The sequence below is a fragment of the Bradyrhizobium sp. SZCCHNS1022 genome (genome assembly GCF_032484835.1).
Lineage (GTDB): Bacteria > Pseudomonadota > Alphaproteobacteria > Rhizobiales > Xanthobacteraceae > Bradyrhizobium.
This window is the reverse complement of sequence record NZ_JAUETT010000002.1, coordinates 800,136-857,806: the sequence shown is the minus strand read 5'-3', so window position 1 is coordinate 857,806 and position 57,671 is coordinate 800,136. Positions and strand designations below refer to the sequence as shown.

Annotated in this window: 47 protein-coding genes, 3 tRNA genes and 2 pseudogenes (2 of these 52 cut by a window edge); 24 read left to right on the top strand and 28 right to left on the bottom strand. The window is 62.7% G+C overall.

What is annotated here, in order from left to right:
• A protein-coding gene (locus QX071_RS17535; RefSeq protein ID WP_315703885.1) for a protein-L-isoaspartate O-methyltransferase crosses the window boundary here: on the bottom strand, positions 1–382 show its 5' portion. 284 nt of this gene lie to the left of the window's left edge; only the first 382 of its 666 coding nucleotides appear in the window; it begins with the start codon at positions 380–382; its stop codon lies off the left edge, out of view.
• A 402-nt stretch (positions 383–784) separates the two neighbouring features.
• On the opposite strand from QX071_RS17535, the gene QX071_RS17530 reads away from it, so the two are divergent.
• A tRNA-Asn gene (locus tag QX071_RS17530) sits at positions 785–859 on the top strand.
• 620 nt (positions 860–1,479) lie between these two features.
• Here the strand turns inward: QX071_RS17530 and QX071_RS17525 are convergent.
• Entirely contained in the window at positions 1,480–1,947 is a 468-nt protein-coding gene (locus tag QX071_RS17525) for a hypothetical protein (RefSeq protein ID WP_315703884.1), read from the bottom strand.
• A 401-nt stretch (positions 1,948–2,348) separates the two neighbouring features.
• Between QX071_RS17525 and QX071_RS17520 the strand changes: the two genes are divergently transcribed.
• Positions 2,349–4,442 (top strand): acyltransferase family protein, encoded by a 2,094-nt coding sequence (locus QX071_RS17520; RefSeq protein WP_315703883.1) that lies wholly within the window; start codon positions 2,349–2,351, stop codon positions 4,440–4,442.
• Here QX071_RS17520 and QX071_RS17515 read toward each other — a convergent pair.
• From QX071_RS17515 to QX071_RS17500, 4 genes are all read right to left on the bottom strand, one after another.
• The gene (locus QX071_RS17515) at positions 4,439–4,789 is read right to left on the bottom strand and encodes a hypothetical protein (RefSeq protein WP_315703882.1); all 351 of its coding nucleotides are present in this window, start codon (positions 4,787–4,789) and stop codon (positions 4,439–4,441) included. The genes QX071_RS17520 and QX071_RS17515 overlap by 4 nt on opposite strands.
• Positions 4,786–4,926 carry a hypothetical protein gene (locus QX071_RS17510; RefSeq protein ID WP_315703881.1) on the bottom strand — a complete coding sequence of 47 codons (141 nt, stop codon included), beginning with the start codon at positions 4,924–4,926 and terminating at the stop codon, positions 4,786–4,788. The genes QX071_RS17515 and QX071_RS17510 overlap by 4 nt, the downstream gene beginning before the upstream one ends.
• Positions 4,927–5,043: 117 nt before the next feature.
• Complete coding sequence (locus QX071_RS17505; RefSeq protein ID WP_315703880.1) at positions 5,044–5,232, bottom strand: hypothetical protein; 189 nt, start codon at positions 5,230–5,232, stop codon at positions 5,044–5,046.
• A gap of 358 nt (positions 5,233–5,590) precedes the next feature.
• The gene (locus QX071_RS17500) at positions 5,591–6,586 is read right to left on the bottom strand and encodes a tripartite tricarboxylate transporter substrate-binding protein (RefSeq protein WP_315703879.1); all 996 of its coding nucleotides are present in this window, start codon (positions 6,584–6,586) and stop codon (positions 5,591–5,593) included.
• A gap of 101 nt (positions 6,587–6,687) precedes the next feature.
• Here QX071_RS17500 and QX071_RS17495 point away from each other — a divergent pair, with 101 nt between their 5' ends.
• From QX071_RS17495 to QX071_RS17465, 6 genes are all read left to right on the top strand, one after another.
• A complete protein-coding gene (locus tag QX071_RS17495) occupies positions 6,688–7,920 on the top strand; it encodes an HlyD family secretion protein (RefSeq protein ID WP_315703878.1) in 1,233 nt (410 codons plus the stop codon).
• Positions 7,902–9,896, top strand: coding sequence for a glycosyltransferase (locus tag QX071_RS17490; RefSeq protein ID WP_315704282.1), 1,995 nt, complete (start codon positions 7,902–7,904; stop codon positions 9,894–9,896). Before QX071_RS17495 ends, QX071_RS17490 begins: the two co-directional genes overlap by 19 nt.
• 195 nt (positions 9,897–10,091) lie before the next feature.
• Positions 10,092–10,595 (top strand): NUDIX domain-containing protein, encoded by a 504-nt coding sequence (locus QX071_RS17485; protein ID WP_315703877.1) that lies wholly within the window; start codon positions 10,092–10,094, stop codon positions 10,593–10,595.
• A 367-nt stretch (positions 10,596–10,962) separates the two neighbouring features.
• Positions 10,963–11,220 (top strand): hypothetical protein, encoded by a 258-nt coding sequence (locus QX071_RS17480; RefSeq protein WP_315703876.1) that lies wholly within the window; start codon positions 10,963–10,965, stop codon positions 11,218–11,220.
• Positions 11,217–11,648, top strand: coding sequence for a response regulator (locus QX071_RS17475; protein WP_315703875.1), 432 nt, complete (start codon positions 11,217–11,219; stop codon positions 11,646–11,648). The genes QX071_RS17480 and QX071_RS17475 overlap by 4 nt, the downstream gene beginning before the upstream one ends.
• Before the next feature lie 683 nt (positions 11,649–12,331).
• Positions 12,332–12,405: transfer RNA gene (locus QX071_RS17465), tRNA-Cys, on the top strand.
• A 349-nt stretch (positions 12,406–12,754) separates the two neighbouring features.
• Here QX071_RS17465 and QX071_RS17460 read toward each other — a convergent pair.
• From QX071_RS17460 to QX071_RS17440, 5 genes are read right to left on the bottom strand one after another with little or no spacing between them, the layout of a single operon-like run.
• A complete protein-coding gene (locus tag QX071_RS17460; RefSeq protein ID WP_315703873.1) occupies positions 12,755–13,504 on the bottom strand; it encodes a tRNA-uridine aminocarboxypropyltransferase in 750 nt (249 codons plus the stop codon).
• 50 nt (positions 13,505–13,554) lie between these two features.
• A complete protein-coding gene (locus tag QX071_RS17455; protein ID WP_315703872.1) occupies positions 13,555–16,701 on the bottom strand; it encodes an efflux RND transporter permease subunit in 3,147 nt (1,048 codons plus the stop codon).
• Positions 16,701–19,826 (bottom strand): efflux RND transporter permease subunit, encoded by a 3,126-nt coding sequence (locus tag QX071_RS17450; RefSeq protein ID WP_315703871.1) that lies wholly within the window; start codon positions 19,824–19,826, stop codon positions 16,701–16,703. Before QX071_RS17450 ends, QX071_RS17455 begins: the two co-directional genes overlap by 1 nt.
• Positions 19,827–19,856: 30 nt before the next feature.
• Positions 19,857–21,167, bottom strand: coding sequence for an efflux RND transporter periplasmic adaptor subunit (locus QX071_RS17445; RefSeq protein WP_315703870.1), 1,311 nt, complete (start codon positions 21,165–21,167; stop codon positions 19,857–19,859).
• Positions 21,157–22,614: an efflux transporter outer membrane subunit gene (locus QX071_RS17440; protein ID WP_315704281.1), complete on the bottom strand. Its 1,458-nt coding sequence runs from the start codon at positions 22,612–22,614 to the stop codon at positions 21,157–21,159. The genes QX071_RS17445 and QX071_RS17440 overlap by 11 nt, the downstream gene beginning before the upstream one ends.
• A 415-nt stretch (positions 22,615–23,029) precedes the next feature.
• Here QX071_RS17440 and QX071_RS17435 point away from each other — a divergent pair, with 415 nt between their 5' ends.
• From QX071_RS17435 to QX071_RS17420, 4 genes are all read left to right on the top strand, one after another.
• Entirely contained in the window at positions 23,030–24,343 is a 1,314-nt protein-coding gene (locus QX071_RS17435) for an NAD(P)/FAD-dependent oxidoreductase (protein WP_315703869.1), read from the top strand.
• Between the two features lie 2 nt (positions 24,344–24,345).
• On the top strand, positions 24,346–25,170 hold the full coding sequence (locus QX071_RS17430) for a DUF1365 domain-containing protein (protein WP_315703868.1): 825 nt from the start codon (positions 24,346–24,348) through the stop codon (positions 25,168–25,170).
• 122 nt (positions 25,171–25,292) lie between these two features.
• Positions 25,293–26,522 (top strand): cyclopropane-fatty-acyl-phospholipid synthase family protein, encoded by a 1,230-nt coding sequence (locus tag QX071_RS17425; protein WP_315703867.1) that lies wholly within the window; start codon positions 25,293–25,295, stop codon positions 26,520–26,522.
• A 103-nt stretch (positions 26,523–26,625) separates the two neighbouring features.
• A complete protein-coding gene (locus tag QX071_RS17420) occupies positions 26,626–27,660 on the top strand; it encodes a cysteine synthase A (protein WP_315703866.1) in 1,035 nt (344 codons plus the stop codon).
• 44 nt (positions 27,661–27,704) lie between these two features.
• On the opposite strand, the gene QX071_RS17415 is transcribed toward QX071_RS17420, so the two are convergent.
• From QX071_RS17415 to QX071_RS17400, 4 genes are read right to left on the bottom strand one after another with little or no spacing between them, the layout of a single operon-like run.
• Positions 27,705–28,448: an amino acid ABC transporter ATP-binding protein gene (locus QX071_RS17415; protein WP_315703865.1), complete on the bottom strand. Its 744-nt coding sequence runs from the start codon at positions 28,446–28,448 to the stop codon at positions 27,705–27,707.
• Positions 28,449–28,481: 33 nt separating this feature from the next.
• Positions 28,482–30,002: an amino acid ABC transporter permease gene (locus tag QX071_RS17410; protein WP_315703864.1), complete on the bottom strand. Its 1,521-nt coding sequence runs from the start codon at positions 30,000–30,002 to the stop codon at positions 28,482–28,484.
• Complete coding sequence (locus QX071_RS17405; protein ID WP_315703863.1) at positions 29,999–31,204, bottom strand: amino acid ABC transporter permease; 1,206 nt, start codon at positions 31,202–31,204, stop codon at positions 29,999–30,001. The genes QX071_RS17410 and QX071_RS17405 overlap by 4 nt, the downstream gene beginning before the upstream one ends.
• A 26-nt stretch (positions 31,205–31,230) precedes the next feature.
• Entirely contained in the window at positions 31,231–32,247 is a 1,017-nt protein-coding gene (locus tag QX071_RS17400) for an amino acid ABC transporter substrate-binding protein (protein ID WP_315703862.1), read from the bottom strand.
• Positions 32,248–32,540: 293 nt separating this feature from the next.
• Between QX071_RS17400 and metC the strand changes: the two genes are divergently transcribed.
• Entirely contained in the window at positions 32,541–33,734 is a 1,194-nt protein-coding gene (gene metC, locus QX071_RS17395; protein WP_315703861.1) for a cystathionine beta-lyase, read from the top strand.
• 70 nt (positions 33,735–33,804) lie between these two features.
• On the opposite strand, the gene QX071_RS17390 is transcribed toward metC, so the two are convergent.
• The 7 genes from QX071_RS17390 to QX071_RS17360 all read right to left on the bottom strand — a co-directional run bounded on the left by QX071_RS17390 (position 33,805) and on the right by QX071_RS17360 (position 46,479).
• Positions 33,805–34,833, bottom strand: coding sequence for a hypothetical protein (locus tag QX071_RS17390; protein WP_315703860.1), 1,029 nt, complete (start codon positions 34,831–34,833; stop codon positions 33,805–33,807).
• Positions 34,834–35,200: 367 nt separating this feature from the next.
• The gene (locus QX071_RS17385) at positions 35,201–35,539 is read right to left on the bottom strand and encodes a lipid-A-disaccharide synthase N-terminal domain-containing protein (RefSeq protein WP_315703859.1); all 339 of its coding nucleotides are present in this window, start codon (positions 35,537–35,539) and stop codon (positions 35,201–35,203) included.
• Entirely contained in the window at positions 35,539–36,258 is a 720-nt protein-coding gene (locus QX071_RS17380; RefSeq protein ID WP_409977493.1) for a glycosyltransferase family 2 protein, read from the bottom strand. Before QX071_RS17380 ends, QX071_RS17385 begins: the two co-directional genes overlap by 1 nt.
• A gap of 179 nt (positions 36,259–36,437) precedes the next feature.
• Positions 36,438–37,229, bottom strand: coding sequence for a phosphatase PAP2 family protein (locus QX071_RS17375; RefSeq protein ID WP_315703857.1), 792 nt, complete (start codon positions 37,227–37,229; stop codon positions 36,438–36,440).
• Entirely contained in the window at positions 37,229–38,971 is a 1,743-nt protein-coding gene (locus QX071_RS17370; protein WP_315703856.1) for a glycosyltransferase family 39 protein, read from the bottom strand. Before QX071_RS17370 ends, QX071_RS17375 begins: the two co-directional genes overlap by 1 nt.
• Before the next feature lie 51 nt (positions 38,972–39,022).
• Positions 39,023–41,269, bottom strand: coding sequence for a penicillin-binding protein 1C (pbpC, locus tag QX071_RS17365; protein WP_315703855.1), 2,247 nt, complete (start codon positions 41,267–41,269; stop codon positions 39,023–39,025).
• On the bottom strand, positions 41,266–46,479 hold the full coding sequence (locus tag QX071_RS17360; RefSeq protein WP_315703854.1) for an alpha-2-macroglobulin: 5,214 nt from the start codon (positions 46,477–46,479) through the stop codon (positions 41,266–41,268). The genes pbpC and QX071_RS17360 overlap by 4 nt, the downstream gene beginning before the upstream one ends.
• Before the next feature lie 415 nt (positions 46,480–46,894).
• On the opposite strand from QX071_RS17360, the gene QX071_RS17355 reads away from it, so the two are divergent.
• The 3 genes from QX071_RS17355 (at position 46,895) to QX071_RS17345 (ending at position 47,890) form a co-directional block, all read left to right on the top strand.
• A tRNA-Arg gene (locus QX071_RS17355) sits at positions 46,895–46,971 on the top strand.
• A 183-nt stretch (positions 46,972–47,154) separates the two neighbouring features.
• Positions 47,155–47,292: a hypothetical protein gene (locus QX071_RS17350; RefSeq protein ID WP_409977492.1), complete on the top strand. Its 138-nt coding sequence runs from the start codon at positions 47,155–47,157 to the stop codon at positions 47,290–47,292.
• A gap of 451 nt (positions 47,293–47,743) precedes the next feature.
• Positions 47,744–47,890, top strand: a complete 147-nt coding sequence (locus QX071_RS17345) for a hypothetical protein (protein WP_315703853.1) — start codon at positions 47,744–47,746, stop codon at positions 47,888–47,890.
• A 108-nt stretch (positions 47,891–47,998) separates the two neighbouring features.
• On the opposite strand, the gene QX071_RS17340 is transcribed toward QX071_RS17345, so the two are convergent.
• Positions 47,999–48,154: a hypothetical protein gene (locus QX071_RS17340; protein ID WP_315703852.1), complete on the bottom strand. Its 156-nt coding sequence runs from the start codon at positions 48,152–48,154 to the stop codon at positions 47,999–48,001.
• Between the two features lie 705 nt (positions 48,155–48,859).
• On the opposite strand from QX071_RS17340, the gene QX071_RS17335 reads away from it, so the two are divergent.
• The 5 genes from QX071_RS17335 to QX071_RS17315 all read left to right on the top strand — a co-directional run bounded on the left by QX071_RS17335 (position 48,860) and on the right by QX071_RS17315 (position 51,195).
• Positions 48,860–49,234 carry a hypothetical protein gene (locus QX071_RS17335; RefSeq protein WP_315703851.1) on the top strand — a complete coding sequence of 125 codons (375 nt, stop codon included), beginning with the start codon at positions 48,860–48,862 and terminating at the stop codon, positions 49,232–49,234.
• A gap of 445 nt (positions 49,235–49,679) precedes the next feature.
• Positions 49,680–49,850: a hypothetical protein gene (locus tag QX071_RS17330; RefSeq protein WP_315703850.1), complete on the top strand. Its 171-nt coding sequence runs from the start codon at positions 49,680–49,682 to the stop codon at positions 49,848–49,850.
• Positions 49,851–49,940: 90 nt separating this feature from the next.
• Positions 49,941–50,129: a hypothetical protein gene (locus tag QX071_RS17325; RefSeq protein ID WP_315703849.1), complete on the top strand. Its 189-nt coding sequence runs from the start codon at positions 49,941–49,943 to the stop codon at positions 50,127–50,129.
• Between the two features lie 441 nt (positions 50,130–50,570).
• On the top strand, positions 50,571–50,723 hold the full coding sequence (locus QX071_RS17320; RefSeq protein ID WP_315703848.1) for a hypothetical protein: 153 nt from the start codon (positions 50,571–50,573) through the stop codon (positions 50,721–50,723).
• A gap of 205 nt (positions 50,724–50,928) precedes the next feature.
• Entirely contained in the window at positions 50,929–51,195 is a 267-nt protein-coding gene (locus QX071_RS17315; protein WP_315703847.1) for a hypothetical protein, read from the top strand.
• A gap of 17 nt (positions 51,196–51,212) precedes the next feature.
• Here QX071_RS17315 and QX071_RS34095 read toward each other — a convergent pair whose 3' ends face one another.
• From QX071_RS34095 to QX071_RS17300, 4 genes and pseudogenes are all read right to left on the bottom strand, one after another.
• The gene (locus QX071_RS34095) at positions 51,213–51,512 is read right to left on the bottom strand and encodes a hypothetical protein (protein ID WP_409977491.1); all 300 of its coding nucleotides are present in this window, start codon (positions 51,510–51,512) and stop codon (positions 51,213–51,215) included.
• Entirely contained in the window at positions 51,473–52,831 is a 1,359-nt protein-coding gene (locus tag QX071_RS17310) for an MFS transporter (protein ID WP_409977490.1), read from the bottom strand. Before QX071_RS17310 ends, QX071_RS34095 begins: the two co-directional genes overlap by 40 nt.
• Positions 52,828–54,010: pseudogene (locus QX071_RS17305) on the bottom strand (HlyD family secretion protein). Before QX071_RS17305 ends, QX071_RS17310 begins: the two are co-directional and overlap by 4 nt.
• Positions 54,011–54,196: 186 nt before the next feature.
• The gene (locus QX071_RS17300; RefSeq protein ID WP_315703845.1) at positions 54,197–54,565 is read right to left on the bottom strand and encodes a PRC-barrel domain-containing protein; all 369 of its coding nucleotides are present in this window, start codon (positions 54,563–54,565) and stop codon (positions 54,197–54,199) included.
• Between the two features lie 199 nt (positions 54,566–54,764).
• Between QX071_RS17300 and QX071_RS17295 the strand changes: the two are divergent.
• Positions 54,765–55,788 (top strand): annotated as a pseudogene (locus QX071_RS17295) (SDR family oxidoreductase).
• A 13-nt stretch (positions 55,789–55,801) separates the two neighbouring features.
• Here the strand turns inward: QX071_RS17295 and QX071_RS17290 are convergent.
• Positions 55,802–55,933 carry a hypothetical protein gene (locus QX071_RS17290; protein ID WP_315703844.1) on the bottom strand — a complete coding sequence of 44 codons (132 nt, stop codon included), beginning with the start codon at positions 55,931–55,933 and terminating at the stop codon, positions 55,802–55,804.
• Between the two features lie 383 nt (positions 55,934–56,316).
• On the opposite strand from QX071_RS17290, the gene QX071_RS17280 reads away from it, so the two are divergent.
• Together QX071_RS17280 and QX071_RS17275 are read left to right on the top strand one after the other, a co-directional pair.
• On the top strand, positions 56,317–56,817 hold the full coding sequence (locus QX071_RS17280) for a DUF4142 domain-containing protein (protein ID WP_315704280.1): 501 nt from the start codon (positions 56,317–56,319) through the stop codon (positions 56,815–56,817).
• A 560-nt stretch (positions 56,818–57,377) separates the two neighbouring features.
• Positions 57,378–57,671: the 5' portion of a HAMP domain-containing protein gene (locus QX071_RS17275; protein WP_315703842.1), read on the top strand. 6,003 nt of this gene lie beyond the right edge of the window; 294 of the gene's 6,297 nt are visible here — the first part of the coding sequence; its start codon is at positions 57,378–57,380; its stop codon lies off the right edge, out of view.

The following is a 57,671-nucleotide window of genomic DNA, read 5'->3' as shown; positions in this document are numbered from 1 at the left end:
CGAATTTCCCGACCAGCCCTCTGGCGCGGCCCTCAAGCGCCGGATCGCACTCGGTGGCGACGATTCTCTCGGCGAGCGGTGCCGTCAAAGCCGCCAGATACCCGGTCGCGCAGCCGACGACCAGAACATGATCGGTAGGGAGGATTTCCGCGGCTTGCAACAGCTTGCCGGTGAGCATCGGCTTGATCAGGAAGCGCTTGGCCGAGCCGGCTTCAGAGACATCGAGATCGAGATCGAGGTAGGCCAGCGCGCGACGATCCTCAGGAACGAAGGCCTCACGCGGTACCGTCAGCATTGCATCCAGCACGCGATGATCGGTGACATCGTTGGTGCGCACTTGGCTATCGACCATTTTCTGGCGTGCAATCGCAAAGGCGGACATGGGGCAGACCTGCAAGCAAGCGGACAAGCCGCGAAGGAACTGCGTGACCTTTTGGTACAAGGCTTTTGAAAACGCAACATGATGATCGTCCGGCCTTCGGCAGAGCTGGCCGCTCTCTGCGGCAGGCATCCGGAGGCGACGTCGCGCATTGGTTCAAGACGCCAATCCATTGTCCGCGAGTCGCGTGCAAAATCGGGCAATCAGACCGACCGACTTGCAAACTTCCTGCGACCGGATTGTGGGGACGCGATCGCCCGCGAGCTCCTGGTTCCGCAGTAAGTAATTGTCAGAACGAAACTTTTCGTTCTTTTCGGAGTTCTGTGCGATCGCGTGATTTCCTCCTATGCAAGGCGATGCGGCTTTGTTATACGCTCCCCCGCTCGCGGCCCTTAGGTCGCCTGTTCCTCGGTAGCTCAGCGGTAGAGCATTCGACTGTTAATCGAATGGTCGCTGGTTCGAATCCAGCCCGGGGAGCCAGAGAGCTCTTTTCAGGCCAAATCCCCCGTTCAATTCCTTTCAAACCCGCCTGAAGCGCCCTGAAAACACTCGGTTTTTCCCTATCAATCCCGTTCCGGGCCGTCTCTGGCCGTTCAAATCCGCGGGAAACCGTGGGGCCTCTGGTGGGGGCCTCTGCCTCTTGTGCCCCAATTTCGGGGCCTATTCTCCAAAAGGCCCCCAGCGAGTGGAAGCCTAACGAGAAGGGCGCACAAGATGGCCGAGAAGCTGCTGACCGACAACAAGATCAAGGGAGCCAAGCCCAGGGCCAAAAATCCTACAAGATGTTCGATGGCGGCGGCCTCTAAGGTGGCATAGGCGCGGTGCTCGGCGACATCGATCGGCTGCGCCTTGGCCAGCCGGGTCAGGAATTCGTCGTCGATAGTCGGCGCCAGCGGCAGGCCCTCGCGATTGCGGAAGTCGAGAATAGCGCCCTCGGTCCTGCCTTTCGGCGTCATCGAACCATCGCCGCTGTCGACCTGGAACAGCCTGATGTTCTTAGCTGCTGCTGCACGCGTGCAACTAGCTCCGGATCCGGCACCTCGGCCAGATCCGGCAGCCGCGCGTGCTGCTCCGGATCGTTCTCGAGGACCCCCCCTCTCTCAGCGCTGCGCCTCCTTCTCGCGCCGCGCGGACAGGCCCTTCTCATCAGGCGTGCCCTTCCAGATCCGCTTCATCGAACGCAGCAGCGCCGGCACCCGGGCGAGATCGCCGCGCTTGATCGCGGCCTTGATGTCGCGCATCTCGGCATAGCGCGGCCCCTGCTTGTCGAAGGAGGCGCCGCGGTTGAGCACCAGCGAGAACAGCGCTCCCTTGCAATACGGCGACAGCGCGTCATAGCCCGGCAGATGCGCGCGGCACATCGTGGTGTAGCGCGGCAGGTCGCACGCCGCGTGGACCTCCGGCGCGAGATCCCAGGGAATGTCGACGACGCCGTGCAGCTGCCGCGTCAGATCGCGCGCGCGGCCCGGTGACGCCGGCGCAGGACAACAGCGCGCCCAGCTCGGCGTCGGAGATCCGTCCCTCCCAATCGGCCGCGATCTGCTTTCGGCTCGCCTGGCCGAAATCATGGCCGATGGCGCCAGTCGGCCCCGACTGCGGGTTCGGCCAGGTCAGGCACCGGCAACGCTTCTCATAGACATCGCGGCTGGTCACCTCGTAGCCGACGGCGTCGTCGAAGGTCTCCTGCGAGATCCCGTGCAGGTCGATCATCTTGATCTGCCTCATTGTTGGGACGATTTTTGTGACGAACGCGGAGGGCGCGAACTCTTCAAATCGCGGTACCCCACTGAAAAATCTTGATATTCCAGCAAAACTCCCAGAAAGGTGCGCATCGGCAGATCGACCCGCAAGGATTGAATGCTCCCAAATTGAGATGCTATGCCTGACCCCTGTTCGGGCGATCACGACGGCTCGGCGGGGGCGCAGCACTAGACCTTCGGTGCGCGCGAGTGACAGGGGGCCGCTCGACATGCACGGAACCGACAAAAGCAGTGTGTCCGCATTCGGACCGGCGACCAACTATGCGGGCCACTATCGCCCTGATATCGATGGGCTCCGCGGCATCGCCGTACTATCGGTCGTGATCTTTCACGCGTTTCCGGGCGCGCTGCGCAGCGGCTTCGTCGGTGTCGATATTTTCTTCGTGATCTCCGGCTTTCTGATCACATCGATCATCATCAACGGTATCGCCAAGGATCGCTTTAGCTTCGCAACGTTTTACGCGCGCCGCATCAAACGCATCTTCCCCGCGCTCGCCGTCGTACTGGCGGTATCGCTTGCGGCTGGTGCCTTTATCCTTTTGCCGGATGACTACCGCCTGCTCGGTAAGCACACGGTTGCGGGCGCCGCCTTCGTTTCCAACGTTGCACTCTGGCAAGAGGCCAACTATTTCGACGTCGCTGCGGAGACCAAGATCCTGTTGCATCTGTGGTCGCTTGGGATCGAGGAGCAATTCTACCTGCTCTGGCCAGCGCTCATCTGGATCGCCTCGCGATGGCGTCTCAACCTCCTCACCCTATTTGCCGCGGTCTTTGTCGCTTCGCTGGTCTATTGCATCATGATGACGCCCGCGAACCAGGTGATTGCGTTTTATTCTCCCGCCGCTCGGTTTTGGGAGCTCGCCGCTGGCAGCATCCTGGCGCGAGTGTCGTTTGCCGCCCCGCGACCGGCCGCATGGCTCGAAAACAGCGTGGCGACGGTCATTAGCTCGGTTCTTTTCGAGCGGGGCAGCATCGACAAGGAAAAGCTCTATCGGGACTTTCTCTCAATCACCGGGATCGGACTGATCGGCGCCTCGGTCCTGGTGATCACGCGCCAGCACGAATTCCCAGGTTGGTGGGCGTTGATGCCAGTCGTCGGAAGCTACTTCATTATCCTTGCTGGCCCGGGAGCTTTGCTGAACCGACTATTGCTCTCCAATCCCGCGATGGTCTGGATCGGCCTGATCAGTTATCCCCTCTATTTATGGCATTGGCCGCTGCTCGCATTCGCCCGCCATATCCATGGCGGTACACCACCGACGACCATCCGCGCCGGCTTGATGATGGCCGCGGTCGGCCTTGCTTGGCTCACCTATCGCTATATCGAGCGACCGATCCGTTTCGGTTATCGGCAGCGCTCGATCGTTCCAGCGGTGGCAGCGACCATGGCCGCGGTCGCGATAGTCGGCGTTGTCGATGTCGCGCTCGGCGGGCTGCCTTCGCGCCTGAACCGAAACAGGAGCTTATATGCCGCCTACTTCGAGAGCTATCTGAACGGAACCGGCCACCTCGAGGAACGGGCGCAAATTGGACAGAACCAATGCAATTTCTATGCATGGGATGCCAAGATGCCGACCCTTGTCCCACGCGCGGCGATCGATCCCGACTGTTACACCAAGCATTCTGCCAAAAGCGTTCTGCTCTTCGGCGATTCAATTGCCGCTGATCTCTACTACGGGCTGCGCGAGGTGCTGCCGAAAGACATCTCGGTTCTTCTTATCTTCAGTTCCGGATGCCAGCCCGGCTATTTGGTTCCTCACATCGTCCAGATACATCACTGTGCCATGGCCAACCACTTCGCCATGGAGCGCATCAAGGCCGATCCGCCGGACGTTGTGGTCATGAACTCCAACAACTCGTATGAGATCGACGCCATCCGCAAGGTTTCGGCGATGATCAAGGGCTATGGCGTGAAGCACGTCCTCCTGCTCAGTGAGCGGCCACACTGGAAGCCTTATCTTTATAAGATCATCCTCAACGAATATTGGCCCCAGATGCCGCGGTACATTCCAGGTCACCAGGATGAAGAACTCGCCGCACTGGACGAGAAGTTCAAGGCCGCGCTGCGAAGCGATGAGCCGTTCGAGTTCATCGACGAGAGAAAACCCTTCTGCAATTCAGAGGGGTGCCTCACCTTTCTCGGCAATGATCCTCGCGATGGCATGATTACCTTTGACCACGGGCATTTGAGGCCGTTCGCATCGGTCTGGCTCGCCCGCCAGCAGCTTGGACCGCTGATCATGGAACGACTTGGCGCGGATGACGCGCAACAGGAGCGTGCCACATCACTTACGCTTCCCTAGATCACCAATCCACCACTCACGGTTGTCGCCGTTCCAGGAACCGAGAGGCCGTTGGTAATCAGCAGCGGCTGTTGTTCGATCATCGAGGCACCAATGCTGGAATAACCCGTTGTCGTCGGTTGCGTCCCCAACGTCGCGCGAGCCTTTGCCTTGAGGTGAATAAACTGCCCGACGATGGTTGGACCGGATGGCGCTATCGTGCCAGAGAACGTGCCAGCTTCGCCGCCGTCGAAATGGATCAAATCGCCGAACGTATTCGACACCGTGATATCGCACGGCAGAGGCTGCTGGACGCCTTCCCGACGCGGTCTGAGGTCGACGTCGTACCGATAGAACGCCGTCGTCACGAATCGCCCTCACAAAAGATGATCGCCTCGGTCTGCGAGTTGCGAACCCGGCGCGGCGCGTCCCGCGTGGTCTGGCCAACGAACTGTGCCGAGAAGCCGCCCATGCCCCAGATGCCCGCAAGGCCGCGGCGCAACATCAGTCGGCACCTCAATCCGCATGATATCGCCGTCCCGCTCGACAACGCGCCCATGACTGCCCTCGGCGATCAGGCGAACCTGCGCGGCTCGGGTATCTAAGTCAGTCATCGGGACGATCAACGGGCTACCAGAGGGATGCCCGCCGCATCCGCTTCCTTGATCACAACAGCGCGGATTTCCTCGAACGCGAAGGAGTACAACCCCACCAACTCATTCGCTATGGCCATCGGGTCAACCATTCCGGCGCCCTTCAGGTCCTTCAAGCGCTCCCTGATCTCCTCAATCAACTGCTCATGCTGGGTCATCTGGTCGACTCCATCGGGAGACTCCCAAAATGAGTCCCCTAGGAAAACATACCTCCTGGAAAGATGGGCCTCCAAGGTGAGACTCCCCGAGTCCCATGGATGGATCGCCCTGCGCGGGTGGATGTGTGCTGAGGGAGGAGGGTCCTAAGATAGACCAGTCGGCCCGATCCAATACGCCCCCTCCCCTGGGGCGGCGGTGGCAAGGAAAACATGTCTTGCTGCTCTCCGGCAGTCAATTGCGAGCCCCGAAGGCCCGAATCCTGGAGTTCGATCGATGCATCATCGGCCGGCATCGATCAAGCGCGACGAGCAAACGGCTGGACCGATCCCCGGCGTCGGGCCGGCGCTGGCGACCGCGCTAGTTTACATCGAGACGTTCCGCCTGGATGCGGGCCGTCCAGCGATTCGTCTCGTCCCTTACAAATCCAGTCAGTGCTTCCGGGCCGCGCTGTTTGCGGTCAGGAACAGTGCCCCCAAGCTCGATCAGCCGGTTGCGCACCGTTTCGTCGTCCAGCGTCCTGGACAGCGCATCATTGAGCTTTTCCACGATGATATTTGAGACCCCCTTCGGGGCGAACATCGCGTACCACACGGACAACTCATATTCCGGCAACCCACCTTCCTTTGTAGTCGCGACATCCGGCAGGGTCTTGCTGCGCGACGGCGCGGCGATCGCGTAGGCCTTGACCTTGCCGGCATGGACTTGAGGCGCTGCAATTATGGTCGAATCGCACGTGTAATCGATGCGGCCGCGGGCCACCGCATCCATCAAGGCCGTGGCGCTTTCGTACGGGACAAGGCGCGGAGTCGCGTGGAGCACATGATTGAGCCAACCGCATGCGATAAAAGGAACGGAACCGACGCCCGCATGTCCTTCATCGAGCTTGTGAGAGTTCGTCTTCACGTAATTGATGAACCCGTTGAGGTCCGCGGCAGGGAAATCCCCTCGCCCAAGGATGATGATCGGCGAGGTCGCCACCAGCCCGATCGGTTGGAAATCGATTTGAGGATCGTATGCAAGGTTAGGGTACAACGCCGGTGCAGCCGCATGGGTGCCAGTGTTTCCCATCAACAATGTATATCCATCCGGCGCAGCCTGCTTTACACGCAGCGAAGCGGTCGAGCCGGCCGCCCCCACGATGTTCTCCACCGCCACTTCCTGTCGCAATAGGAGAGACATATGGCCGGCGATGACGCGCGCGACCGCATCGCGCGGACCGCTCGGGATCCAGGGCACCACGAGGGTAATCCTGCGGGCGGGATAGTCGCTGTCCTCGCTGCGAGGCTCAGTAGCCCAAAGCGCTCCACCCAGAATGGTTACAAAAGCCAGCAGAAGCCGTGCCGTCGAAATCATGTGACTTCCCGTCGCTCGGTTCGGACCAACTATTCAAAATTAGCACAATCAGACGTTGATTCAAATCAATGGAACCACTCTAAATCAGTCGATAATGAATTATGGCTTTATGGAACCGGCGGTCCGTTCGTATCACAGTCGGCATTTTGTTGTTGGGAGGCGCCGCCGTTGCGATCCTGCCGACACTGACCGGCTATACGAGTCTTGATGGAACCGTGAACGCACTTATCACGGTGATCTCAGCTCCCATTGACGGCACTGTAACGGTTACTCCGCCCAAAATCGGGACTGCCCTGACGGGAGGAACTGAACTGCTGGGCATCCGAAACGATCAGATCGTCCGCACGGCTGAAGTCCAGATGAGCGCAGAGCTCGAGGCGGCACGGCAGCGGCTCCAGGCCATGGACGCCCGGCGCACCCAACTAATGGCCCTCCGTGAGGAACTTCATACACGTTGGCTGGAATATCAGCAGGCCAGCATTCAGAATCTGACCCAGCAAATCGACATACGACGTCAACAAATAACCACGGCGATGGCGCAGCGAGTGGCGGCCGCGTCCGACCTCACCAGAAAGCAGCGGCTGGGGGTGACAGGTATCGTGGCCGAATCCGTGGTCGAACAGGCGCGGGCAGCCTCTGTCGGCGCCGAAAACGCACGCACCATCGCCGATATGGAACTGGACAGACTGACCCTGCAGCTCGATTCCGTAAGGAAAGGTATCTTCATCGGCGAGGGTCGCAATGATGTGCCCTACTCCCAGCAGCGGATCGACGAGATCTCCATCCAGCTTGCCGAATTGGAATTCAGCGAGCGAGACCTCAAAGCCCGCATCGTCCAGCTTTCCACGCAGCAAGAGGAAGAACACGAACGCAACCGGACATTGGGATACGTGAATTTGCGAATCCCGTTCGACGGGGTCGTTTGGCGCAGCAATGTGGTCGAGGGCTCCCATGTCATCGCGGGCAATGAGCTTATGCAGGTGCTGGACTGCCGCGACCTGTTCGTCGACATTCTCGTAGCGGAAGTCGATTACGACCAGATCTACCCCGGACGCGAGGCGCAGATCCGGCTGTTCGGTCGCTCCGATGTGCTTGAGGGCAGGGTCCTGTCGGTGCGCGGCAGCGCGGCGGTGGTCGACGATGTGGTGCTTGCGGCGAAACCTCCGCAGAGCCGCGGCAAGGACGCACGTATCCGCGTAGGCCTTCCTCAATCGGCGCTGAATTCAGATTATCCAAACTTCTGCCAGATCGGACGTTCCGTCCAGGTCCGGTTCAAGACCCGCTCGCTCCCGATTGTGCGTTGGTTGAGGTCGATATGGTTCAGTATTACTTAGAACCATTCGGCCCGACGCTGCTGGTTGCGGCGGTATTCTTCATTTTTGTCCTGAATTCGCCGCGCCAGCGCACCTGGGTGCGGACGATCACATGCACTTTTGTGCTGCTGGTCTCGCTGCGGTACCTTTGGTGGCGCTTTCACGACACCGTCCTGCCCTATCCCTATGGCGGTCTGACGTTCTACTGGGTGTGGTTTCTTTTTTCCATCGAACTGCTGGCATTTGCCGAGATTGCGCTCTTTCTCCTCATCATGAGCCGTTACGTCGAGCGCAGCGCCGAAGCCGACCGGCTGCAGGCGGCGTTCACGGCGCGACCGCAGGAAGAGTGGCCGACCATCGACATCTTTATCCCAACGTACGACGAGCCCATCGACGTGCTCGAACGCACCATCGTCGGATCCCTCGCGCTCGATTATCCGAAGGACAAATTCAGGGTCTATGTGCTCGACGACAAGCAAAGGGATTGGCTGAAAGTCTTGTGCGAGGAGAAGCGAGCCATCTACGTGTCTCGGCCGGACAATTCACATGCGAAAGCCGGAAATCTGAACCATGGCCTGGGAATTTCGTCCGGCGAATTCGTCGCGATCTTCGATGCCGACTTCGTCCCCTACCGGCAATTTCTCCGCCGGACGGCACCGTTCTTTCGCGACCCGACAATCGGCATTGTGCAGACACCGCAGCACTTCTTCAACAAGGATCCCATCCAGTCAAATCTTAGCATTGAGCGCGTCTGGCCGGACGAGCAGCGGCTGTTCTTCGACGAGCTGGCGGCGAGCCGGGACGCATGGGACGTCTCCTTCTGTTGCGGCTCGTGTTCGATCATTCGCAGACGAGCGATCGAGGCGATCGGAGGCATTCCCACCGAGTCCGTCACCGAGGACCTGCTCACGACGCTTGAAATGCTGAACAAGGGCTACAAGACACGCTATTTGAACGAGCGGCTGTCGATGGGTCTGGCCGCAGAGAACCTCAGGGGCTATTTCATTCAGCGCAGCCGCTGGTGCCTCGGGGGAATCCAGAGCCTGTTCGTGAAAAATGGCCCCGTCCATGGGCCCGGCCTGACTCTCCTGCAGCGCATCATGTTCATGCCGACGAGCTGGCTGATCCAGTACATCGTCCGCTTCTGTCTCCTGATAGTTCCCATTGTCTTTCTGTGGACCGGAGTTGCTCCGCTCTTTTTCACCTCGACTGAAGACATCATCTACTATCAGATGCCAGTCTTGCTGGCCTACTTCCTCCTCATGAAATGGATCACGCCATCGCGATATTTACCTGTCGTGTCGAACGCCGTCGGTGTGTTTGCAACGTTTCGCCTGCTGCCCACGGTGATCATGGCCCTCATCAAGCCGTTCGGGGCTCCCTTTAGGGTAACCCCAAAAGGCAGCGGAGCCGGCCAGGGCTATTTTGACGGATACACATTTTCCTGCATCTCAGTGTTAGTCACACTTACCGTGCTCGGCGTCATCATCAACATCGTTCCTGAATGGTCGACCATACGCAAGGGCGAGTTTTCGGTCGTCGCCATGTATTGGGCGGGAGCAAACGTCGTGCTGCTCGTGATCGCTGCCCTCATTTGTTTCGAGAAGCCTCGCGTACCAGTAGTGGCGTTCTTTATTGGTGAACCGGCCAGCGCACGATCCAATCGGGGACGTGTTCCCGGACGACTCATCAGCATGTCGCTGGAATCCGGCACTCTGGAGGTTTTGCAGGACGAGCCGCTTTCCGTCGGCGACAATATCCTCATCGAAGCCGCCGGGTTTCCTCCTCTCCCGTCCCGCATCGAGAGCATTACCAGAGGGGCGGCACGGAAGACCTCGATCCGGTTCACGCACGAACTGGATGCGGCTTCACGTGATCGCCTGATCGTGAAGCTCTATACCGGAGACTACTCGCAGGAGATTCGCACGCTCGATACGCTTGCGATCATGCGCGGATTGTGGAAGCGGGCTTTCGGCCGAACTGCGATAGGTGTGTAGCCGCTTTCGAGGTTGGGCTCGGCGAAGATATTTCTCGCCAAGGATACGATGCGGTGCGGGCGGTGGACATCGGACTTCGCTTGACGATGTGGTTCGATCTCGACCTCGAAGATTCCGCATCGCTGCCAGCCAATGTACTTGACGCCCTGTGAGCAGTCGGGCAAGCGAGGCCCCTGCTCGGAGCTCGGTTCGCCCATGCCTATTTCTGCCCATATGAAGGCCGTTCGCGACAAGATCGGCCACGACCTTCTGGCGACGACGGCTGTTTCCATCTCGATTTTCGACGATCAGAATCGGCTGCTGCTGGGGCTCGACGCCGAGACCGGCCTATGGACCTTGCCTGGGGGCGCGATCGATCCCGACGAACATCCTGCCGATGCGGCGATGCGCGAATGTTTCGAAGAGACCGGGCTCCTGACCCGTCCGGAACGGCTGATCGGCGTGTTCGGCGGTCCGGAATTTCTGATCCGGTATCCGAACGGCGACCTCACCTACTACACCGTCATTGCATTCGAGGCGTCGATCATCGGCGGTGCCCTGACGCCCGATGGTGACGAGATCGCAACGCTCCGCTTTGTCGATCCGATCGAGTGGCAGAATCTTTCGGTGTCGCCCTCGAGCCGCATCATCTCGCGGCAGGCGTTCGCGAGGGAAAATGCGCCGTTCTTTGCTCGGCCAACCTGGCGGCCTCAGGGCTGAACCCATAGCAATGAATTCGCCTGTTTGCAGTTGCTTGAAGAGGGAAACAAGGCGCGACCGCGGTGCCTGCTCGAATGAAAGAGGCCATTCTGCCTGCGATTAATCGTCTTGCCGTTAGTCTGCCGCGCAGCACCGGCATAGTCCGGCCAACTTACAGGCAAAATGACACGCACCTTTGCATGCTAGGGTGCATAAAACGCGGAATTTGACGAGCGCGGCAACATAACGCCCGCGCGCATCACAAAACTTCTGGTTGCAAAACAGGAACAATTGATTCAGGCTGCAAGTCTTGGCGATGCAGCTAGGTCAATCTCAGCGACCCGCTCGTCGCGTGTGTCCTTCAGTCTGGCTGACACTGAGGTGGCCAATGCCCACCATCCTTGTCATCGACCACGATCGAGCACCCGGCACCATCCGGGAATTCATCAAGATCGACCCCACCATCCCCACCCTCGCCCCATCGCATTACGCCTTCACCGATTGCCGACAGGGGGATCCGGCCGCGGTCGGCTCGGCCATCAAGGTGGGTGCCACTGCTGCCCAGCAAGCGCCGTTAGATATCGTCGACGTGCTGGCAACCGTAGACCGAGCCGGCGAAGCATCCTTCATCCGGAGGGTATCATGAGGAACATCCTGGTCGTCGACGACGAGGTGGGGATCTGCTGCATGATCCAGCATCTGCTTATCAGGCAGGGCTATGCTGTTACGGCCATGACCGATGGCAGGGCGGCCCTTGCAGCGGTGGCAAACGACGAATACGCCGCCGCTCTCATCGACCTCAACCTTCAGGGGATCGATGGCAGCAACGTGATGCGGGCAGCGCGGGCGGTTTGGCCCGTCATGCCAATCGTCATGATGTCGGCGATGGTTCTGGAATCCGGGCGTGGCGCGCCCGACTTTCTCGGCATGTCGGTCAGAGTGCCGGGTCTCTACAGGTTGGCCAAGCCGTTCGATCCGAACGACCTCGCACAGCTCATGCAGGAGATCCTGCCCTCCTCTGCCGCGATTGTCGCCGGCGAGATGCAGACTTGGCCGACAACGACTTCGAACTGAACGGGCCTACCCTGGTGCTGGGCGCTGCTTGCCGGGGCGGGATCGGTCGGCACTCGGCTGCATTCTCGTCCCGATCACGTGCCCGCTAACGATCGGCTCGCGCATCGCGTCCCATCCGTTCGGGGGGCTTCCGGATCCAGGAGCGGTGAAATGTTCCCGGGGAAATGTGATTTTACTCACGTGCTGCGATCTTTGACCTCCGCTAACGTCAGCGCGAGAGTGAAGTGGCCGGTAACCAATGCCCGGATCGGCGACAGATCATTAGAATTAGAGCGAATCGCTCAACCGGTCGAAAGAACTGTTTTGCGATGGTGCGCACGCGAATGGCGTGAGGGCATCATGGGTGAAGTTGAGTACGAGTTATTGCTGGACGTTGTGCGAACGGCGATTGCGCCGGAGCCCCAGGCCCACCAAGAGATCGTCACGATGCCGCGCGTGCCCTCGAGATCTTTCGCATTGCCCAAAGCCGCGAACGACAATCAGACCCCCTGGCCACTGATCCCGTTTCCTGACGGCTGGCATGCGGCCTGCTGATTGAACGAGGCGTGGCCGCTGGCGGTCGCGCGTGGCGATCAGTATTCCGGTCCGAGAGGCGGCACGAATAATCCGGGGAACCGGCACCGGATGGCGGCGAGAATGGTTGCCTAGCCCACTGATCGCCTGTATTGAACCGCCCTGAATGGGGCCACGTGGCGGAGTGGTTACGCAGCGGTCTGCAAAACCGTTTACACCAGTTCAATTCTGGTCGTGGCCTCCATCAATCTTCTCAATGACTTAGAACCATCTCCTGCGGCCGCGTCGAGGCTCGTTCCGGCGCGCTCAGACGGGAAGATCGTCGATCCCGCCGGGATACGCGGCCCGGAACCGCGGCCATGTCAGCAACCGCCCGGATTGCGAGGCCGAACAGCACGGCGCGGCCGTGTCGCGGCGCCCCCCGGGGGTCCGCCTCTGCGCGTAATCGCGCAGCTGTACCACGTTGGATTCTTTATCGTCTTGCTGCATAGGCTCCATCCTCGCCTCATGCTGCAATGCAAAAAGCGTACCGATGGTCCCTGGAGCACGATCCGGCAAAGTGGAAACCGGTTTTCTGAAAAGATCGTGCTCCATCAAAGAGATGATACCGCGCGCTTATGACGCCGATCCCGATTCCTCCGGGGCTTGGGGGGCGGCGTGAGTTCCGGATTTACCCGCTGCACCTCGCGGTAGCGTGACAGCATCCGTTCGAAACTCGCATTCAGCGTGGCGGCGATCTCCGGGCGGTGCTCCAGTGCGCCGATCAGCATCCCAGCCGCCTCGATGGTCGACAGCCCATCGCGGCGCGGCTCGCGACGGAGACGGCCGTAGCGGGACGGATAGCGCGGACCCAAGATCACGCGCTGGCACTTGAGCATCCAGGGATTGCGCCACCACAACGCCTTGGCCTGGCTCCAGGTACCGTCGAGCAGGATCACGCCTTCGATCCCTTTCAGGACGCCGCGCTGGTTCTCGGCGACCTCGCCTTTGCGCGTGAGCGCGACAACCTCACTGTCCGGATCGAGATCGGCAGCCTTGGCCGACCCGAGATACAGAACCGCCCAGCGCGCCGGATCCGCCACCGGGCGGCCCAGCGCCTTGGCTAGGCTCGGCCAGGACAGGCCGACACGAACGACGGCTTTTTCGAAATGCTGCGCGGCCAACCGTGCGGTGCCAAGCGCCCGGTCCTGCTCCTGCGGATGCTGCAGGATCAGGAGCGAAAGGCGGCTCGCGATCGGAGTGACGCTGTCGCAAATGCAGAGCGGCATCTGCTTCTGGCAGCGTGGGCAATCGGGATGTTCGCCAAGCTGGTCCGCGACGAGAGGTTCTTTGGGATCTGACATTTCCCGGCTATAGGCCGAGTGTCGCGATCCGACAACGGGCAAGCCACGCGCTACGAACCAGGTACGGTCGGCGGCCAAATCCAGCGGGCCAGGGTGACGACAAACCAGCCGATCTTGGATAGCAGGCGGAAATTCCGGACCCGATCGATCAGCAGATAGATGACCGGCGTCGTATAGAGCGTCAGCACCTGGGACACCAACAGCCCGCCGATGATGGTGATGCCGAGCGGGCGGCGCAGTTCGGTTCCCGGGCCGGTCGCGATGACCAGCGGAATGCCGGCGAACAGCGCGGCCATCGTCGTCATCAGGATGGGGCGAAAGCGCGCGGAGCACGCCTCGAAGATCGCATCCGCCGAGGACAGCCCGCGCTGCTGCTCGGCCTCCAGCGCGAAGTCCACCATCATGATCCCGTTCTTCTTGACGATACCGATCAGGAGGATGATGCCGACAAAGGCGATGACGGTAAGCGGCGTGTTGGTGATTTGCAGGGCCAGCAGCGCGCCGAGTCCGGCGGACGGCAGAGTCGAGATGATCGTGAACGGATGGGCCAGACTCTCATAAAGCACACCGAGCACGATATACATCGCCGCCAAAGCGAACAGGATCAGCACCCACTGGCGCCCGCTGGTCTTGGCGAAGTCGCCGGCATTGCCGTCGAAGCTGCCACGAATGCCCTCGGGCATATGCAGCTCGTCGACCGCACGCTGGATGTTCGCGGTCGCCGCCTGCAACGTTACGTCCGGCAGCAGGTTGAACGAAACCGTGGTCGACGGAAACGATTGCGAATGGAAAACGGCGAGCGGCGACAGGCCGCGCTGGGCGTGCACCACCGCTGACAGCGGCACCTGGGTGTCACCGCTGCCCGCCACGTAGATACGGTCGAGGTTCGACGGATCGGTCTGGAATTTCGGATCGGTCTCGATCACCACCATGTATTGGTTGCGCTGGCTGTAGACGATCGAGATCTGACGCTGCGCAAAAGCATTGTTCAGCGCGTTGTCGATGTCCTGCACACGAACGCCGAGCATCGACGCCTTCTGCCGGTCGATCGTGAGCGACAACGCCAACCCGCCGGGATCGCGATCGCTGGAAATATCGGTGATCCCCTCCACCGTCTCCATGCGCTTGGCAACGATCGGCGCCCATTTCTGCAACAGGTCGAGATCGGGACTGGTCAGCGTGTACTGGTAATCCGAGTCGCTCTGGCGCCCGCCGGTGCGGACATCCTGGGCGGCAAACATGAACAGGCGAATGCCCGGCACCATGGCGAGGTTGTGCCGGAGGCGGTCGATCACGAGTTGGGTCGAGATGCCGCCGCGCTCCTCGGGCGGCTTCAGGCTGATGAACATGGTGCCGCGGTTCGAGGTGCCGCCGCCAGGCCCGCCACCAGCGCCAATGATCGAACCAATGCCGGCAACTGCCGGATCGGCCATGACGATGTCCGCAAGGCGTTGCTGCAGCCCGAGCATCGACTGGAACGAGATGTCGGCGGAGGCGCGGGTGGCGCCGATGACAAAGCCGGAATCGTCAATCGGGAAGTAGCCCTTCGGGGTCTTGATGTAGAGCGTCACCGTCAACGCGATCGTGGCGAAGAACACCAGCAAGGTGAGCAGCGGGAAGCCGAGCACCCCGCGCAGGCTCCAGGCATAGAAGCGGACCATCCGCGACAACGTGCCCTCGACCAGCCGGTCGAACCAGCTGGCGCGGTCCGAGATCGCTTCCTTGATGTATTGCGCGCAGATCATCGGCGTCACCGTCAGCGACACCACCGTGGAGACGACGATCGCAAAAGTCAGCGTCAGCGAGAATTCGCGCAACAGCCGCCCGACCACACCTTCCATGAAGATCAGCGGGATGAAGGCAGCGACAAGCGAGAGACTGATCGAGAGTACGGTGAAGCCGATCTGCCTCGCTCCTTCGAGCGCCGCGCGGAACGGCGGCATGCCGTGCTCGAGATTGCGGTACATGTTTTCGATCATGACGATGGCGTCGTCGACCACGAAACCTACCGAGATTGCCAGTGCCATCAGCGACAGATTGTCGATCGAGAAGCCGGCGAGCCACATCCCAGCACAGGTGCCGGCGAGCGCCAGCGGTACGGAGACGCCGGCTGCGATCGTCGGAACAATCCGGCGCAGAAACACGAAGACCACGACCATCACGAGCGCTGCGGTCGCGAGCAACGTCCACTGCATGTCATCGACGGAGGCGCGGATCGTGCCGGTGCGATCGACCAGAATGGAGATGTCGAGGCCGGCCGGAATCCATTGCTTCAGATCCGGGATCAGCGCCCTCACCCGGTCGACCGTCTCGATCACGTTGGCATCGCCCTGCTTGCTGATCTGGATCAGCACCGCCGGCTGCTTGTTGAACCAGGCTACCTGGCGCACGTTGCGAACGGAATCCTCGACATCGGCGACGTCGGACAGCCTGACGAAATTGCCGTTGGAGCTCTTGATCAGGATGTCCCGAAATTGCACCGCATGGCGCATCTGCTTGTTGATCGCAATCGTCTCGCTCTGGCGGCCCCCTTCGAAAATGCCGACAGGCCCGAGCGGGTTGGCGTTCACGATCGCTGTCCTGACATCGTCCGTGGCGATGCCGGCATTGGCGAGCGCGACCGGGTTGAGCGCGATCCGCACCGCCGGCTGGTCGGCGCCGCTCACGGTCACATTGCCTACACCAGGTACCTGGAACAGCCGCTGCGCCAGCACGGTATCGGCTACGTCGTAGATGGCGCTGGTCGACATCGTCTTCGAGGTCAGGGCCAGCACGAACACCGGCGCTGCGGCCGTGTTCGCTTTCCGGAAACGCGGCAACGCCGGCAGATCGCTCGGCAGGTCCGCCAGCGCTGCATTGATCGCGGCCTGCACGTCACGCGCGGCCTTGTCGATATCGCGCCCGATCGAAAACTGGATCTGGATATTGGTCGTGCCGAGCGAACTCGTCGAGGTGATCTGATCGACGCCGGAGATTTCTCCGAGCCGTCGCTCCAACGGCGCCGCGACGGTACCTGCCATCACGGACGGATCGGCGCCCGGACGCGTCGCAGAGACGAAGATGGCCGGAAAATCGACGTTGGGCACTGGCGCGACCGGCAAAAACACGTAAGCCACGATCCCGACCAGGAACAGCCCGATCGAGAGCAGCGTGGTGCCGACCGGCCTCCGAATGAATGGCTCGGAGATCGACGCCATTACTGGATGCCCTCTGTGGCCCCGGCGATCGGGGGCGCATCGGGGCCGACCGGCGGCAGCGCCCGCTCCAGGGAGCGGTTGATGCGGTCGAGCGCGAGATAGATCACGGGCGTCGTGTAGAGCGTCAGGAGCTGGCTCAGCAGCAGGCCGCCGATGATGGAGATGCCGAGCGGAAAGCGCAGCTCGGAGCCGGTGCCGCTTTCGATCGCCAGCGGCAGCGCACCGAACAGCGCGGCCAAGGTTGTCATCATGATCGGGCGAAAGCGCAACAGACAGGCCTGCACGATCGCGTCATAGGGCGACATGCCCTCCTTTCGCTCCGCCTCGAGTGCGAAATCGATCATCATGATCGCGTTCTTCTTGACGATGCCCATCAAGAGGATGATGCCGATCAGGCCGATGACCGAGAGATCCTGCCCGAACGCCATCAGCGCCAGAATGGCGCCGACGCCGGCCGACGGCAGGGTCGAAAGAATCGTGATCGGATGGATGTAGCTCTCGTAGAGCACACCGAGCACGATGTAGATCGTCACGACAGCGGCCAGCACCAGCCAGGGCTGGCCGGCGAGCGATTTGGAAAATTCGGCGACATCGCCGGAATAGACGCCGCCAATGCTGCCGGGCATGCCGATCCGGTTCTCGATCGTCTTCACCGCATCGACCGCCTCGCCGAGCGAGGCACCCGGCGCCAGGTTGTAGCTCAGCGACACCGCAGGAAACTGCGCCTGGTGCGAGATCGCGAGCGGAGCCGTGGTCCGCTTCAATGTCGCGACCGCCGAGAGCGGCACCTGGCCGCCGGCGCCGGGCAGATAGAGTTTCGACAGCACGGATGGGTCGCGCTGATACATCGGCAGCGCTTCCAGCACCACGCGATACTGATTGGCCTGGCCGTAAATGGTCGAGATCTGCCGCTGCGCGAACGCATCGTTCAGCGTGTCGGTCACGCCCTGCAGATTGACCCCAAGCTGGCCGGCGCGCTGCCGGTCGATCGTGAGCTCGGCACGCAGACCGCCGTCCTGCGCCTCCGACGAGACGTCGCGGAACAGCGGATCGCGGCGCATCTCCGCGACCAGCCTGCCCGCCCATTTCGACACTTCAGCCGCATCCGTGCCCGTCAGCGTGTACTGATATTGCGAGCGGCTCGACTGCGTCGAGATCTGCACGTCCTGCACCGGCTGGAAATAGACCCTCATGCCGGGAATGACCGCGACCTTCTGCTTCAGGCGGTCGATCACGACCGCGACATTGTCGCGCCGCTCGCCGAGCGGCCTTAAGGTCATCACGAACTTGCCGACATTGGTGGTCGGGTTGACCGAGCCGGCGCCGATCACCGAAACGACGCCAGTGACGTCAGGATCGGATTGAATCGCAGCCGCCGCATCGGCCTGACGCTTCTGCATCTCGACGAAGGAGACGTCCGGCCCCGCCTCGGTGACGGCGGTGATCGATCCGGTGTCCTGCAGCGGCAGGAAACCCTTCGGCGCGACGACATAGAGCGCAATGGTCGTCGCCAGCGTCGCAAAGGTCACAGCCAGCGTGGCGCGCTGGCGCTCCAACACCCACAGCAACGTCCGGTGATAGAAGGCGACGGTGCGATCGATGAACCGACTGATCGCCATGAGGCCCGGGATCACCCACTCCTCATGCGTATGCTTGAGCAGCCGCGAGCACATCATCGGGGTCAGCGTCAGCGACACCACCGCCGAGGTCACCACCGCGATCGTCAGCGTGAGCGCAAATTCGCGGAACATGCGGCCGACCAAGCCGGTCATGAACAGCAGCGGGATAAACACGGCGATCAGCGACACCGTCAGCGAGATCACGGTGAAGCCGATCTCGCTAGCGCCACGCAGCGAGGCGCTCATCGCCGACTCGCCCTCCTCCATATGGCGGACGATGTTCTCGATCATCACGATGGCGTCGTCGACGACGAAGCCGGTGCCGATCGTGAGCGCCATCAGCGATAGATTGTCGAGGCTGAAGCCGGCGAAATACATGATGCCGAAGCTCGTGATCAACGACAGCGGCAATGCAACGCCGGCGATGATGGTGGCGCGCATCGAGCGCAGGAACAGCAGCACCACCAGCGTGACCAGCACCACGCTGAGGACCAGCGTGAACTGCACGTCATGCACCGAGGCCCGGATCGTCACGGTGCGGTCGCTGACGATGTTCAGCTTCACGCCGGCCGGAATCGTCCGCTGCAGCTTCGGGATCTCGGCCCGGATCTGGCGGACGACCTCGATGACATTGGCACCGGGCTGACGCTGGATGTCGATGATGACGGCCGGCGTACCTTGGTACCAGCCGCCGGTGCGCTCGTTCTCCAGCCCATCGACGATGGTCGCGACGTCGGCAATCGTGACCGGCGAGCCGTTGCGATAGGCGATGATGATCGGCTTGTAGGCGTCGGCGGCCGCGATCTGATCATTGGCGGTGATGGTGTAGGCCTGCTGCGCGCCGTCGAGCGAGCCCTTCGGCCCCGAGACATTGGCGCCGGCGATGGCACTGCGCAGATCCTCCATGCCGATGCCGTAAGCGGCCAGCCGCCCCAGGTCCGCCTGGATGCGCACGGCGGGCTTAAGGCCGCCGAGGACGGAGACGCGGCCAACCCCGGACACCTGGCTCAGGCGCTGCGCCAGAATGGTGTCGGCGATATCGCTCATCGCGCGCAGCGAGATCGTGCCCGACGTCAGTGCGAGCGTCATCACCGGCGCGTCGGCCGGATTGACCTTGGCGTAGGTCGGCGGATACGGCAGCGTCTTCGGCAAGACGCCGGCGGCGGCATTGATCGCCGCCTGCACGTCCTGGGTCGCGCCGTCGATGTCGCGGCCGAGATCGAACTGCAACGAGATCTGGCTGACGCCGAATGAGCTGGTCGAATTCATCGCGCTCAAGGACGGAATCTGGCCGAGCTGCCGCTCCAGCGGCGCGGTGATCAGCGACGCGATGACATCGGGGCTCGCGCCCGGCAGCTGCGTCGTCACCTGCACCGTCGGGAAATCGACCTGCGGCAGCGCCGAGACCGGCAGCGCGAAATAGCCCAACAGACCGCCGATCAGGAGCGCCACCCCGAGCAGCGACGTCGCGATCGGACGACGAATGAAGGGTTCGGATACGCCCATCCGCACGAGGCTCCTAGCCGCTGATCTGCGTCATGGCTGCGGCCTCCCGCCACCGCCTTTTGCCTGGCCCTTGGATTGTTCCTTGGGCTGATCCTTGCCCTGCGCATTCCGGCTGCCGCGCTTGCGTGGCGCCAGATCGGCGGTCGGGGTCTGCTCATCGTGACCGACGATCACCTTGGCACCATCGGCCAGATTGGCAAAGCCGGTGGTCACAACCCGGTCCGAGGACGTCAATCCGCTGGCGATCACCGCCTCGGACTCATTCTGCTGCGTCACCGTGACAGGGCGCGCCGAAACGATATCGCCCTCGCCGACCACATAGCTGAAGGTGCCGACGGGCCCCCGCTGCACGGCGGCGGTCGGGACCACGATCGCGCTGGCAAGGGTCTCCACCTTCAGCCGAACATTGACGAACTGTCCCGGCCAGAGCTGGAACTTCGCATTGGGAAATTCGGCCTTGAGCTTGAGCGTGCCCGTTGTCGAATCCACCTGGTTGTCGATGCCCTTGAGCGTCCCGGTATCGATCACGGTCACGCCGTCATTGCCGAAGACGTCGACGGCAAGCGGCCCGGCGCCCGCTGCTGCGTTGACCCGCATGATCTGCTGTTGCGGCAGGCTGAACTGGACTGCGATGGGCTGCAGCTGGGTGATGATCACGAGGCCGGTCGCATCGGCCGCATGGACGATGTTGCCCTGGTCGACCTGGCGCAGGCCGGCGCGTCCCGAGAGCGGCGCGACGATCTTGGTGTAGCTCAACGTCGCCGCAGCATTGTCGATGGCGGCCTGATCGGCCTTGATCAGCGCCTGCTGCTGCGCGACCGTCGCGCGCTGAGTATCGGCCTGCTGCTTCGAGCCGGCATTGCTGGCCGCGAGTTGCTCATAGCGCTGCAGATCGAGCTTCTGGTTGGCGAGCTGGGCCTCGTCCTGCGCCTTCTTGGCGACCGCCTGGTCGTACTGCGCCTGGTAGATCGCAGGATCGATCTCGGCGAGCACGTCGCCCTTCTTGACGTCCTGTCCTTCAACGAAATTCACCGCGATCAGCTTGCCGTCGACCTGCGAGCGCACCGTCACCGTGTTGAGCGCGCGCACCGCGCCGACTCCGTCCAGATAGACCGGGACATCCTTGGTGATCGGGGTCGCGGCAAGCACGGGGACCGGCAGGTCCGGCCGCTGCATGCGCAGCCCGGCCTGCCGCTGCTGGATCGCGCTCCACCCGATGTAACCGAGACCACCGAGGATCACGAGCGTCAGCACGGCCGCGACCAGGCGCCGGCCCCGCCTGGATCGCTTTACAGGCTCACCCTTTGTGTCGGTTCGTTTCTGGTCCGGTTTAAAGAGCATCGACCGGTTTCTCCACTTTCGGCTCCCAGCTGCCCCCCAGCGCCTGATAGAGGCTCACGATGGCCTGGAGCCGTGCGAGCTGCGCTTGCCAATACACGTCTTCGGCCTGAAATAGCGTCAATTGCGTATTCAGCACGGTCACGATATCGGCAGTGCCGGCGCGCAGTTGCTGTTCGGAGAGTTGGAACGCCCGCCGCGACGATGCCAGCACGTCACGCTGCAGCTGCAGCCTGATCGTGGTCTGTTTGATCGAATACAGCGCATTATCGACGTCGGTGAAGGCCTGGACCACCGTCTTGCGATAGGTCTGCAACAGCTCATCCTGGCGTGCCTTGGCGTTCTCGAAATTACCGAGAATCCGGCCGCCGTCGAAGATCGGCTGGGTCGCACTGCCGACCAGGCTGAAGAAGGCGGCATGCGGCTGGAACAGCGACACCAGCGCCGAGCTTTGATAGCCGCCTTGTCCGGTCAGCTGAATGCTCGGAAAGAATTGCGCGCGTGCATTGCCGACGTTTGCGGTTGCAGACGCCAGTTGCGCCTCCTGGCGGCGAATGTCCGGACGCTGCGTCAGGAGCTCCGAGGGCAGCCCCGGCGTCACGCGTGGCGTCCTGATCTGGTCGAGGGAACCACCTTTGACATGGATGCTTTCGGGGGGGCGCGACACCAGAACCGCCAGCGCATTGATATTCTGGTCGAGCGTCTGCCGCAGCGGCGGCACGGCCGCCTTCTGGTTGGCCAGCACGCTCTCCTGTTGCGCGACGTCGAGATCAGTGCCGGTGCCGGCCTTCTGCCGCTCGCGGATGGCATCGAGCACGCGCTGGGCGCTGGCGATGTTGCGCTCGGCGGTACGAAGACGATCTTGAGCGGCGAGCACCTGGAAATAGGCGTTGGCGACGCTCGCGAGCGTGGTCAGCGCCGTTACATCGCGATCGAAGCGGTTCGCGATCGCGGTTTCCTCGGCGGCCTGGAGCGCATCACGGTTCTGGCCGAAGAAGTCGAGCTGGTAGCTCGCCGCAAGCGAGGCTTGGTAGTTGACGACCTCGCGGCCGCCATTGGTGAGGCCGCTGGCGCTGGATCCGGAGGTGCGTGAATAGGTCTCCTGCCCCGTTGCCGTGAGGCTGGGCAGTAGCGCTGCGCCGGCCTGCCGGGCCAGCGCGTCGGCCTGCTTGAAACGGGCAACCGCCGCGGCGATGTCGAGATTGACCCGCTGCGCCTCCTCCATCAGCTCGGTGAGCTGCTTCGAGCCGAAGCCGCGCCACCAATCCAAGGAGGGAGGAGCGACCGAATCCGCCCCTGCGGCGTGCTTGTAGCGACCTGGGACGTCAAGCGCCGGATCCGGAAGATCCTGGGTCAACAGGCAGCCGGCCGAATTCGCCGCAAGTCCGACCGCCGCCAGCCATCGGATCGCACGACGCAAATGCGGGCGTGCCGGCCTGGCCGCCGTCATCACGCCAAACTGGGTCACATCCGGTCTCCGCAGGCCGAAGAAGCCGCAAGGGCGGAGCGCACGCGCGCATAGGTGCAGACGCGGGCGGCCTCGTCGACGACGATGTGCAAGCTGGACACGAACGTAATGCTTCCCTGTGATCTTGCCGATCATACTACCCGCGCGAACGCACGACGGACAGTCCTGCCGCAGCTCTGTCCCCTTCGCGGCAATCTCCTTCCGCTATCCAGAATGGGACGGATTCCCCGCATTTTTTGCGGTTTTCTGCGGCCAAAGCGGCCTCAGCACAGCCCGCATTCTTACCAAGATTTCATATCCGGCGAACCATTTTGACCGCAGCTGTGCTGTCAAAGCCGCGCCTGAAACCTTTCACGGGACGCACCGTATCTCGCACATCCTGGTCGGGGGGCTTTGAATGCGAGTCGCAGTGATTGGAACGGGAATTGCGGGCAACGCTGCGGCCTGGGCGCTGTCACGGCATTATCCAGTTACTGTATATGAGCGCGAGCTTTGCCCGGGCGGCCACAGCCACACGGTCACGATCGACTATGATGGAGCCCCGATTGCGGTCGATATCGGCTTCATCGTCTACAACGAGCTCAACTATCCCGAGTTATCCGCCCTCTTCGACCACCTGGGCGTGGAGACGATCGAAAGCTGCATGAACTTTGCGGTTACGGCGGACGAAGGCCGCTTCGAATGGAAAGGCGGCGGCAATACTTGGCTCGAGACGGCCAAGGGCCTGTTCGCCCAGCCCGCCAATCTGATCTCCTCGTCGTATCTTTGGATGCTGCGCGACATTGTCACCTTCAACGAGCAAAGCGTCGCCGACTTCAAGGCCGGCCGGCTCGCAGGCCTCTCGCTCGGCGAGTATTTTCGCAGCAACCATTTCGCCCCGCGCCTGCTCTCCGATTATCTGGCGCCGATGGGCGCGGCGATCTGGTCGGCACCGGCCTCCGAGATTCTCGACTTTCCGGCCGAGAACTTCATCGCCTTCTTCAACAACCATCGTCTGCTGCAATATCACCGGCCGGTGTGGCGCACCGTCAAGGGCGGCAGCCGCAACTACGTTCAGAAACTGACGTCCGCCTTTCGCGGTTCGCTGCGGCTCGGCTGCGCGGTAACGGCGGTCGAGCGAACATCCCAGGGCGTCGTCGTTCGCGACAGCTTCGGCCACCGCGACAGCTACGATCACGTCGTCATCGCTGCCCACAGCGACCAGGCGCTTTCGATGCTGAGCGATGCCGACACGCAGGAGCGCGACGTTCTCGGCGCTATCAGATATTCCCCGAACACGATCTACCTGCATCGCGACATCAGGCTGATGCCAAGGCGCCAGCGCGCCTGGGCCTCATGGAATTTCCTGCGCTGGCAACGCGAAGGCACGCCGCTCAATGACGTCGCGGTCACCTATTGGATGAACAATCTGCAGGGCATCGACCCGGACAAGCCGCTGTTCGTCAGTCTCAACCCGCCCTTTGCCCCGGCCCCCGAACTCACCTTCGGCAAGTATCTTTGCGAGCATCCGCAATACACTGCCCCGGCCTTTGCCGCGCAGAAGCGACTGCCGGACATTCAAGGCCATCGCCGCACCTGGTTCTGCGGCGCCTGGACCGGCTATGGCTTTCATGAGGACGGGCTGCGCTCCGGCCTCGCCGCAGCGGAAGCTCTGGGCGCGGTCGCGCCCTGGCGCAAATTGCCGCCACAGCTCGCTCAAGCTGCGGAATGATCATGGGCTTCGCGACGACCGATCCGCCACCAGCTGCCGCCGCGCTCTATTTCGGCGATGTCATGCATGCTCGGCTGCGCCCACGGCACCATCGCTTCGCCTACCGCGTGATGAGCTTGTTGATCGATCTCGACCAGCTCGACCAGGCGGGGCAGCAGTCTTTCCTGTTCGGCACCAATCGCCGGGCGCTCTATAGTTTTCGCGAGATCGACCATGGCAAGTGCGACGGATCGTCGCTGCGCGACTATGCGCAAGCCAGCGCCGCCGCGCACGGGATCGACCTTTCCGGCGGACGCGTGCTGCTGCTCTGCTATCCGCGCCTGCTCGGCTATGTGTTCAATCCGCTGTCGGTCTATTTCTGTTACCGCGCAGACGGCAGTCTGGCACTCATGATCTACGAGGTCCGCAACACCTTTGGCGATATCACCCCTTACGTGCAGCCGGTCAAGCCGGGCGAACTCACGGATGCGGGCCTCAGGCAGGCGCAGGAGAAGTCTTTCTACGTCTCGCCCTTCATCGACATGGCGATGCGTTACGATTTCCGCATCGTCCCACCGGGCGATGAGGTCAAGCTGCGCATCCTGGAGAGCGGCCCAGAAGGTCCTGTGCTCGCCGCCACTTTCCTCGGCCGCCGGCGCGCTCTGACCTCGGCCGCCTTGCTGCACGCCTTCGTGTCGCTTCCGCTTGTCACTTTCAAGGTCTTTGCCGCCATCCACTGGGAAGCGCTGCGGCTTTGGCTCAAGGGCATTGCCCTGGTGCCCCGTCCGGACAAGCCTGGTCCGCAGAGTTCCAATACCGGCTTGGCGAGTCGGGACAGCCACGCTTAATATATTGCCGCGCTGACGGCTCCCCGGCGGCGCGCTTTGGTCCGGAAGGCTCGTTCTTGCCACGCTGCGCCGATGGCACGACCATTCGGATGCAGAGCCGTTTTGCGTGAAATGGACCTCTCATGCCGGACGTGATTGCTGTCACCCCTGACAATATCGATCAGGTTCTCGCCGACCTGCCGCGGCTGGCCCGGCTGGCCCTCGGTTTCGGCGCAAAGCTGCGGCGCGGAACGCTCGACGTGACCCTGCTCGACCGGCGCGTGATCAGGCTCGGGGGGCTTGAGCCGGGCCCGGCCGCCGCCATGATCCTCCGCAATTACGGCTTCGCCTCGCGGCTGCTCAAGGGCGGCGACATCGGCATTGCCGAGGCCTATCTCAACGGCGATTGGGAAACGCCGGACTTGACGCAGTTTCTCTACCTGTTCTGCGTCAATCACGAGCTCCTGCAGACCATGCTCGAAGACAAGCCGCTGATCCGATTCGCCCAGATGGTACGGCACTGGTTCAATCGGAACACTCGACGTCAAGCGCGGCGCAACATCTACGCGCATTACGATATCGGCAACGCGTTTTACTCGGCTTGGCTCGATTCCAGCATGACCTATTCCTCGGCGATCTTCGAGGAGCACACGACCGACCTGACTTCAGCGCAGAAGAACAAGTACCGGCGGCTGGCCGAGGCCATCGACCTCAAGCCCGGACAGAAGCTGCTGGAGATCGGCTGCGGCTGGGGCGGCTTCGCCGAATATGTCGCCAAGACGTTCGGCGCCAAGGTCGTCGGCCTCACCATCAGCACCCAGCAACGCGATTTCGCCCAGCGCCGCATTCACGAGGCCGGGCTGGCTGATAAGGTCGAGATCAAGCTGCAGGATTATCGCGACGAGCGCGACCGCTACGACCGCATTGCCTCGATCGAGATGATCGAAGCGGTCGGCGAGCAGTTCTGGCCAAGATATTTTTCGCAGTTGCGAGATCGACTGCTGCCCGGCGGCTTGGCCGGCATCCAGGCGATCACGATCCAAGATAGCATGTTCCAGCACTATCGCCGGGAAGTCGACTTCATCCAGCGCTACGTGTTTCCGGGTGGCATGCTGCCATCGCCGCAGATCCTGAAGACACTCGGCGAGCGATTTGGAATTCCTGTCGTGCGCGAGCGCATCTTTGGGCAAGATTATGCCAAGACACTCGCGATCTGGCGAAATAATTTCCGGGCGGCTTGGCCTAACCTGGTGCCCTCGGGCTTCGACGATCGCTTCCGTCGCCTGTGGGAGTATTATCTGTCCTACTGCGAGGCGGGATTCCTCTCCGGCAATATCGACGTCAGGCAGGTCGTGTTCGCGAAGGAGCGTTGAACGACCTGCCGGTCAACGCGTCTTGCACCGCGCCTTACGTGCGGCTGGATATCGCGCTAGGGTCTTCCTAGATGTTTCAGAGGATCCCTTACGGTATTGCGCCATGACAATTCGAAACGACGTCGTCGAGGCGATCGGCAACACGCCGCTGATCAAGCTCAAGCATGCCTCGGAAGCGACCGGCTGCACCATTCTCGGCAAGGCCGAGTTCATGAATCCCGGCCAATCGGTCAAGGACCGCGCCGGCAAATGGATGATCCTGGGGGCTGAGAAACGCGGCGAATTGAAGCCGGGCGGACTCGTGGTCGAGGCGACCGCAGGCAACACCGGCATTGGTCTCGCCGTGGTCGCGGCAGCGCGCGGTTATCGCACGCTGATCGTGATCCCGGAGACGCAGAGCCAGGAAAAGAAGGACATGCTCAGACTGTGCGGCGCCGAACTCGTCGAGGTGCCTGCTCTGCCCTTTTCCAATCCGAACAATTATCAGCATGTCGGCCGGCGCCTTGCCGATCAGCTCCGCAAGACCGAACCGAATGGCGTCTTGTTCGCCGACCAGTGGAACAACCTCGACAACGCCAACGCGCATTATGAATCGACCGGCCCGGAGATCTGGGAACAGACTGGCGGCAAGGTGGATGGGTTCATCTCCGCCGTGGGCACCGGCGGCACGCTGGCCGGCACGAGCCGCTACCTGAAGGAAAAGAACAAGGACATCGTCACGGCCTGCGCCGATCCGCATGGCTTTGCCATGTACAACTGGTTCAAGCACGGCGAAGCCAAATCGACGCCTGGCGATTCCATCACGGAAGGCATCGGAATCGGCCGGGTGACGCCGGTCATCGAAACCGCGAAGGTCGATACGGCCTTCCTGATCTCGGACGATGAAGCCGTCGGCATCATCTATGACCTGCTGCAGCACGAGGGCCTGTGCCTCGGCGGCTCGACCGGCGTCAACGTCGCCGGCGCGATCCAGCTCGCCAAGCAGCTCGGACCTGGCAAGACGATCGTCACCATCCTATGCGATTCTGGAAATCGCTATCAGTCGAAGCTGTTCAATCCGGAGTTCATGCGGTCGAAGAACCTGCCGGTCCCGGCATGGCTGGAGAAGCGCAGCGACATCAAGCCGCCATTCGTGTGAGGTGAATAGGGATCAGCGAATAATCTCCCTTATTCGCTCCCTCATCAGTGCCGCAGGATCTGGCTCAGGAACACCTTCGAGCGCGCGTGCTGCGGATTGGCGAAGAATTCCTGCGGCGTGTTGGATTCGATAACCTGGCCGGCGTCCATGAACACGACCCGGTTAGCGACTTCGCGGGCAAAACCCATCTCGTGGGTGACGACCAGCATGGTCATGCCCTCCTTCGCGAGATCGACCATGGTGTCCAGCACCTCCTTGACCATCTCCGGGTCGAGCGCCGAGGTCGGCTCGTCGAACAGCATCACCTTGGGATTCATGGTGAGCGCACGTGCGATCGCCACGCGCTGCTGCTGACCGCCCGACATCTGCCCGGGATATTTGTGCGCCTGATGCGGAATCTTGACGCGCTCCAGGAACTTCATCGCGGTGGCTTCCGCATCCTTCTGCGGAATGTTGCGGACCCAGATCGGCGCCAGCGTGCAGTTCTCCAGCACGGTCAGATGCGGAAAGAGGTTGAAGCTCTGGAACACCATGCCGACCTCGCGCCGGACTTCATCCACGCGCTTGAGGTTGGGGCCGAGCTCGATGCCGTCGACCGTGATCTCGCCCTCCTGGAATTCCTCCAGCGCATTGATGCAGCGGATCAACGTCGATTTGCCGGAGCCCGACGGGCCGCAGATGACGATACGCTCGCCCTTGGCGACGCCGAGATTGATATCGCGCAGCACGTGGAAATCGCCGTACCATTTGTTGAGGGCGGCAATGTTGACGATCGGGTTGGTGGTCATGGGATCACTTTGAGCTCTCTTGCGCGATGCTGGTCAATGGCGCCGGTGCGCATTCAACCGGCGCTCCACGAACAGCGCGTAGCGCGACATGCCGAAACAGAAGACGAAATAGATCATTCCCGTGAAGGCGAAGCCGGTGAAGGCCGTGGTCGGCGTCGCCCAGGTGGGATCGGAGAACGATGCACGCAGGCTGCCGAGCAGATCGAAGATCGCAACGATCGAAACAAGCGATGTGTCCTTGAAGAGCGAGATGAAGGAGCCGACCAGCCCCGGAATGACATGGCGCAGCGCCTGCGGCAGCACGATCAGGAAGGTCGTCTTTGCCCAGGACAGGCCCAGGGCGCTCGCCGCCTCGCCCTGCCCGCGCGGGATCGCCTGCAGGCCGCCGCGGATGACTTCCGCCTGGTAGGCGCCGGAGAACAGCGAGACGCCGATCAGCGCACGGAGCAGTCCATCCACCGTCATGTTGCCCGGCAAGAACAGCGGCAGCATGTAGGTGGCGAAGAACAGCACGGTGATCAGGGGGACGCCGCGCCAGAGCTCGATGAAGGCGATCGAGAAGATGCGGATCAGCGGAATGGTCGAACGACGCCCGAGCGCCAGCGCGATGCCGATCGGCATCGAAGCGACGATGCCCGTGATCGATACAACCAGGGTGACCAGAAGCCCGCCCCACAGCCTGGTATCGACGACCTGAAGGCCGCCATGATCCAGGCCCATCAGGCCGATCACGACGCCGATACCGGCAAAGGTGACGATGCATTTGACGACCGCCCCCAGCGCGCGCCGGCCGCCGCCAAGGAACAACACCAGTGCCGAAACCAGAATGGCGGTGAGCGCAAGATCGATCCAGAGCGGCTGATGCGAATTCTGGATCTCCCCCCGCAACCAAGTCAGCGGCGAGATGATCCAGGACACCACCGTGCCGATCAGAACAATCAGCTCGCCGACCGCCCAGAACAGAATTCCGACCCCGGGCGTGTTCGCGCCGGCACGCAGCAATGCGCTGCCTGAGCTTTGGATGCTGTCGGCAAAAGCCGCCAGCAGGCTCGCCGTCCAGCTCACGCCAAAGCCCGAGAGGCCGCCGCCATAGAGCAGGAAGAAGGCCACCACCGGCAACGCCAGGAAGAACAGGCCGGCATTCAGGCTCTTGGCCGGAATGCGCGGAATCAGCAGCGGTACAAGCAGAACGACGGCGAGCAGGAAGGTGAGGTTTACGCGCCACCGTTCGGCTTCGGGATAGAAGCCGTAGACGAACTGCGTGATCTTGGCGCCGATGTAGGGCCAGCAGGCGCCGACCGGATGGCCGGCGTTCTGCGCCAGGCAGGCCTCGCGGTCCTGGCCGTGCCAGACCGCATCGACCAGCAGGAACTGGATCGCCGGGACCACCGTAAACCAGATCAGGGCCGCGCTGATGATCGTGAGCAGGACGTTGAGCGGTGAATTGAGCATCCGCGTCCGAACGAAGCCGACCAGTCCCGTTGTCCTGACTGGCGCTCGTCGTTCCGGCACCAGTTCCTGACGCATGAAGGTGGGGGCGGTGATGTCGCTCATGCGCCGAGCCTCTTACCCAGTCGCCAGCCGTAGAAGCTCATGATCGCACTCGTGATCAGGGAGATCAGCAGATATACGCCCATCGTGATCGCGATGATCTCGATCGCCTGTCCCGTTTGGCTGAGCGTGGTGCCCATGAACACCGAGACCAGCTCGGGATAGCCGATCGCGACCGCCAGCGACGAGTTCTTGGTGAGATTGAGATATTGGTTGGTGAGCGGCGGCAGGATCACGCGCAGCGCCTGCGGGATCACAATGAGGCGCAGCACTCGTCCGCGCGACAGGCCGAGCGAGACGCCCGCCTCCATCTGCCCCTTGTGCACCGACAGGATGCCGGCGCGCACCACCTCGGCGATGAACGCCGCCGTATACATCGACAGGGCTACGGTCACCGCGACGAATTCCGGAATGACCCGTGAGCCGCCGGCGAAGTTGAATCCTTTCAGTACCGGCACTTCGAACTCGACCGGCTTGCCGAACACGAGCGCCGAAATCAGGGGCAGCCCGACCAACACGCCGATCACGTAGGGCCAGATCCGGATCTCATGCCCCTTCAGGAACAGCTCCTGCCGCGCATAGCCCCGAAGCCCGAGCGCGGCAATCACTGCGATCGCAAGCGCGATCAGGAACGGCACAAGTCCGGGCTCGGCAATTGGCCATGGAATCACCAAGCCGCGATTGTTCAGATAGAAGCTTCCGAACAGCGAGATGCTTTGCCGCGGTGCAGGCAGCGCCGCGAGCACGGCGAGATACCAGAACAGGATCTGGAACAGCACCGGCAGATTGCGAATGATTTCCACGTACGCACCCGCCACGCGCGCCAGCAATCCGTTCGGGGACAGCCGGCCGAGCGCGACGATGAAGCCAATGATCGTGGCAAAGAAGATCCCGATGACCGAGACCAGCAGCGTATTGAGCAGCCCGACGAGGAACACGCGGGTGTAGCTGCTCGATCCGGAATACGGAATCAGGCTCTGGCTGACGTCAAAGCCTGCCGTATTGTTCAGGAATCCGAAGCCCGAGGTGATGCGTTGAGCTTCGAGATTGGCGCGGACATTGGCTACGATCTCGAAGCCAATCCACGCCAGCGCTGCGACGAACAGGATCTGCAGGACGAACCCGCTCCACCCTGCGCGGCCGCCCAATACGCGCTTCAGGCGAAGCGCGTATTGCGGCGGAGGGGACCTCGCTTCGATACTCATCGCCCCAGCTCCCGACCCCGTTGGTCTTAGCGGATCGGCGGCGCGTACTGGATTCCACCCTTATTCCAGAGCTGGTTCAAGCCGCGCGCGATCTGCAGCTTGGAGCCGGTCCCGACATTGCGGTCGAACGACTCGCCATAATTTCCGACAGCCTTGATGATCCGGTAGAGCCAATCCTTGGTGAGACCAAGCTGCTCGCCGAGATTGCCGTCGGTGCCGAAGGCGCGCTTCATGTCCGGCTTATCCGACTTGGCCATCTCGTCCACGTTCTTCTGGGTGATGCCCATTTCCTCGGCGTCGACCATTCCGAACAGCACCCACTTGACGATGTCGAACCACTGGTCGTCGCCATGGCGCACCATCGGCCCCAGCGGCTCCTTCGAAATCACTTCAGGCAACACCACGTGGTCGGCGGGATTGGCGAGCTTGAGACGCTCGGCATAGAGCTGCGAGACGTCCGAAGTGACGACGTCGCAGCGGCCGGATTCATAAGCCTTGAAGGTCTCGTCCGCGCCGGCGAATGCGATCACCTCGTACTTCATGTTGTTGCCCTTGAAGTAGTCGGCGAGGTTCTGCTCGGTTGTGGTGCCGGTCTGCACGCACACCGAAGCACTGTTGAGCTCCAGCGCTGAATTCACCTTCAGCGACTTCTTCACCAGGAATCCTTGCCCGTCGTAATAGGTCACGCCGGTGAAATTGGCGCCCAGCGAGGTGTCGCGCGACAGTGTCCAGGTCGTATTGCGCGACAGCATGTCGATCTCGCCGGACTGCAGCGCGGTGAACCGGTCTTTGGCCGACAGCGGTACAAACTTGACCTTGGTCGGATCGTTGAAGATGGCCGCAGCGACCGCGCGGCAAACGTCGACGTCCAGTCCGGTCCAGTTGCCCTTGTCATCCGGCGAGGAGAAGCCCGGCAGGCCCTGGCTCACGCCGCAGGACAGCATGCCCCGGTCCTTGACCGTCTTGAGCGTGTCGGCGTGAGCGCCGGGGCTTGCGACGGCGGTGGCGAGGGCAAGGGTGAAAGCCAGAGAAACGCGTTTCATGGGCACAGCCTTTCGAGGGTCGTCCTGAGCGTTGATACCTCACGCAGGTCAACGGGGCCGACCGGAATCCGCCATTGCAAACGCCATACCAGAATATGGCGTCCTTCGCGCAAAATGGACCGGAAATCGCGGCAAGCCCCTCAACGTGCAGCGATGGAATAGCGGCGCCATCACAGAACGACTGGCCTGCCGGGTCAAGGGGTTGACGCCCCTCTTCTGCATTCTGTTATTAACATTCCTGATCTGGATGAAATCCTGTCACCTGAACGACCGGAAAAAGACGCGGCGAACGCATGACATTTTCAAACGACGGCGCTGCGGCAGCGCAACAACAGGTTGAGACCCGGCTGGTGACGGCCGGCCGCAACCCAGACGCCCAATATGGTTTCGTCAATCCGCCTGTCGTTCATGGTTCCACCGTGCTTTATCCGACGGCCGACGATCTTCATGCGCATCGTGGCGAATTCCAATACGGTCGGCACGGCACGCCGACCACCAAGGCGCTGCAGGAGGCGCTGATCGCGCTGGAGGGGCCGCAATGCGCAGGCGTCGGCCTTGCGCCCTCAGGCCTAGCGGCGATCTCGACCACCCTGCTCGCCGTGCTCAAGGCCGGCGATCATGTCCTGGTCTGTGATAACGTCTATCGTCCCACGCGCAATTTCTGCACCGGCCTCCTGGCACGCTATGGCGTCGAGACCGGCTTCTTCGACCCGCAGATCGGCACAGGAATTGGGCAACTGCTCAAGCCTAATACACGCGCGGTGGTCGTGGAAGCGCCCGGCTCGCAGTCCTTCGAGATGCCGGACATTCCGGCCATCGCCGCGGTTGCGCATGCGCATGGCGCGCTCGTGATCGACGACAACACCTGGGCCACTCCGCTCTATCACCGCTCCCTCGAGCAGGGCGTCGATATCAGCATCCAGGCCGCCACCAAATATATCGGCGGTCATTCCGACATCATGTTCGGCACGATCTCGGCGAATGCGGCGGCGTGGCCGCTGGTCTCGGAAGCGATCCGGCTGCTCGGCGTCTGCGCCGGTCCGGACGATGTGTTCCTGGCACTGCGCGGCCTGCGCACCCTCGGCGTGCGTCTGGCGCAGCATTATCGTTCCGGCCTCGAGATGGCGCGCTGGCTCGCAGGTCGACCGGAAGTCGCGCGGGTGTTGCATCCCGCGCTCGAAACGGATCCGGGACATGCGATCTGGAAGCGCGATTTCACCGGAGCCTCCGGCCTGTTCAGCATCGTGCTGCAGCCGAAACCGCAAGCTGCCGTCGATGCGCTGCTCGATACGCTCACGCTGTTCGGCATGGGATATTCGTGGGGCGGCTTCGAGAGCCTCGCGATTCCGTTCGACTGCACGAGCTATCGCACCGCAACCCGTTGGGCGCCTGAAGGTCCGACCTTGCGGCTGCATATCGGGCTGGAGAATGTCGAGGATCTGAAGGCCGACTTCGAGCGCGGTTTTGCCGCGTTCAACGCGGCCTGAGACATCTGCCTGCAGCCCGGCTCCGTTGCTTCATGATCGAGGTCTATCCCTCTCACGCCAGAACGTTGCGCTAATTGCCGCTCTCCTGATCGGCCCGTCCTCCCAAGGAGGTCAAGAACCGCAGCGCGGCGTCGCGCGTTTCGGAAGAATTGAGGATCCCGAGATGGGCGGTGGCGAGGACCGGATCGAATTGCCCCTGGTCAACAAGGTCGATCGTCTCGGCACCGGCAAGACCGGCGCTGGCGGTGAAATCATGCGCCTTGCCGTCGCGATCTTCGGCGGGCACGCCCGGGAGGGTGCCATCCGGCAGACTGTTATAGACGAAGTCGGGTGTTCCCGGCTTGTTGCGGATGACCAGGTAACGCGTGGGACCTGGCGTCTCGCCGGCGCCGTTCAGGACGCTGAGGAGTTGCGTGTGGTCGGAGCCGTACTCATCGCATAGCGCGCTGTGCGGCGTGAAGCCGCCGCCGCTCGGCAGCTGATAGACGTTGGCCGGATTGGGCGAGCAGTCGACAATGCCGTGATTGGGACCGTCGATGGCAACCAATGCCCGCACCTTGCGATAGGCATTGTCCTGCAGCATCCATTCGCGCGCCACGGTAACACCGAGGCTGTGGGCGACGATGTCGATGCGCTTGGCGCCGGTGAAATCGAGCACCGCTTTGACGAATTCGCGCAGCATCGGAACCGCCGTAGCCGTCGTGTGCGAAATGCCCGAGCGATGGGTGTTGTCCTGCGCCAGATCACACTGGTCGCCTTGATAACCCAGCCCCCAAAGCTCGCTCGCGCGGTAGCCGTGATCGATGAAGAACTGCGCAAAGGCCTGCATGCGCCCGAATGGATTGCAGGCGGTCGGGAACGGCGTATCGTTATTGCCGTGGAGGAAGATGATCGGGACGTGCTCGACGCGACCCACATCGGAGCCGAAGCCAATCACCGGCTGACCGAGATAGAAATTCCGGATCACCGGGAAACGATCGGGAAACGTCGTGCCGATCGCGCCACTGTCGCCTGGCGAGGCGGCGGTCGCCGATCCTCCAGGGCATAGCTGGAGCAGAATTGCGATGACAGGCGCAACGCAAAGAATTTTTCTGGTCATGGTTCCCTCCCCTGGGAATATTCACCATCCTGGCGCACACATACTGGTTCGGCGAACAAATTCGGGGCAGGAACTCCTGGATTTTTTTCGCGCTCCGCCGAACGACTTAACAAAATCGTCATATCGACGACAACTGCCAGACGGAAGCGAACGCCGATCCTGCTAGTACATCAGACCGCCACCCGGCAAAACTCTCCGGCGAAGCGCAACACGATTGGGTCGACAAAGTCGACAGTACCATCGAGGAGGCCCGCTCTCTAACCGCGGTTGAACGTTCAGGCTTGCGCCCATTTGACGAAGGCGGATTCCGTCTCATGAAGCACGACCTCGCGGTCGGCCATGCTCATTCAGATAGGCTAAGTCCGCCTTACCGGCTCAGCGTCTGCGAACCATGCTGACGAGACTTGAAGATCAGCATCACGTTGCGAATATAGATGATGTTGGACAACAGCTGACCGAAGATGATGACAGGCTCGCGTTTGACCAGTCCGTAGATCAGCGTCATCACGCCGCCGCCGATCGAGAAGAACCAGAATGCCAGCGGCACGACGCTCTTGCCGGCGCGCTCGCTTGCGATCCACTGCACCAGGAAGCGCGCGGCGAAGGCGAGCTGGGCGGCAAGGCCGAACGCGAGCCAGAAGTCGAACTTGGCGACGAAGATGTCGTAGATGTAATTGCCGAGTGCCTGCCCGTATTGGATCAGCATCAATTCACCTCGGTCGCGATCGGCGTCGGCTTCTTGCGGCGGATCAGCCACCATACGCCCAACAGGTCCATGATCCCGATCCACAGCCGGTCGAAGAAACCGTAGTTCGACACGCCCGACCGGCGCGGCCGGTCGATCACATCCACATAGGCGATGTCGAAGCCTTCCCGGCGCACCAGCGCCGGCAGGAAGCGATGCAAGCCGTCAAAATAGGGCATCATCAGGAACACGTCGCGGCGAAATGCCTTCAGACCGCATCCGGTGTCGCGCGTGCCGTCGTGCAGCACGGCGTTGCGGATCCTGTTGGCAAGACGCGACTGCAGTTTCTTGAAGCCGGTATCCTTGCGACCGACGCGCTGGCCCGCGGCGAGACCGACACGCGCTCCCCCCTTTTCGATTGCCGCAATCAGGTCCGGCAGGAACGCTGGATCGTTCTGACCGTCGCCATCGAGGGTCGCAACGATGGCGCCGTAGGCCGCGCGCACGCCGCTGCGGACCGCGGCGGATTGGCCGGACGAATTCTCATGGCGAAGTACCCGGAGATTCGTTCGCCGCGCCATCTCGTCCGCGAGACGTTTAGCCGTGTCATCGGTCGAGCCATCGTTGACGTAGATGATCTCGTACGCCCACAAGCCATCCAGCGCGGCCGCGATCTCGGCAATCAGCGGCCCGATATTGCCGGCTTCGTTCCGTACGGGGACGACAATCGAGACGGCCAAGGGGTGTTCGGAAGACGGCAAAATCGACGCTCGTGGTGGAAGGGATCAATCCAGGCGGGCTGTGCGCCCTTGCGGTTTCCCGTGGGGGGCTTCTTATGGGGCCGGGCCCCGCCTAGCAACCCCTTTGAGGGGGAAGGCAGGCGGGAGAAAGTCGGGGCAAATTGGCCATGGCGGCCCGATCAACGTGGTACGATTTGGCCGCCGTCACCGACCGCAAAGCCCAGCTGGCGCGTGGCGAACCAATATCGCACCAGCATGGCGCCAACGAGGCCCACCAGAGCGCCGCCGACCACGTCGCTGGGATGATGCGCCAGCAGCACCAAGCGGCTCAACGCAATCGCGACGGCATAGAGGTAGATGGGAATCCGCAACCGGGGCCATACCGCGGCCACGGCAAAGGCGAGCGCGAAGGCGGTCACGGCGTGGGCCGACGGCATGCTGAAATAAGCCTCGGTGCCGTTGAACGGTTGAAAATTGAATGCATTCGCCTTGCCGCCGACGAAGGGGCGGCCACGACCGATCGCCCATTTCAGGACCTGGGCACCCAGAACCGGGCTCAGGACCGCGATAAACAGATATTGAAGATGCGTTCCGAGATGCAGCAAGCGCCTGCGCGAGCCCCGCGGCCAGAGCGGCGCCAGCAACGCCACCACGACCAACGCGGCGGCGAGGGCTGCGAGCACATATTCGTCCTTGCCGAAGTCGGTGAAGATTCGGACCGGCCAGAGGGCGGGTGTGCCGCGCGGCGGCATCAATCCGATCGCCGTGGTGTCGAAGGTGAACACCAACAGCAGAATCAGACCGATGCTGACTGCGCTCAGCGCAAATAGCTGCTGCCTCAGACGGCCCGCAGCCACGGCCTGGTGCGGCGCCTGGGACGGGCGCACAAGGCGCGCAAGTCCCTGCCCGACCACGGCCACGAGATTCGCGCCGTACCCGGGCGCCTTCGCGCTCGCCTCGGGAGCAGTCATTACTCGGTGCCTTCCGACCGGAAGATCGAAATCGTGACCGGGCGTCCTTGCGAGATGTTATAGCCGTCGATGCGCTTGGCGACGTTGTAACGAAGGCCGATCGCTTCGGCGCGCTGGACGAAGCTGCGCTCCGAGCGCTGCTCCACTAGCGCGAAGCGGCAGGTGCCCTGACTCAGGAAATCTGCGGCGCCCGAGCCGTCGGTCAGTAGAGTCGATGAGCCCGTCATGAACACGAGGCTCGGCTCGTGAAAGCCGGCCGCCGCCGCTTTCGGCCCGACGCAAACGACATTGCGCAAGGCGCGAGCAATCTCGGCACTCGGAAACAATGGTGTCAGCGCCGGCAGCACCACGCCATACACCGCGAAAGCAAGGAACATGGCGGAGACTGCCGCATTCAGCAGTGACCGCTCGGCCCGCCCGTCCTCATACAGCCACCAGGCGAACAGGCCGAAAATCAGTGCGGCCGCCACGAACGGCCAAGCCAGGAACACCGGCTGCCGGGTGACACTGATCGCACCGATCACGGCGATCAGCGAGGTGATCGCCGGAATCGCAAACCACCAGGCCGTTCCGCGCCGGAGCCACGAGCGCGACAGCACGCGGCGCTCCAGCGCACCGACCGTGAGGATCGCAATCGCCGGATAGAGCGGCAGCACGTAATGCGGCAGCTTGGTCAACACGGCCTCGAACACGATCCAGGACGGCACCAGCCACGCCAGCAGAAACTGCGCGCCGGGCTCCCGTCGCGCCTGCCAGACCGCGGGCGCCGCCATCACCGCGAGCGGTGCACCGGGCCAGAACGTGATCCAAAACAACAGCAGGTAAACGCCGGGCGGTGCGCCATGCGACTCCTGCGCGCTGATCTTGGCCAGCATGTCGCCGCCGACGGAGTCGGTGAAGAAGGTCTCTCCGGCTCGCAGGAAAATCAGGATGAACCAGGGCAGCACCAGCACCAGCATCCACATCAGGCCCCAGAGCGGCCGCAAGCGCCACAACCACGCGGCCCCGCGATCCATGATCGCGAGTGCGGCGATCGTCAGCCCCGCGAACATCAGGATCAACGGTCCCTTGACGAGGATGCCGGCGGCGAGCGCCGTCCAGAATATCGCGGGCCAACTCCACGGCGGACGTTCGGGATCCTCGCCGCGCTGCCAGGACAGGTAAACCCGCGCCAGCGCCCCCATCGCAGCGACGACGGTCAGCAACAGCATCGCATCCGTCTTGGCCAGCCGAGCCTCGACCCCGAGCAGCACCGAGCAGCACATCATCAGTGCAGCCAAAACGGCGCCGCGGCGGGTCACGAAGGCGAGCGCAGTCCAATAGGTCAGGAGAGACGCGCCGATCGCGCCGATCAGGGACGGGATGCGATAGACCCAGATGCGCAACTCTGCGCGCGGAAGACCGAGTGCGGATGCCGTCTCCACTGCCGCCGATTGCAACCAGTAGATGCCGACCGGTTTCTTGTACCGCACGTCGTCCTGGAAGCGGATATCGACGTAATCGCCGGTCTCGACCATCTGCTTGGTGGCCTGCGCAAAGCGCGCCTCGTCGCGGTCAATCGCAGGGATGGTGAAGAAGCCCGGCAGAAACACGAGCAGCCCGCAGACGAGCAGGAACGCGACCGCCCGCAGGTGGCTGACGGTGACAACATCGAGGAACCGCGCCAGCCGGTTACCTGGATTGACCAGGTTCTTCGGCTCGCGGGGCTCTCCGAAACGGGGACGGGCATAGGTCTCGACCATGGGGTTCCGCATACGCTGAAACCACCGTGTCGACAACCGCTTAGCGAAATGTCACTGAATTCTGACCACAACTGTGTCCGCGGCGCCAACAGCGTCGATGACGGTCAGGCGCGCAAAACCCGGCCCCGGCGGGTCGATCAGACGCTGCCGCCGGCTGTCGATCTCCCCGACCGCCAGCCCATTGACCAGCATCGTCATGGGCAGCACTCCACCGGAGATCTTGACCGGCATGGCGGCCGCATCCACACCGACCGAGCGATCGACGTCGATCCGCGACCCATTCAATGGGAACTGGATATGGGGCGCCTGCTCGGTCCCGGCTCGGACCAGCTCCCCGAACGGCCGGAACCGCCGGAGCGGCAACGGCAACTTGGAATTGCTGGCCAGCAACGCCCCCTTCGGCGGCTTCGGCAATGCTACTGGGAGCTTGCCGGTGCGGGCAAAGGCATCGAACAGGATCGGCGCCGCTGCCAACCGGCCGATCAGCCCGGGAACCGGCGCGCCATCGGGGCGGCCAACCCATACCCCAATCGTGATCCGTCCGTCGAAGCCGACGGACCAGGCATCGCGATAGCCGTAGCTGGTGCCGGTCTTGAAGGCGATGCGGCCGCGTACGGCGTTTTCCGGTGGCGGTGTCCCCAACAGCACATTGCCGGCCTGCCAGGCTGCCACCTGGTCCATCAGCCGCATGGGCTCCCGCGCGTCATCCCTGCCCATGATCTCGCGCAGCGGCTTGGTGCTGCCGAGGCGCGGGAAGCCGGAATAGAGCTGCGCCAGATCCTGCAAGGTGACGCCAACGCCACCGAGCCCCATCGCAAGCCCCGGAGCCTCATCTTTCGGCAGGACGAGATTGGCGCCCGCCTGCTTCAGCCGCGAGGACAGCCGGCTGGCGCCGACCCGGTCGAGCAGCACGATCGCGGGCACGTTCAGAGACAGCTGCAGCGCTCTGCGCACCGGAACCGTGCCCTGATAGGTCATGTCGAAATTCTCCGGCGCATAGGAGCCGAAGCGCACCGGCCGATCATCGATCAGGCTTTCCGGATGCACGAAGCCGTCCTCGAAGGCCAGCCCATAGATGAACGGCTTCAGAGTCGATCCCGGCGAGCGCACTGCGCGGGTCATGTCGACCTGCCCTGCCCGCCGCGCGTCGAAATAGTCGGCCGAGCCGACATGCGCGAGAACGTCGCCGCTGGCATTGTCGACCACGATGATGCCGACCGAGATATTCGGCCCCAGGTTCACGGCGCGATCATGCGCCAGCGGCTCCAGCACTTTCTGCAGGTTGGCATCGAGCGTCAGCTGGATCAGCGATCGATCTTTGACCGCGGCGGCCGCCTGGTCCGCCGCATGCGGCGCCAGGATCGGCATGGGGTGGCGCAAGCGTGGCACCGGTTGCGCTTTCGCCTGCGCCACGTCCTCTTCGGACACGACATGCTCGGACACCATACGGTCGAGCACGCGATCCCTTCCCTTCCTCGCAGCGTCCGGATAGCGGTCGAGCCGGCGCGTCTCCGGCGACTGCGGCAGCGCGACCAGCAGCGCGGCCTCGGCCAGCGACAGCCGTTTCGGCTCCTTGCCGAAATAGGCGATCGAGGCGGCGCGAATGCCTTCGAGATTGCCGCCGTAAGGCGCGAGCGTCAGATAGAGATCGAGTATCTCGTCCTTGCTCATCTGCCGCTCGATCTCGAGCGCACGCACGATCTGCCGCAGCTTGAACTGCAGCGAGCGGTGCTGCCGCGGCTCGAGCAGGCGCGCGAGCTGCATGGTGATGGTCGAACCGCCCGAGACGATATGGCCGCTGGTGGCGAGCTGAACCGCAGCGCGTGCCAGCGCCTTGGGATCGACGCCATGATGCTCGAAGAAGCGCTGATCCTCATAGGCGAGCAGAAGCTTCAGGTAGGTCGGATCGACATCCTTCTTTGCATCGACCGACAGCCGCCAGCGGCCATCAGCCATCGCATAGGCGCGCAGCAGCTTGCCGTTGCGATCGACGATCGTGGTGGACACGGCGCGCGCCTCTTGCAGCGGCAACGGACCGAGGGAGATGATCCAGGCTGTGAAGATGACGATCACCATCGCAAGCAGGACAGCCGCGATCGTCACCAGGCGTCGTGCCGTACCCCACCTCACTCCGTCAGGACCGGCCAAAGCCGCGAAACGCGTCTTCACCCAAGAGCCCCGAATGCCCCCGCGTTTCTGTCGTGCGTCGGGCGAAGACGCGGGCGGCCGGGACAAGCCCGGCCACGACGGAGTTTGAGGTTCCGCCGCGGCTCCTAAATCTGGCCCTGTCTCGCTCATTTCGCCGCGCGAACCTCGACCGATCCGGTTCCCGTCCGACCATAGCGGGAGGGATTGTACATGTCTTCCACATAGGCTTGCGGCAGCACATATTTGCCGGGCGATACCGCGCGCACAACGTACGCCACCGTAAACACCGCCTTGGAATCCGCGGCGCGATCGAGCGCAGCAGTGAAGCGGTCATCGCGGAACTCGGTATTGACCGGTTCCTGGCCGTCCTCGATCCAATCGAGCGTGCCGCTGTCGCCCGACGACACCAGATGCGGGTTGTCGATCTCAAGTCCTGCCGGGAGATAGTCCGACACCATGATGTGACCGAATTCCGGCTTGGCCTCGGTGATCTTCAAGACCACGGCGAAACGGTCGTTCTGCCTCGCCTTCGAGATGTCGGCCGGCTTGCCGTCCAGCGTGTAGTAGCTGCGCTCGATCTTGAAGCCATTGGCGGCAGCGGGCTCGGGTGTCTGCGGCGAGCCGGAGACCGAGACCACCGCCTGCACCGGCGCGTCCCCGGTGTTGCTGATCTTGAGCGACTGGCCGGCAAGCTCGGACGCGCGGTAGCTGCGGTACAGCGCCGTCTTCACCGCCTGACCGTTCACGTCGAGCGCAAGCGTCTCCTTGGCGAGCGCCCGCGCCGCGAGCACCAGCCACGCATTTTCTTGCGTCGAGGTGTAGGGCGTGAGCCCGCGCGCGGCTTCGACCCGCGCAACGGCCTGGGTCAAGGTCGCCTTCGGCGCATTGCCCTCGCCTGCAAGTGACACCAGCGCCGCGGCGTCGCGCAGATCGGAGCCGTAATCGGTGCGGCCAAACACCAGCGCAGGCTTCGGTGACAGGCTGTCGACTGCGGCTGCATAGACCCGCTCGGCACGGGTTCGGTCCCCGACCAAAGCGAGCGCCGCAGCGAGTTGCGATTTCGCGATCGGAGTGGCCAGATTGCTCAGCTTGGTGTCGGCGAGATAGCGCAGATCGCCGATCGGCGCCACGCCATTGCGCGCGAGTACATAGAGGCCGTAGGCAAGATCGCGCCCGCCGGTTTTCTCAGGCTCCTCGGCATTGACCACCGAATTCCTGACGCGGTCGAGCGCGCTCTTGAACAGCACGTCGGGCACCGCAAAGCCCTTCTCGCGGGCGCGGGTCAGGAAGTCCGTCACGTAAGCGTCGAGCCAGGCATCGTCGCCACCGGCCGACCACAGGCCGAACGAGCCGTTGGAGCCTTGGCGGGCAAGGAGCCGGTCGATCGCATCGCGGATGCGCTGGTCGACCGCAGTATCCATCGCCAAATGCGCCCCCGCCGCAAGCTCATTGACATAGAGCAGCGGTAGCGCCCGGCTGGTGATCTGCTCGGAACAGCCATAGGGGTAACGGTCGAGCGCCTTGAGGATCGTCGCCGCATCAAGCGCGCTCGACAGGCTCGCCGACAGCGAGACCGTGCCAGTACCCGGTACGAGGTCGGAGAACATATCCGACGTCAGCGTCAGGCTCTCGCCCTTGGCCAAGGTGCGGATCGAGCGCCGCGCCAGCACCTGCGTCGCCGGCTTGACATCGAGCTGATAATGCCGCGCCAGCGTAAGCCCATTCGGTCCCCTGATATCGACGTCGAACTGCGCGGTTCCCGTGCCCCCGGCATCGAGGCCGAGGCTCGTAGAGGCGCGTTGCTTGGCGGCCAGTTTCATCGTCGTGCTGGCGTTGCCGGCGATCTTCACCGGTCCGCTCGCCCTCACCGCGATGGTGTAGTCGCCGCCGGCGCCTTCGACGTTGTCGAGATCGAAGCTCATCGTGCCGTGATCCCCGTGCAAGAGGAAGCGCGGCAGGGTTGCCGTCAGCACCACCGGATCGCGTACTGTGACGTCGGTCGTCGCGCGGCCGAGCTTGGTCGCGGTCCACGCCACCGCCATCACGCGCGCCGTGCCGGCGAACTCCGGAATGTCGAAACTAATCGCCGCGGTGCCGTCGGGGCCGACCGTGACAATGCCCGAATAGAGCGCGAGCGGCTTCTGCGTCGGCGGGCTGCCCTGCAGTTCGGCGCCACCGGAATCGCCGCCGGTCTTGATCTGGCCGCGGCTCCCCTGCATGCCGTCGATCAGCTGGCCGTAGAGATCGCGGATCTCGGCCGCGAGCTGCCGCTGGCCAAGATAATAATCGTCCGGCGCCGGCGGCTTGTAGTTGGTCAGATTGAGGATGCCGACATCGACCGCGGCAACGACAATCTTGGCATCCTCGCCGGGGCTGAGACCGCCGAGCTTGACCGGAATCTTCAAGGTCGAGCCTGGCCGCACCAGCGACGGCGGCGTCAGGCTGACGTTCAACGTTCGCGTCGCCTTGTCGATGCCAAACCATTTCAGCCCGATGGCGCGTCCCGGCATGCGCTGTGCCGCCGTGTCGAGCGGACGGCGCAGGGTGGCGACCACATAGGCGCCAGTGCCCCAATCTTTGCCGACGACGAGCTTGACCTGATTGGTGCCCTCCTTGACGTCGGTGCTCTGCGTCGTCAGCAGGCGATCGCCGACGACGTTGACGGTCAGCTTGCCGGCGGTGCGCGCGTTGACCGTCACGATCATCGGGTCGCCCGAGGCGTATTGCGGTTTGTCGATCGACGTCTCCAGGAGATCCGGCGTGTCGGCGCTGCCGTCCGAATACCAGCCGACATCGAACTGCACCGAGGTGATCGGACCGTCGGCGTCGGTCGATTTCACGTCGAGCCGGTAGCGCCCGGCCTCCGGCCCGAAGCTGAGCCGCGTTGGCTTGTCGGCCGCGATGCTCACGTCGCCGTCCGCCACCCGGCGGGTGGACTTCACCGGCTCATAGTCCCAATAGGAATTCTGCCGGTACCACTGATAGCGGGACTCGATCTTCAACAGCTCATAGCGAAGGCCGCTGCGGGCGAGCGCCTTGCCGTCGGGCGAGACGAACACGACATCGAAATCGGCCTTTTCGCCCTCGCCGATGCTGCTGCCCGCAAAGGACGGCTTGACACCGATCTGCGCGGCAGTTGCCGCCACCGGCAGCGTGAGCTTGCGCTCGACGGCACGGCCACCGGTCTCGGCCATGCGGATGAAGATCTGCGCCTCCTGCGGGCGGGTCGAGGTCGGCGGCTTGTCGAGGCTCACCGGGAACATTGCCGTGCCTTTGTCGTCGGTCTCGGGCAGGTTCTCGATCGGGGTGCGCTCGTTGGAAGCTGTCTCCTCGTCGGCAACACCGAACTGATAGCCGGCAAAGCCCGGCCGCTCCGCCGCTGATGTGATCAGGATGTCGCCTTCGAGCTGCAGGTTCGAGGCCGGCGCGCCATAGAGGAAATGACCATCGACCTTCACCTCGGCCGGCGCATCCGCCTTGATCATCTTGTCTTTCGACGAGAGATCGAACTCCAGCCGCTCGGGGATATAGTCCTCCACCATGAAGGAGGTCTCGCCGACGGATGCGCCCTTCGGATCGGTGAAGGCGCGCACGCGCCAGGTGCCGGCCGGCACCGCCGAGTTGAGCGGCACGGCATAGCTGCGGCCGCCGGCGCCCTGGTCGGGCAGAACGGCGCGACGGAATTCCACGCCGTCGGGGCGCTCGACCACGAGCGTCAGCGGGCTGCCGGTGAGCGCATTGCCCTGCCCGTCGCGCAGCAGCGCAGTCAGATAGACCGTTTCGTTGGAGCGGTAGACGCCGCGCTCGGCATAGACGAAGGCATCCGGTCCTGTCGGCGCTTCGCGCCCGGCAACGCCGCGGTCAGAGAGGTCGAACGCACTGCTCTTCAGACTGAGAAACGCATAATCGGTCTTCTCGCCCGACACGGTCAGCATGGCCGGCGACAGCCCGCCTTCGCCGCGCGCCAAGCCGGTTTCGAACAGCGCGTGTCCGGCGTCATCGGTCTTACGCGTGGCCAAAATCTCGTTATTGCGCGCGATCAGCCGCACCTCGGCATGGGCGACCGGCGCGGTCGAAGCCAGCGAATTGACGAAGACATGGATGCCGTCATTGCCGGAGAAGGCGGTCACGCCGAGGTCGGAGACGATGAACCATTGGGTCGCGAGCTGGCCGTCTTCGTCGCCATTGGCCGCCGGTGCCTTGGCTGCCGCAGTCATCACGTAGACGCCGGGCTGCAACTCGCCAATCGCCTCATCCACCGGGAAAGCGGTGGTGACGTCCTGGTTCAAGGTCATGGCGGTCGCGAGCTCGCCCGACCACACCTTCATGCCGCGCTCATTGCCGAGATCGGTGAGCTGATAGCTCGACAGCGGCCGCTGGAAGTCGCTGTCGATGACGGTGTTGATCAGGTTGCGATCGCCGATCCGGAACACGTTGATGCTGACCGCCGGGGTGTTGACGCTGACCAGCGGAATGCCTTTCTGCGCGGTGCGCGGCAGCACATAGGCCTTGCCGGTGAAGCGCACGAACGGTTTGCGGTCGCGCACATAGATGTTGAACTCGGCCGATTTGGGCAAAGTCTCCTTCACCGTCGAGGGCAGACCGGCGCGCAGATTGATGTTGTAGCGCTCGCCATGCTTGAGGCCCTCGACGCAGAGTTGCTTGTCCTCAGAGCTCAGCGCCGGCTTGTCGGCACCGGCCAGCGTCACGAACGGGGTGAAGTCGGTCCGCTTGGCGAGATCCTCCGAGAACTGGAAGCAGGCGCGTGGGCTCGCGGAGTCGGAGTCGACGGTGTAGTCGAGCAGGCGGAAACCGTGCTCGTCGCGCAGTCGTTCGTACTGGCCTCTGACGTCGGCGACCTCGCGCAGGTCGAGCGACAGCCTGAGAGCATCGAGCGCCGGCCGCCACAGCTTGCGGTCCGCCATGGTGCGGCCGATCATCGCCAGCGCATCGGCCTCCTCGCCCGCATTGCCGGCGCGCTGATAGGCGATATAGGCGGCGGTGGAGGCGCGCTCCAAGAGGACGGTCTGCTCGGTCGAATTGGCCGGCTTGACCTGGAAGACGATGGTCCGCGCCAATCGTAGCCAGTTGGCGGCATCGTCGGGCGCCGTCGCGGAGATCTGTCCGAGGATCTGCAGCCCGCCGCGGGTATCATTGCGGCGGAACGCGGCGTCGGCATCGCTGCGCAGCGTGGCGACCGGCTTGTTCACCGCCCCCGCCTCGCTCTTGATCTGGGCCTCGAGCTTGATCGCGGCGTCACTGAGATCGTCACGCTTGAACGCCTTCTCGGCCGCGGAGGCGGCAGCAAGGCCGAGCACCAGCGCGGCGCAGAGGGCGGCGGCGCGAACCAGACCGATCATGGGGAACTCCTTCGGAAGCCGCGGGTCATCGCCCGCGTTTTTGCCGATTCGTGGCGAGGTTGGGCGCGAAATGGTGAAAGACTGATCGCAGCCGACGCGGGTTGGCCGCCAGAACGGAACGTCTTCGTGGCGCAATTCCAGCAGCGCCCGAGGTCTCGGGGCAGCAGGCCGTTCATCTCGGGCGAGACTTCGCAAGCCATTTCACAAGCCCTACCGTACCGACGGAAGCCGCGTGGCCGCGGAGGCCGTTCATTCGGTCCCGCAGGCGTGAAAAGTGGCATTCTGGCACTCCCCCGCCCCGCTTTGTCTGCGCAGGATCAAATCCGGTTCGGATCATCTTGGCGAACCGGACAATTTTTCATATAGCGGTGGTATTCAAGCCGACACGGCGGGCCGACTCGCCCGGTGCCAAGACGGTCCCGTAGCTCAACTGGATAGAGTAGCGGATTTCTACTCCGCGGGTTGCAGGTTCGAGTCCTGCCGGGATCGCCACATGCTCCAGAGGCCGGCTTGGGCCCGCTTACGATGCGGCGTGCGGCGCGTCGTCCTTCGTCCTGCTCTCATCGCATTTTCTCAACTGCCGTGTCGGACACCAGGACGCTCGAACGTCCTAGGTGTGCGAAGTGGCTGGTCGTTGCGATCGAGCTGACGCGCGTTATCCAAAAAGGGGCAAGCATGCCGAAAATGATCTTCATCAATCCTCCCGTGATCGACCTTGCCGCTGCGACGGGTTTCTACACAGCTATCGGCTGCGCCCGAAATACCGAGTTCAGCGACGAGCGGGCGTCGGACCCGGCCGGAATGCCGTCCTAGTGTGGTCCGACGCCGGCATTCGCATCCTACTCGGCAGGCATATTTGCGACTCTTGGCCTCATAGATCCACTAGCCAACTTATCGATGTGAGTGAGCTTCGGATTCGACGTTCGCGTCTCGATATTCGGGCAGATTGAGCGAACGTCGAATCTTCTCCACGAGCTGCCCAGTCAAGGCAGCAACTAACAAGACTCGGAGCTGGAAGCGCGGCACCCCGACAACTCATGCGATATCCGCACCGTTCTTTCGTGCGCGGGCCCTCGCTGCAGTCACCTCAACCGAGATGCATCGCAAGTCTTTCTCGCGATGAACACCTGCGACCGCCGCCGACATTAGATGGGATGTCGTACGACATATGACTCACTTCGGGCGGATTTCGGGAATCGATCGAAACCTGCTGGAAACTTGTGTTCGTTAGGCTCGGACCATTCATTTCAGATTGGGAATTGACATGACCGCAATTGGATACGGCCTGATTGTCGCTCAGACGCGCGACTCGGAGTTCGCCACGATCGCCGCCTTCTGCTTGGCGGGACTCGTTCTAAGCTTTGCTCTCGCCTATCTTGGAATGGACCTGGGTACCGGAATCTCCGGCTAACACTACCCTAATGCCGCCTCAGAGAGGCGCTTCCGTCCGCACGTGAGCGGGCAACGTGCCCGTGCGCTTCCCCAGGCGACGGCAAGACTGGCTTGGCGTCGATCCCGATCAAAAGAAGCCGACACTCAGATCGAGACCGTAGCTGGCCGCCAGCAGCGAGACCGCAAGCCCTGCCAGACCGAAGATGAGAAGGATCTTCAGCGTCTCGCTTCCGACGATGGTCTCCGAGACGCGGGAAATAGCTCGAGCGATTGTAGCAGCCATGGCGTCGTCCTCCGGGAGATCCCGTCCCCCACTTACACCGCATTGGTTACGTCCGCTGTGAAGTAGTTCACGCGCGCCGCAACAAAGCGCAGTCGCTACATTCTCGTGAGGCAGTCAAATTAGCCTGAACTTGACGTTCGCTAACACGGACCAAGGGCTCCAAGCCGCAGCGGCCAATGAGGGAGATCGAACCCGTTGGCAGCGGTACCGGGCAACGGTACCGGCATGGGCAAGTTGCGGGCGTCTTCAATGAGATTTCGACGGGACTGCCCGCAGAGCTCGCAAAGCGATGGACGCCAGCCAATCTGCCCTTCGAGCAGCGCTCGACCTGACGAGGGGATCACGAGGGCGCAAATACCCGCAGTCAGCCTGCCAGGTGACGTGCCGCAACGAACACCGCGGTTGCGCAAACCGCCAAAGCTGAGAATAGGCCGGCGACGCTCCGCGTCAGCCGAGCACGCGTTAAATGCCTGGCCATTCGATTTCTCCATCGATCTGGGACGTTAATGGACCAGAGGCGCTGTCGTTCCTGTCCTCCGGCTTCAGTCGCGATTCGATGACAGGCTGATGCGGGTCACGATGTCGGCGCGCCCCGGTCCCTTCCGGCCCGCAGCCATCATAAGGGCACGGAACTACTTCCGGGGAGCAATGGTTCTATGTGGATTGGACATGCAACACGCCTGTCGAGACCCGTAGGATGATCAAATGTCGACCCGAAAAGTTCGGCTGCTCGGCCGCACGGCCGTTGCCGCTTCAATTCTCGGCCTGACGCTCGGCGCGCTGGCGCCGACAAGTGCGAATGCAAGACCGCGACATTGGCAGAGTGGAGGCGCGGCAGCTGCGGCCGTCGCCGGCGCGGTCGGTTTCGGTCTCGCGGCCGCGGCAGCCCGCGACGCCTATGCCTACGACTATGGCGGGCCCGCCTATGTCGACGGTCCGGTCTACTACGGTGGACCGGCTCATTACGACGGGCCAGGTTACTACGGCTACTACCCTGCCGGCCATTTTCCGTATCAGCGTTACGGTGGCGACAGCCCTTATAGCTATTGCGCGCAAGGCACCACCTGGAACTGCCAGTGAGCTCTGCCGAAGCGGCGCGCCGTACCGCACTTCAGAAGTGGAGCCAGTACAGCTCCACTTCACCTAGCGAGGGGCGCGCGATCCTGTCGGGCCGATATCGATCCCACCGACCAGGGCAACGTGCTTGCCCAGCGTGCTCGGCGACGTAGACCTGGTATCGCGCGCGCCTGCACGGCTTGCCGGCCTCAGCTCTGCACCCACAGCAGCACGGCAGCGGTGGCGAGCAGCGGCAGGAGGCCGGCTGCGATCGCGATCCAAAAACCACCCTCTCGGAGCTTATCCATCGGACGGCAACGCAGGCCAAGCGACCTGGTTGCTGACTGCCCATCGTGGCCGCTCCGCGCCATGACGCGAGCGGTAGCGAATTGAACCTGGACGATTTGAAACTGATCGCGGCCCGGTTCGTATCTTAGGCGCTGACACCGTTTGGTAGAGACCGCCTGCCGTGACCGATATCAAGGACATGCCGGAGCGCAAGACCGACAATATCAGGCCCAGCTGTCCCAACTGCGCAACGCCGCTCCGGCTTCGCCAGACCATGCTCGACCCTCGCCGCGGCCGCACGGTTCGGCTGTTCGAATGCGGCAGTTGCGGCGAGCGGCTTTGGGACGATTGACCACGCGGCCACGTGAGGAGGCTGCCGGACACGCTACCTGGGAACCAGATGCCTGTTCCCGCGTTGGATCGCGCCTCTGGAGACGATCCGATGAAAGACATGATTGCACATCTGGACAAGCTCCGAGCCGACGCCGCCGAATGCGCCATGATCCGCGATCTGACGACCGATCGCGCCAAGCGCGAGCTGTTTGGACGTCTGGCGGACCACCTTGACGTTCTCGCATCCGAAGTGGAGCGCGCGGTCCAACGGCAGAAGCGTGCCGAAACCAAACCGTAGCGGCTCGTTCAGCCATCCTGGTAGCAACGGCCGCCGACGCGCCAGCGTCAGATCGATCGAGGTTGTACATGACGCGCGCAACAACCGCGAAATGCTCCCACCGTGTCCGTGCAGCAGCGATCACAACGCGCGAGTAGCTATCCCTCAGCAACCCCAATCATATGTCAGACGAACTAATTCCGCAGAACGGGCGTGGTTAACCAGCATTAATTGAATCTCGTCCATACTTACAACCTTTTAGGGGCTTTTTCTGTAATAGATTCCGTACGCGCACCCTGTTTCCGCAACTTCGCCGCAAAAAGTGCACGAAGCTGGGTTCCAAATTCCGTTGTTAGAAACCGTCTAAAGCAATCACAACGGATCTGCTCTAGCCGGGTTCTATCAGGGATATGCTACAAAGTTGATCAAGCTCAGTCCTCGCACCGCGTACAGAGATCACATATGACAACCATCGTAAAATCTATCCCAAGCTTCCATGACGCCAGCCTCACTGCCGAGCAATTACGTACCGTTCTGATGCTCTGCGGAGCCGCTGTGTTTGGAGCCCTGCTCCACGCCAGCTATGGTCTCGACCTGAGCTACGGCTTCTTCTAAGTCGGGGCTTCATTCAGCGGTTGGAGCCCGCCGGCAGCGGCGGGCTTTTCTACGTCAAGAAGCGCCTTATTGTCGTGGCTCGACCGCACCATCATATTTCAATGTCGCTTTTGCACACCCTCGCCGCTCCAATTTCACAATTCTGCCGCGCGCCAGTTGATGCTTACCCCTGGTGATGTTGTGTGCGTGTGGGGTGGAGTACGTAATGCGTTCGCCAATGTATGATCTCTATCAGATGAAGCCAGACCGGTTGCCCAAAGGCGCGCGCTCGGCCTGGCTCCGAACCCGGCCGAATGAGTCGCCCCCCGCGCCGGAGGATTGGATCTTCGTCGGCAAGGAACGACATCCGAGCAAATGGACCATCGCCGAGATGAAGGAGAAAGGCGTGAGCTACCGCGAGATTCCGAGCTGGCTCTCACGTCGCTCCACGGGCGAAGCATCGCCGCGCTCACCGGAGAGTTCAGCCGCCTGAACCTCGCATTCGCAGCTTCAATGCCCGCGAGGCGCCGCGCCGAGGTCGATCGGCCTGATGCTCAGAGCCACCGGAATCATCAGAAGCCCCAACATCGACAGCGTCCAGAATACGTCGATATAGGCGAGCAGATCGATCTGATGTTGTAGCGTCTGCCCGACCCAGGCGATCGCCTGCCCTGCCGCGTCGCTTGCATTGGATCCATGCGCCTGAAAGTAGCGTGTCACCGCATCGATCGTCTGCTGATACCCGATGTCGGACGGTGCCGCGTGCTCGATCAGCCTGCTCTGATGGAATTGCTGTCGTTGCGCCAGCATGGTCTGCGACAGTGCCCCCCCATCGAGCCCCCGATATTGCGCGCAACATTGATCAGGGCCGAGGCTTGGTTGGTCTTGTTCGCTTGCACCCCGTCATAGGATGCGGTCGTGACCGGCAGAAAGAGAAAAGGCAGCCCGACGCCGAGCATGACGCGCGACATCGCTGCGTAGCCGTAGGTGATGTCGCCGTTCAGCCCGGTCAGATACCACATCGCGAGGGCGACGACGGCGGCGACGAACACCAGGAGATATTTCGGCTGGACGACGCTGACGAGGCGCCCGACGATCGGCATCATCATCATCGTCACGATGCCGCCTGGCGACAGCACGAGTCCGGCCAAATACGCCGTGTAGTTGAGCTCTGCCTGCAGCAGCTGCGGCAACATCTGCGTGGTTGCGATCAGCACCGCCCCGGTCGCCAGCATCACGATGAAGCAGGCGCCGAACTGGCGCCGCCCAAGCAGACTGATATCCACGATAGGATCTTCGCGGCTCAGCTCCCAAGGTATCAAGGCCAACAGGCAGACCCCCGCGAGCAATGCGAAGCTGAGGATCATGTTCGAACCGAACCAGTCGTTGCGCTGCCCTCGTCGAGCACGAATTCCAGCGAGCCGAGCCCGATCGCGACCAGCGCGAAGCCGATGACGTCGACGCGCAGGCCATTGCTGAGCAGCCGTGCCCGCTCCTCCTCCGCGCCCGACGGCTCGCCCACGAGGGTACCGACGAGGAACAGCGACAACAGGCCCATCGGCACATTGATCAGGAACACCCAATGCCAAGAGTACGTATCGGTGATCCAGTCCCCCCAGCGTCGGGCCGACCACAGGCGCGACCACGACGGCGACACCGTAGATCGCGAATGCCTGTCCGCGTTTCGCGGGAGGGAACGAATCGGCCAAGATCGCCTGCTCGCTGGTCGCCATGCCGCCGCCGCCGAACCCCTGCAGGATGCGGAACACGACCAACGCCTCCAGGCTCCACGCAAAACCGCACAGGAGCGAGGCGAGCGAAAACACGGCGACGCAGATCATGTAGAAGCGCTTGCGGCCGATCACGGTGGCGAGCCAGCCGGAGATCGACAGCACGATCGCATTGGCCACGAGATAGCTTGTGATCACATAGGTGCTCTCGTCGATGCCGACGGCCAGCCCACCCGCGATATGGCGGAGCGCGACATTGGCGATCGTGGTGTCCAGCACTTCCATGAAGGTGGCGATCGAGACCACGAAGGCGATCAAATAGGGATTGTGGCCGGCGGCAGCGGACCGCTCCGGCGACCAACCGCCAGCAGCAGCGCCGCCTTCGGCAGCGTCGGTCATCGCACCTTCGTCCAGGGTACGACCGACATGCCCGGTCCGACCGCCAGATCGGCCGGCCATTCGTCGATCGTGATCTTGACCGGCACGCGCTGCACGACCTTCACGTAATTGCCCGTGGCGTTCTCTGCCGGCGGCAGACTGAAGGCCGTGCCGGAGCCCGGCTGTACCGATGCCACACGCCCGGAGAGCTTCCGGCTCGGATAGGCGTCGATCCGCACCTCGACCAGCTGCCCCGGGCGCATGTCGGCGAGTTGGGTCTCCTTGTAGTTCGCGACCACCCAGAGCTCGTCCGGCACGAACATCATCAAGCTCTGTCCCGCAGTTGCCAGCGTGCCTTTCGCCGCGCTCAGTTTGACCACGCGGCCGGCCTCCGTGGCCGTCACGTTCGTGTATTGCAGGTTGAGCTTGGCCTGATCGAGCTGGGCCTGCGCCTGCTGCAACGAGCCTTTGGCGCTTTCAAGCTGCGCCTGCAGGGTCTTTATTCCGAGCTCAGCCGCCGTCAATGCCGCCTTCGTGCGCGTCGTGTTGGCCTGTTGAGCCTGCAAGTCGGAGCGGGTCTGCTGCTCACGCTGAACCGTGCCCGCCCCCCTCTCGACGAGATCCCGTGCGCGGGCTTCCTCCTGCTGGGCGAACTCGAGCTGCGCCTGGGCCTGTTCGACCTGCGCCTTGGCCTGTGCGATCTGCTCGCGCTGGCTATCGATTTGCGCCTGGATGTTGTCGACATTGGCTTGTCCCACGGCGACTTGCCCTTGCGCCTGATCGACCGCAATTCTGTAGTCGCGATCATCGATGCGCGCGAGCACGTCGCCGGCTTTGACATGCTGGTTGTCGGTCACCGGAACATGGGTGACGTAACCGCCAACCTTCGGCGCCACCGAATAGCTGCGCGCTGCGACGAAGGCGTCATCCGTGCTCTCGTAGTGGCGCGCATTCAACCAATAAGCAAGCGCACCGATCGCAGCTATCAGCAGGATGCAAACGCCTGCCGCTGTCAGCACCGGATGCGCCCGCAGCCGATCCGCCAGCGACCGTTTGTGCTCGGTCTGCGCCTGCTGCTCTCTGCTCTCTGCCCTCCTGCCCGCTCTTGCGATCCTGCTCCGCGGGCTTCGGCTCGGATCGCGGCTCAAGCGCTTGCGCCTTGTCCGCAGACAACCCGCGCGATTTGGTCTGGGCATCCACGGCAAACACCTCGGCTTGAACTGTCGATTGCGCCCCTGCGCGACGGCTTCTGCCAAGTAATTGTCTTGCGCGAGCTTCGTTCCCGGCCCGCTTTCGCAGCTGCTCAAGAATGGCTGCGATCATCAGCAAAAGGCCGCCCCGATGGACGGCCTCGCGCGTGTTGAACCCGTGCGCGCCCGACAGGGGTCACACGATCGGAACGCCGTAATAATCATTGACCGCCCGAGTTGCGGCGACGTCCGACCAGTTCCACTCCCGGTCATCGCTGTAATGTGGCGCGCCGCGCAGCTGGCTCTCGGTGATTCCGGTGACGTAGCCGCCCAGCCGTGTATCGTATTTCAAGGACTGCCAGGGCAGCGGATAGTGATCATTACCGAGGCCGAGGAACCCGCCGAAACCAAGCACGGCGTAAGACACTCTGCCGCTCTTCTTGTCGATCATGACTCGCTCGATCGTGCCGATCTTGGTGTCATCAGGTCCATAGACCGATGTCCCCTCGACTTTGTCGCTGCCGATCAGACTACCGAATTCGCGTTGGTCAATTGACATAGCCATGTGAAGCCTCCGTCCGAATGGAAAATTTGAGCAGAGCGCTGTTGCCAAGTTCACAACGACGCCGACCGCTCCGAATTGTTCCGGGGATTGCCAAAGCGCGGTCGTACCGGGGCGGTGGACATCATCGGAATTGACCGCGCTGACTAGAAACGTTCCGTAGCGAACGCCGTTGACCTGCAGAAACGCGGAGAAGACGTGAATGGCAGACGACCAGATCCCTTCGATGTCTCACCGACGAATGGTCGCCGGCGGAGCCACCTTGGCCGCAAGCGTCCCTCGTTTCTGCAACGGCGAAAGGACGCGAGCCAATGGCAGGCGAGAATGGCCAAGCCCCCATCAATCAGGACCTCATCAATCCCGTCGACAAATATCCGAAGCCTCCATTCAACAGGCAGTCGCAGCCTTGACCAGGGCCGGCGGGTCAGATGGATCCCCGTCCCGATCACGGCGAAATCAGCTACAAGGGCTCCGCGCGCCTTGTCGGTCGCAAGGCGCTGATCACCGGCGGAGACTCCGGCATGGGGCGCGCCGCGGCGATCGCTTATGAGCGCGAGGGCGCTGATGTCGCCATCAATTACTATCCGACCGAAGAGCCGAATGCCCGGGAAGTGATCGCGCTGATCAAGGCCGACGGCCGCAACGCTCTCGCCATTCCTGGTGATCTCCGCGATGAGCGGTTCTGCCAGGAGTTGGTGCAGCGCGCCGTCGAAGGACTCGGCGGCCTCGATATCATCATAAGCAACGCCGGACGCCAGCAGGCTCGACAATCCATCCTCGACATCTCGTCCGAGGACTTCGATGCGACCATGAAGACCAATATCTATGCGCCGTTCTGGATCATCAAGGCGGCGCTGCCGCACCTGAAGCCCGGCTCAGCCATCATTGGCACGGCGTCGGAGCAGGCCTATGACCCTTCACCGGACCTCTATGATTATGCCCAAACCAAAGCAGCGACGATGAACTACGTGAAATCGCTCGCCAAACAGCTGGGTCCCACGGGTATTCGCGTCAACGCGGTCGCTCCGGGGCCGATCTGGACGCCGCTGCAGGTATCAGGCGGCGCGACGATGGAGAAACTGGAGAAGTTTGGCGGGCAGACGCCGCTAGGACGACCGGGACAGCCGGCCGAACTGGCCTCGATCTATGTCCAGCTCGCAGCCGCCGATGCGAGCTACGCCAATGGTCAAGTGTACGGCTCGTCGGGCGGCTCGGGGCAGCCGTAGGCTGCTAGCTGGATCAGATGTGGGTCACCGGCTGCGGAAGCGCATAGGCTTCCGTCCGGACCTGCCGGATGGTGGTGATCGTCGCGAAGGCCGATGCCATTCCAAAGGCCACGATCAGGACAATAAGGACCAAGCGGGGAGTCATCTGACGTTCCTCCTTTCGCTCCCAATGTCTTGTCACACCCGATGTCTTGTCACGCCGAAGAGCTCGCACCTAAGTACGCGGACGATCCGAGTCTGGGTGGCCCAAGGGCGACACCTCGCCGTCAAGCCATTCCTGCCCTTGGGCCAGCGCGGCCCACCCCTGGGCCATACGTGTGTAACGCCTGAACACAGGCCCCTGCGCGGCGCGCTCGGCAAGCTGCAGGCAATTCTCAGCGTGTTCTCGAAATCGATCTGACTGTTTCATCAATCTTAGCTGGTAGCCGCACCGGCGGCCTACAACCGCCCTTACGCGTTATTAATGTTGGTGGAACTTGTGGGCGACTGCGCGATTTTGAAGCCATGAGAATTGCTGCCTTGCTCTTCATGCTCGCTCTCGGCGCCGGCGCGGTGCGCTCAGAGAGTCTCGATCGCACGCCACTCGGTGCTGTCGATCCACACCCGACGCCGCCTGAGGTCATCGCTCGCTTGTATGAGTTCGACGCATTTCAGCAGGCGGCGATCGATCGTACGGCCGCACTGTCGAACTCTGACGTTCAGAACGTTGCTGCGCTGCGGGCCGAGGCCGCGCTGCAGCGCGATCAGGCGCTTGTCGAGTTGCAGCACCGTGCCGGCAAGGCTGAGATCAGCCGGCCAGCTGCCGGCGAGCGGGCCGACGTACTTGCGGCTATGGACTCGGCCGAAGGCCCCGCCTTTGTACGCAGCTTCTATGCTGCCCAGCTGGCTCAGTACGAGATGACCGTTTCCGTGCTCGAGCGCTATCTCCAATCCTCGGATATCGATGATGTGAAGAATTTCGCAGCGGCGCAGCTGCCACGACTGCGTGCCGAACTTGAAGACACGCGAGCCGCACTTGCTGAAAAATAGCGGCCGTCTCCGCTTACTTTCCGGTGTCCGGCTTATGCTGCTGGTCGAGCGGCATCACGTTCCTGTCGCTGTCAGGCATCTTGTCTCGCCGCTGATCGCCATTGGCATCGCGTCCGCCCGAGGTCGATGTTCCGCTGCCACTCTGCTGCGTGCCATGCCGGTCGTCGGAGCGGTTCCCGGCGTAGCCGAGCTTGCCGCGGGATCCCCGAGGACCGATCCACGTCCGCTCGGCCCGCCATTCTCCGCCAAGGCCGCCGGTGAGCCGAGGACGAGCACAGCAGCAAACATTCCTAGAACTTTCATAAGCCATCCTCCATCGTAAGGCTTAAGTACCCGGCGTCCGGCCGCTCCGTCCCCAGCGCTGTATGCGGCCCGAAAAATCGGCCATGACATCGGAACCAATGCGGGGCAACAGCGTTATGGCGCGTGGCTTGTCGCCGGGTTCCATCGGCCGACTTAGATCGATCGCTCTTGATTTAGCGGTTGGCGACAGCTTCTATGCAAGTGCAAGGTCTGCATCGCAGATTCTTGCGAGGATGTACTTGCGTTTGGGGGACTTGATGAGCGACATCGATTCCGAAGCTGCCTCGCCGACGGTGCCGCGCCCGGCCAAGCGCAACACCAACGGCCTGAGCAAGCCCGACGCACGACAGGATCTGCTGCACGCCCTGCAGGCGATGCGGTCCGGCGATTTCTCAGTTCGTATGAGCGGCGATTATGTCGGAATTGACGGCAAGATCGCCGATATATTCAACGAGATCATCGCCGCAAACGAGCGCATGGCGCAGCAACTCGAACGCGTCGGCCAAGTGGTCGGCCGCGAAGGCAAGACGCGACAGCGCGTAAAGTTTGGC

Bases quoted from the DNA above. Each gene is read 5' to 3' on its own strand.
- QX071_RS17410 (WP_315703864.1), bottom strand. From the start codon at position 30,002: ATGAGCGACATCACCGCCCCCACCTTCATGCGTCAGGAACTGGTGCCG.
- QX071_RS17340 (WP_315703852.1), bottom strand. From the start codon at position 48,154: ATGGCTGCTACAATCGCTCGAGCTATTTCCCGCGTCTCGGAGACCATC.
- QX071_RS17425 (WP_315703867.1), top strand. From the start codon at position 25,293: ATGCCGGACGTGATTGCTGTCACCCCTGACAATATCGATCAGGTTCTC.
- QX071_RS17420 (WP_315703866.1), top strand. From the start codon at position 26,626: ATGACAATTCGAAACGACGTCGTCGAGGCGATCGGCAACACGCCGCTG.
- QX071_RS17445 (WP_315703870.1), bottom strand. From the start codon at position 21,167: ATGCTCTTTAAACCGGACCAGAAACGAACCGACACAAAGGGTGAGCCT.
- QX071_RS17450 (WP_315703871.1), bottom strand. From the start codon at position 19,826: ATGGGCGTATCCGAACCCTTCATTCGTCGTCCGATCGCGACGTCGCTG.
- QX071_RS17320 (WP_315703848.1), top strand. From the start codon at position 50,571: ATGACAACCATCGTAAAATCTATCCCAAGCTTCCATGACGCCAGCCTC.
- QX071_RS17385 (WP_315703859.1), bottom strand. From the start codon at position 35,539: ATGCTGATCCAATACGGGCAGGCACTCGGCAATTACATCTACGACATC.
- QX071_RS17300 (WP_315703845.1), bottom strand. From the start codon at position 54,565: ATGGCTATGTCAATTGACCAACGCGAATTCGGTAGTCTGATCGGCAGC.
- QX071_RS17405 (WP_315703863.1), bottom strand. From the start codon at position 31,204: ATGAGTATCGAAGCGAGGTCCCCTCCGCCGCAATACGCGCTTCGCCTG.
- pbpC (WP_315703855.1), bottom strand. From the start codon at position 41,269: ATGAGCGAGACAGGGCCAGATTTAGGAGCCGCGGCGGAACCTCAAACT.
- QX071_RS17510 (WP_315703881.1), bottom strand. From the start codon at position 4,926: ATGTTGCGCCGCGGCCTTGCGGGCATCTGGGGCATGGGCGGCTTCTCG.
- QX071_RS17500 (WP_315703879.1), bottom strand. From the start codon at position 6,586: ATGATTTCGACGGCACGGCTTCTGCTGGCTTTTGTAACCATTCTGGGT.
- QX071_RS17525 (WP_315703884.1), bottom strand. From the start codon at position 1,947: ATGATTTCGGCCAGGCGAGCCGAAAGCAGATCGCGGCCGATTGGGAGG.
- QX071_RS17485 (WP_315703877.1), top strand. From the start codon at position 10,092: ATGCCTATTTCTGCCCATATGAAGGCCGTTCGCGACAAGATCGGCCAC.
- QX071_RS17345 (WP_315703853.1), top strand. From the start codon at position 47,744: ATGACCGCAATTGGATACGGCCTGATTGTCGCTCAGACGCGCGACTCG.
- QX071_RS17440 (WP_315704281.1), bottom strand. From the start codon at position 22,614: ATGACGGCGGCCAGGCCGGCACGCCCGCATTTGCGTCGTGCGATCCGA.
- QX071_RS17475 (WP_315703875.1), top strand. From the start codon at position 11,217: ATGAGGAACATCCTGGTCGTCGACGACGAGGTGGGGATCTGCTGCATG.
- QX071_RS17435 (WP_315703869.1), top strand. From the start codon at position 23,030: ATGCGAGTCGCAGTGATTGGAACGGGAATTGCGGGCAACGCTGCGGCC.
- QX071_RS17310 (WP_409977490.1), bottom strand. From the start codon at position 52,831: ATGACCGACGCTGCCGAAGGCGGCGCTGCTGCTGGCGGTTGGTCGCCG.
- QX071_RS17325 (WP_315703849.1), top strand. From the start codon at position 49,941: ATGAAAGACATGATTGCACATCTGGACAAGCTCCGAGCCGACGCCGCC.
- QX071_RS17480 (WP_315703876.1), top strand. From the start codon at position 10,963: ATGCCCACCATCCTTGTCATCGACCACGATCGAGCACCCGGCACCATC.
- QX071_RS17375 (WP_315703857.1), bottom strand. From the start codon at position 37,229: ATGACTGCTCCCGAGGCGAGCGCGAAGGCGCCCGGGTACGGCGCGAAT.
- QX071_RS17505 (WP_315703880.1), bottom strand. From the start codon at position 5,232: ATGACCCAGCATGAGCAGTTGATTGAGGAGATCAGGGAGCGCTTGAAG.
- QX071_RS17415 (WP_315703865.1), bottom strand. From the start codon at position 28,448: ATGACCACCAACCCGATCGTCAACATTGCCGCCCTCAACAAATGGTAC.
- QX071_RS17350 (WP_409977492.1), top strand. From the start codon at position 47,155: ATGCCGAAAATGATCTTCATCAATCCTCCCGTGATCGACCTTGCCGCT.
- QX071_RS17495 (WP_315703878.1), top strand. From the start codon at position 6,688: ATGGCTTTATGGAACCGGCGGTCCGTTCGTATCACAGTCGGCATTTTG.
- metC (WP_315703861.1), top strand. From the start codon at position 32,541: ATGACATTTTCAAACGACGGCGCTGCGGCAGCGCAACAACAGGTTGAG.
- QX071_RS17370 (WP_315703856.1), bottom strand. From the start codon at position 38,971: ATGGTCGAGACCTATGCCCGTCCCCGTTTCGGAGAGCCCCGCGAGCCG.
- QX071_RS17520 (WP_315703883.1), top strand. From the start codon at position 2,349: ATGCACGGAACCGACAAAAGCAGTGTGTCCGCATTCGGACCGGCGACC.
- QX071_RS17430 (WP_315703868.1), top strand. From the start codon at position 24,346: ATGGGCTTCGCGACGACCGATCCGCCACCAGCTGCCGCCGCGCTCTAT.
- QX071_RS17360 (WP_315703854.1), bottom strand. From the start codon at position 46,479: ATGATCGGTCTGGTTCGCGCCGCCGCCCTCTGCGCCGCGCTGGTGCTC.
- QX071_RS34095 (WP_409977491.1), bottom strand. From the start codon at position 51,512: ATGCTGGCGCAACGACAGCAATTCCATCAGAGCAGGCTGATCGAGCAC.
- QX071_RS17400 (WP_315703862.1), bottom strand. From the start codon at position 32,247: ATGAAACGCGTTTCTCTGGCTTTCACCCTTGCCCTCGCCACCGCCGTC.
- QX071_RS17390 (WP_315703860.1), bottom strand. From the start codon at position 34,833: ATGACCAGAAAAATTCTTTGCGTTGCGCCTGTCATCGCAATTCTGCTC.
- QX071_RS17290 (WP_315703844.1), bottom strand. From the start codon at position 55,933: ATGACTCCCCGCTTGGTCCTTATTGTCCTGATCGTGGCCTTTGGAATG.
- QX071_RS17335 (WP_315703851.1), top strand. From the start codon at position 48,860: ATGTCGACCCGAAAAGTTCGGCTGCTCGGCCGCACGGCCGTTGCCGCT.
- QX071_RS17280 (WP_315704280.1), top strand. From the start codon at position 56,317: ATGCTCGCTCTCGGCGCCGGCGCGGTGCGCTCAGAGAGTCTCGATCGC.
- QX071_RS17490 (WP_315704282.1), top strand. From the start codon at position 7,902: ATGGTTCAGTATTACTTAGAACCATTCGGCCCGACGCTGCTGGTTGCG.
- QX071_RS17315 (WP_315703847.1), top strand. From the start codon at position 50,929: ATGCGTTCGCCAATGTATGATCTCTATCAGATGAAGCCAGACCGGTTG.
- QX071_RS17455 (WP_315703872.1), bottom strand. From the start codon at position 16,701: ATGGCGTCGATCTCCGAGCCATTCATTCGGAGGCCGGTCGGCACCACG.
- QX071_RS17460 (WP_315703873.1), bottom strand. From the start codon at position 13,504: ATGTCAGATCCCAAAGAACCTCTCGTCGCGGACCAGCTTGGCGAACAT.